Genomic DNA, 56,151 nt, shown 5'->3' on the forward strand with positions numbered 1-56,151 from the left:
CACCCGCCCCCAGTCCGCGCAGCGGGCGCGGTTCGTCGCCTGGGAGGCGATCGAGAGGGTGGACGACCTCACCGTCCGCGTGCGAACCAAAGCGCCCGATCCCCGGTTCTTGATCACGCTGGTCCAGGTTCAGGTCATGCCGCCCGGGGTCCTCCGGACGAATCCGGACAGCCTGGCCGAGCGACCGATCGGCACCGGGCCGTTCAAGCTCGTCGAGTGGGTCAAGGGCGAGCGCATCGTGCTGGAAGCCAACGACGACCACTGGCGGGGCCGCCCGAAGATCGACCGGATCACGTTCCGCGCCGTCCCCGAGGCCTCCGCCCGCGTGGCCACGCTGCAGGCGGGGCAGGCCGACCTGGTGCTCAACGTGCCGCCGGAATCGATCCCGCTCCTCGAGCGAGGGGCCAACACCAAGGTGCTGTCGGTGGCCAGCACGCGCAACGTCACCATCATCTTCGACAACCGCACGTCCCCCTTCAGCGACGTCCGCGTCCGCCAGGCGATGAACTACGCGGTCGACAAGGAGAGCCTCAATCGGAACATCCTGGGGGGACGGGCGCTCATCCAGGCCACCCCGTCCCATCCCTTGACCTTCGGGCACAACGCGGACGTGAAGCCCTACCCGTACGACCCGCAGAAGGCCAGGGACCTGCTGGCCCAGGCCGGCTACCCGAGCGGCTTCACCACCGAGTTCCACCACCCGACCGGTCGCTGGCTGAAGGACGTCGAGGTCGTGCAGGCGGTGGCCGGGATGCTCGAGAAGGTCGGCGTCCGTAGCAAGCTCCTGACCCGCGAGTACAACACGTTCTTCTCCACCTGGGCCAAGGGCGAGCTCAAGGGCATGGCGATGATCGGCACGCTCAGCCAGATCGACGCGGACCGCACGGTCCTCCTGTTCCTCCACGCCCAGGGCAGCTTCCCGCACTACTCCCGGGATCCGAAGGTCGACGCCCTCTACGAGCAGGCGCAGACGCTCGACCTGACGCGGCGGGAGCAGATCCTCCGGGACATGGAGCGATACATCCACGAGCAGGCGCCCTGGCTCTTCCTGTACTTCCAGCCGGATCTCTTCGGGGCGAACAAGAAGCTCCAGTGGGTGCCCCCGAAGAACGAGCGGCTCGTCCTCTGGGACGCTGACCTGGAGTCGTGACCACCCGGCGACCGTGCGGGGGCCTCCGGGAGAGCGCGTCTCCGGGGCCGCCCCCGGCCGCCGCGGACTCCGGCGGCGGGCGCGCCCGTCGCTCGCCCCGCCGCCTCACCCCGGGCTGACGCGCCATGCGGACGTTCCTCCTGCGGCGCCTGGTCATGACGGGGATCATGCTCGTCCTGGTGGCGCTGACCGTGTTTCTCCTCGGACACCTCACCGGCGACCCGGTACGGCTCATGGTTCCCGACGAAGCGACCGAGCCGGAGATGGCGGCCCTCCGCCGGGAGCTCGGCTTCGACCGCCCGCTGTCGGTCCAGTTCGTCGATTTCCTCGCCCATGCGGCCCAGGGGGACCTCGGGCGCTCCCTCCGCTACCGACAGCCCGCCCTGGCCCTCGTGCTCGAGCGCATGCCGGCCACCGTCGAGCTGGGCACGGCGGCCATGATGATCGCGCTGCTGGCGGCGGTGCCGGCGGCGCTCGTCTGTGCCCCGCGCCCGGGCTCCGTCCTCGATGCCCTGGCGTCGACGGCCGCCGCGGTGGGCCAGGCCCTGCCGCCGTTCTGGATCGGGATCATGCTCATCCTCCTGTTCGCCGTCCACCTGCAGTGGCTCCCGGCGGCCGGACGCGGCGACGTCGGGAGTCTGGTCCTTCCGGCGATCACGCTCGGACTCTGGCCGATGGCGCGCATGGCGCGGATGCTGCGCTCGAGCCTGCTCGACGTCCTCCAGCAGGACTTCGTCCGCAGCGCGCGGGCCAAGGGACTGAGCGAGCGGGCGGTGCTCCTCCGGCACGTCCTGCGCAACGCCAGCATCCCAACCGTCACCATGGCCGCCCTCACCTACGGCTCGATCCTCGGGGGGACCGTCATCACCGAGAGCGTCTTCGCCTGGCCCGGGGTGGGCCGCCTGGCCCTGGAGGCGGTCTACAACCGCGACTTTCCCCTGCTCCAGGCCACCGTCCTGGTGGTCGCCTGGATCTTCGTGGTGATCAATCTCGCGCTCGATCTGCTCTACGTCTGGCTGGACCCGCGGATCCGGCTGCAGTAGGGACCCGGAGAGCTGCGCGTGACGGGACACGCGGCGGGCCGGACCGCGGTTCCCGGCCCGCCCCCCCGGTGGGCGCGCCTCGGGCGGCGGCTCCAGCGCCTCCCGGCAATGCTGGCCGTGGTCGTGCTGGTGGCGCTGACCCTCGTCGCCTCGGGCGCGCCGGTCCTGGCGCCCCACGACCCCTTCGCTCAGAACCTGGACGGACGTCTGGCGCCGCCGGCGTGGGCGGGTGGAACCCCGACCCACTGGCTCGGCACCGACCAGCTCGGCCGCGACATCCTGAGCCGCCTGATCTTCGGCGCCCGGGTCTCGCTGATCGTGGCCCTCATGGCGGTCGTGATCGCGGGGGTGACGGGCGTGGTGATGGGGCTCCTGGCCGGCTATTACGGCGGCCTGGTGGACGAGGTGCTCATGCGACTGGCGGACCTGCGCATGGCCCTGCCCTTCATCCTGCTGGTGATCGCCCTGATCGCGGTGTTCGGCCCCAGCCTGGTGCTCGTCATCGCGATCCTCGGCCTGACGGGCTGGGTCGCCTACGCGCGTGTCCTCCGCGCGGAGGTGCTCTCGCTGCGGGAGCGGGAGTTCGTGGTGGCCGCGCGCGCGCTGGGGGCCACCGACCTGCGCCTCGTCTTCCGGCACATTCTCCCCAACGGCATCGCGTCGGCCATCGTCATCGCCTCCCTCGAGCTGGCCCAGATGATCGTCGTGGAATCGTCGCTCAGCTTCCTGGGGCTCGGCGTGCAGCCCCCCACCCCGAGCTGGGGCAACATGCTGGGGGAAGGACGGGACTACGTCCAGTCCAAGTGGTGGCTGGCCACGTTCCCAGGCCTGGCCATCGCGCTGACCACGGTCAGCGTGAACCTGGTCGGCGACTGGCTGCGCGACCGGCTCGACCCCCACCTGCAGGTGTCATCGGGCTAGAGGGAACGCCGGCCCCTTGACACCGTGAGGCCTCTCCGCTAATCGACCCGGTTCTTCGCCGCGCGCCCCGCGCCGGCGCCGGGCCAGGCTCTGCCCCGCCGCGCCGCCAGGGCGGCTTCCCACGTTCAGCCGGCCTGCAGCCACGGCCCGCCGGCCCGCCCGGTTGCGAGCCCCAGGCGGGGCGCGCTACACTCCAGCCACGCCGGAGAAGAGCCGCCGGGGGGACGAGGGCCCCCGCGGGGCCGAACCGAGGGGTGCAGAAATGCGCTTTGTGCTGCCTGCGTTCAGAGCGCAGAGGTCACAGTGCAGGCCACAGCTTGGGATCTTCGGCACATTTGACGTAGAGAATTACGGCGATCTTCTGTTCCCGCTGATCGCCGAGGCGGAGCTGTCGCAGAGACTGGGCCCGGTAACACTGCAGTGCTTCTCCTACGGCCGCAAGACGCCGCCCGACTGGCCATACGACGTAACGTCGTTGACCGAACTGCCGGCGATGGCGAGCAGTCTCCACGGGGCGATTATCGGCGGCGGCCACATAATCAGATTCGATAAATCGATCGCGCCCGGCTACGCCCCGCCTGTACCCACCATCCACCATCCCACCGGCTATTGGCTGACGCCCATCCTGATCGCGCTGCAGCACGGCACACCGGTCGTGTGGAACGCGCCCGGCGTTCACGGCGATATCCCGTCATGGGCTGATCCGCTCATGCGGTTGGCCATTGATGGCAGCCGTTATGTTTCGGTACGTGACGAACCGTCGCGCCAGGCCCTGTTACGCTTCACCGACACGATCGAAATAAACGTCGTGCCCGACACCGCCTTCGGTATTGCCCGGCTGCTGGATGCGCGACGGCCGTCGTCGGAGTTTATCCGCCTGCGCGATGCTAACGGTCTGACTGATCCCTATATCATCATTCAGACGATCGCCGAGCTTCAGCATGTTGCCCGTTTTGTGCGGGCGCAGCAGCAGCCGTTCGAGAATTATCGCGTGTTATTACTGCCGATCGGCCCCGTCCTCGGCGATAGTGATGTAGCCTTCGGCAACGATCTGCCCGGAATCGTTCAACTGTCGAGTTGGCCAGGTCCGCTGTCGATGGCGGAATTGATCGCACAAGCGACGGCAGTTGTCGCCGTCAGTCTGCACCTGTCGATGACGGCGCTCGCCTTTGGCGTGCCGGTATTTCGACCAGCGCATTGCTTCGGCGGCAAGTATGCGACCCTGTCAGGGTTCGACGGGGTTATCCCGTTTAACGTTCAAGAGGGGATCGATCCGCAACGATTCAGCGCCAGGCACAGCCGAGACGAGCCCTCACCGGCGATGTCCGCGGTGCTGCGCCAGCTGGACAGCCATTGGGATAGAATTGCCACAGTGTTTCTTTCGGCGAGCGAGACGCCGTCTACGCTGCCGGCGCTCGGTCGTTTCTGGCAGACGCTGCCGGATTTGCTGGAGGCGCGCGACGAACAAGTCACCGCTCCCGACAATATCGTTCGTGACGATACCGATACCAGGTTATCGAAACCTACCGCGCCGCCCCGGTATTTCGGCTGGCTGCGACGAAGAGCACAAGACGAAACATGATCGACCTGACTCAAATCTGCCGCCAGACACTGTCAACTCAGCCGTATGAGTGGGCCTTCGTCGGCAGCCTGTTTGCGCCGCAGGATGCGGCGTCATTGGTGGCATCTTATCCGCGCGACCATTTCAAAACGGTCAAGGGCTACGACCGTGAAAAGGGCTATGAATATGAGGCGCGTGCGTTGATCAGTATGGGCGGCGATTCGGTGTCGAATGCCGACAGCCTAAGTCCGGCCTGGTGGCAACTGGCAAACGATCTGTTGTCTCCTGCCTATCGAGCGGCCATCACGCGACTGACGGGACGCGACCTTGCTTCCCTGCCGATGGAGGTCAATGTCTTTCACTACGGACCGGGCGCCTGGCTTGGCCCGCATGTCGACCTGAAGGACAAGACGGTCACACATGTGTTCTATTTCAACGAGCGCTGGAATGAGGAAGACGGCGGCTGTCTGACCATTCTGCGATCATCGGACGTGGCTGATGCGTTCACCCGCATCGCGCCCGTCGTCGGCAACTCCGCTGTGCTGGTGCGCTCGGACAAGTCCTGGCACGCGGTATCGCCGGTCGTCAAAAGTTGCCGTCAATCTCGCCTCAGCATGACCGTGACCTTCTACACGCCGGGGTCGATTAGCACCATGTGGCCGCCGGGCGATACGACACCCCTGCACCGCTACGACGGAATCAATAACGAGAAGGCGGCGGGCGGCTCCCTGGGTCTATGGACAAAGCTATACAGAAGAATTCGGGATGAATTATTTAACCCGGAATAAATCGCTTCAAGGAGCAGGTGCACGAGCTGTACAGGAGCGCGAGGATGCCGGGCCTGGCCCACCTCTAGTCGGCGAGGAGGGCGTGGCGTTCGGCGTCTGAGAGGCCCCGCGCCGCGACGACTACCTGGGGCCCGCGCGACCTTCCTCAGGCTCTCCGCCGATCCGCCTGGGTGAGCTGACCGCTGAACTCTTCGACCCGCGTCGGCTTGTTCAAGAGCCGCCAGACCAGATTCCACGAGTACTTCAACAGTTGCTTGTCGATCTTGAGCCGAGCGAACGGGGATCCCTTCGACCAACCGAGGTCGTCCCAGTGCCAGGACGCAGGGAGTTGCCCGTCAGCGAGAGACTCCTCGAAGAGCTGGGTGCCGGGGAACGGCTGCACCATAAAGAACTGGCAGCCGATCAAACCCGCATCCATGACCCGCCGCGCGAGCTCGAAGGTGTTCGTGAGCTCCTCGAGGGTCTCGTCGGGGTAGCCGATCATGAAGTTCCCGTCCGCCACGAGCCCTGCCTTGTTCACCTTCCTCACGAGATCGACGACATCGCAGTGCGTGAGATCCCACTTGGCCGACGAGTACTTGTCGATGAGTCGCTGCGTACCCGACTCGAACGGAAGCGAGAGCTTCCGAAAACCCGCGTGATTCAGCGCTTCCAGCAGCTCCTCGGCGACGACGAGCCTCTCCCCCTGCCGCTTGAACAGGTGGACGATGTTCACGCCATTCACGTCGGCAAGCTTGAAGCCGTACGCCGGCAAGGTTCGGAGGATGGCGAACACGCGCCTTTTTTTGGCGAGGAAGGAGTCGTCGTTGATGAAGAGGTACCGCACCCCCATGCTCTTGAGCGTGTCGAATTCCCGTGCGATACGTTCCAGCGAGTGGAAGCGCAGGGCCGCCACCTCGCCGGCCTCGCCGCCGCGCTCCTTCGAGATGTGGCAATAGGTACAGCGAAAGGGACAGCCCCTGGACGTGAAGACCGCGGCATAGCGGGGCTGCGGATCCCCCTCCATCCACCCCTCTTTGCCGCCCCAGACCCGGCTGATCTCCCAATACCGCTCGTTGGGAAGCTTCTCCCGGGAGGGCATCGGGAATTCGTCGAGATCGAGCGTGAGATTCTGCACCGGGGTGGAGACCGTGCGGCCGTCCTGCCGCCACGCGATGCCGGAGACGTCTACCGGAGCCGCACCTCCCGAGCGCAGGAAGTGCGCGAACTGGACGATCGACTTCTCGCCCTCCGAGAGAAAGACCGCGTCGAACCCGTGATCGAAGAAGTGCTCTTTGAGACTGCGCGCGTTCACGCCGCCGGCCACCAGGATCTTCTCGGGGTAGGCTTCCCTGATCAGCCGGCTGACCTCGAAGCAGCGCGACGTCTGTTGCGTGAAGATGGAGGTCACCGCGATCACGTCGAAGCCGGCCACCTCTTCCAGGATGCGCTCCGGTGACATCCCGATGCGCACCAGGCTCTTGGGGAGCGGGATCTTGCGATAGAACGTATCCTCCAGCCGGTCTTGGCCCGTCCCGATGCTCGAGGATCTGCGATTCGAAACCCGCGGCGGTGAGCGCCGCGTCGAGATACGGCAAGGCCAGCGTGCCGTCCGGTCGGATCATCTCGTCGGCGCTATACTGCAGCGGCGGGAAGGCGAGGAGGAACCGCGGATTCGGGATTCTGCGATTGAGCCGGATCATCGGGTTAACCTGGCGCCGGCGGGATCGGGCCTCGGCTATCCACCGTGGTGTCCCGTCATGAACATCATGCCAACTGATACAGCGCAGACGACAGTGCCGTCAAGCCTGAAATCAGGCGGTCTACAACCGCGACCTTCCCCTGCTCCAGGCCACCGTCCTGGTGGTCGCCTGGATCTTCGTGGTGATCAATCTCGCGCTCGATCTGCTCTACGTCTGGCTCGATCCGCGGATCCGGCTGCAGTAGGGACCCGGAGAGCCCGGCGTGACGGGACGCGCGGCGGGCCGGACCGCGGTTCCCGGCCCGCGCCCCTGGCGGCGCCGCCGGCGAGCGCGCCTCGAGCGGTGGCTCCAGCGCCCCCTAACCGGCCCTGAGCCAGGCGGAGCCTTGGGTTCTGGACGCCCCGGGCGGTGGTCCCCGAGGGCGCCGCCACGGGCTCGGCGACCACCCGCCTGGCACGCCGCATCCGGGTGGGCTATGCTTGGCCAGGCTGGTGACGCCGTGGGGAGGGACGCGGGCTCGCAAGATTGGCGTTTGGTGATGTATTTCTGGTAGGTTCAATCACTCGCGCGCCATCTTCTCGATGTGGCGTGAATTGATCATTCCCGCCTCGACACGAGCCCAAGGAGAATGTCCATGAAAATCCAGCGACTTCTCGTCACCCTCACCATCATCAACTTCATGCTCCTCGTGTTCCTCCTCGCGCAGATGCGCCCGGTCGCGGCGAACACCGAGTCATCGGTGCTGCGGGGCCGCGGTCTCGAGATCGTGGATCAACGGGGAAAGGTTCGCGCCAGCATCGCGGTGCAACCGGCCAATGATACGTACCGGATGCCGGACGGCACCATTGGATATCCCGAGACGGTGATCCTTCGGCTGATCGATCCGAACGGACGGCCCGGCGTGAAGCTCCAAGCGTCCGTGCAAGGCGCGGGAATCGGCCTGGGAGGCGAGTCGGATCCCACCTATGCCCGGCTGGGAGCGAAAGGCGCGGAGAGCTCACTCCATTTGAGGAACAAGGACGGGCGAGAACAGGTGATCAAGCCTTAGGCGGAAGCGCTCTGCGGTTCACAGAAGCGAATCGAGCCGCCAGGTCGACATCACCCGACGCTCGGCGTATCCTCTTCCCCTGGAACACGACTCGCTCGCGCACGCCACCGATGGTGACCGGGCGCGAGAAGGCGGACATACGCCATGCGCGATTCCTCGGAGACAGACGAAGCCAATGCGGCGTTACGCCCGCGGTGCGTGACTCGGCCTGAAGGAGGCCACCCACTCGAGGACTACGCCCGCGCCCTCGAGCGCGCGGGGCTCCTGATCGAGCGGCTGCGCGAGCCGACGGCCGAGGAAGTCTACGTCGCCGCCTACCCGCAGGCGGCGCGCTGGCGGCGGCTCCCGAACTTCCTCCACGTGCGAGCGGTGAAGCCGTGACGTTCAACGAGGACTGGGAGCGCGAGGCGCCCAACTGGGCCGCCTGGGCACGCGCACCCCCTTGACCGGCCCTGAGCCAGCCGGAGCCTTGGGTTCTGGACGCCACGGACGTAGTCCCCGAGGGCGCCGCCACGGGCTCGGCGACCACCCGCCCGGTGCGCCGCGTCCGGGTGAGCTATGCTTCTTGTCTAGGCTGGTGGCCCCGGGGGGAGGGACGCGGGCTCGCAAAAATGGCGTTTGGAGCGCCTGGGTTCATCAGCGCTGTCGGAGTCGCCCCCGCCACATCACGACGTCCTTCTACGGAGGCTTTCATGAGACACGTCCTGGTCGCGGCCTTCTTCACGGTAGTTCTCGTTGCATGGATGACTGGCGCAGCGTCCGCCCAGTCGGGCGTCCCTGACCTTCGGGGCACGTGGAAAGGCGAGAGCGAAACGATCGTCTTGGGTGGTGGGAACCCCCATCATCCCCCGACACGGCCGGCCGAGCCGCGGTTGACCAGCGTTCCCTTCACGCTGACCATCGACAAGCAGGACGGCCGCCGCTTCTCCGGCACGTTCTCGTCGGCCCGGAGCAGCGAGACGGTCATCGGCGTCCTGTCGCGCGCCGGCACGATCCACGTGGTCGACGACGACGGCCATAGCTCTGGAACGCTGCTCGCGCCGAACCGCATGGAGCTCTGCTATCACCACTTGTCGCCGGCCTCGCGGATCGCATCCTGCACAGAGCTGACCAAGCAGCCATAGGGCCAGCACGGCAAACGGCACGTCGTGAAATCTCCGCCTCGAGACTCGCTCGGACCGCAAAATTCCCCCACTCCCCCGAGAACGCGAAGATGATGAATACGAGCGAGTTGATCACGACGAGGGACCAGAGTCCGTAGGCAGGGGCGCCGCCCACCGCTCGTGTCCTCCACGGCCGTGTCCCCGGTGCCGCTTCACTGGGGCGCCTTCATCATGTCGGACATGCGCTTCTGCATCTCCGCCATGCGCTCCATCATCTTCGGCATCTCCCCCATCATCGCCGGCCCCATCTGGCCGCCGGTGGATGCCATGCCGCCCATCATGGCGCCCATCTCCTTCATTAGCTCGCCCATCCGCGCCGTGCGTTCGGGCGGCATCTGGCCGCGGACCATCATCTCGCCCATCTGCTGCAACATTCCGCCCATCTGCTGCAGCATCCCCATCACCTGCTGGTGCATGCCCATCATCATCCCCGGCGGCATCGAGCCGGGCCCCATCGGGCCGGGCGCCTGCTGGGCCGCGGCCACCACGGCCAGCGCAAGCCCTACCGCCGCGAGCAGCGTCACGATCATCTTCATGACCCACCTCCTTCGATTTGCGTCACCTACCGTTGAAATACCTCCGCGCGGTGTCCGTCAGCGCCACTCCCACGCGAACACGCGCTCCGCTACGCCCCCAACCGCCTTCACCAGGATGTAGGCCGGGCCGGGCTGGCTGAAAGGCGGGAAGACGACGACGGCTTCCCGGTGGTGGCCCGATCCCTTCACCTGCTCGACGGCGGTCGGGGCGACCTCGACGCCGTCCGGGCCGCGCAACACGACGGCGCTCTCGAACGCGACGCCGTCCAGACCGACCGAATGCGTATCGAGAACGACCCTGGCCTTGAACGGCACGCCGACGACTGGGGGCGCGGAGAGGGTCACCGCGACCGTGACCGGACCTTGCCGGTTGGTCTTGGTCAGCTCCTGAGCGTCGGAGATCACCGCGCCAAGGCTCACCACCAGGACGAGCATGAGACCCAGGGCTCTGATCAGGCGCATCACAGGATCCTCCTGACGATGACGGGTTCCGACTGGCCCTCACATCGAGGGCAGGGAACGGCGCCGGACAGAAGCCCTCAGGCTCTGGGGGGCGGAGCGGGGAAATCCGGGCGGAAGAGAGGGGAAGCAAGAGCGACCGGCGGCTGGGGCGCGCCCGCCAGCGTCAGAATGAACCCGAGCACAGCGACAGGGGTCACCGCCACGAGGGCGGAGCACAGATCCTCGCCCGGCCGCTCACCGGCATCGAACAGGCACGCGCCCGCGCCGGTGACAAGCACGATGGCGATCAGTGCGACCGCTCGATGCATGATTGTCGCTGACTCCCCTCTCACCGAGTCACGCAGAAGCAACGCGCTTGCCAATTCGGTCCGTTTTCAGCCGGATGGTCATGCTCGCGTCACGGCAGGCGTTTTCTTGGCAACCACCCCCCACCGGGCCGGAGCCGGTCGCCTGAAGTGAGGCAGCGGATCAGCACCTGGGGCACTGCCGCCCCAACGCCGGGAAGCCTAGACATGGGAGAGCACTGGCTGGCGTATCGGTGGCCGACGCGCCGGGGACGCGGTCCATGAGGCTTCCGGCGAGGTGACCTCCGAGGCGCTCAGCGCGGGTCGTGATCGAGCTCGGCGAACACCTCCTGGGCGAGATGAAACGCGGAGTTCGCCGCCGGCACGCCACAGTAGATGGCGGCCTGCAGCAGCACCTCCTTGATCTGGTCACGGGTCACGCCGTTGTTGAACGCCGCCCGCAGGTGGAGCCGTAACTCGTCGCTCCGGTTGAGCGCCACCAGCATCGCGAGGGTGAGGAGGCTGCGGGTCGGCCGTGGCAAGCCGGGCCTGGTCCAGATCTCGCCCCATGCGTAGCGCGTGATCAGATCCTGGAACTCCTCGGTGAGCTCGCTTCGCCGGGCCAGCGCGCGCTCGACGTGCCGGTCGCCGAGCACCGCCCGGCGGACGGTCATGCCCTGCGCATGGCGTTCACGTTCGTCCATCGCTGCCCTCCCTCGGCGCGGTTACCGGCCGGGCCGGCTGGCGGCGATCGTCCGATCGATCAGGGCCGCCACCACGCCGACGTAGTTGACCGGATCGAACAGGCGGTCGAGATCGGCGGGCGCCAGCTGCGCCCGCACTCGCGCATCCTCCGCGAGGACGTCGCGCAGGTGCCGCCCCTCTTCGCTCGCCCGGTGGCAGGCTTCCCCGACCAGTCGGTGCGCCGCCAGCCGCCCCAGGCTGGCGCCGAGCGCCATGGCCACCGCCTCGGCCAGGATCTGACCCCGGGTCGTCTCGAGGTTCTGGCGCATCCGCGCGGCATCGACCTCAAGCCCCGAGACCACGTCCAGCATGTGGCGCAATGCCCCCGCGGTGAGGGTCACCAGCTCCGGCAGGGTCTCCCACTCCGCCTGCCAGCCCCCGGCGCCTCGCTCGTATTCCTGAACCATGCCGGTGAGCATGACCGACACCAGGGCCGGCACCCGGATCGCCGCCGCCAGGCTGGCCACCGAGCCGACGGGATTGCGCTTGTGCGGCATGGTCGACGATCCGCCACGCCCTTCGGCGGCCGGCTCGAAGACCTCGGCGACGTCGGTCTGCATGTGAAGCGACACGTCGCGCGCGATCTTCCCCAGCGTGCCGACGAGCAGCCCCAGCGTGGTCCCCACTTCCGCCACCCGATCACGGTGGGAGTGCCACGGGAGATCGGGCAATGCGAGCCCGAGGTCCTCCGCCAGCGCGGCGGCGACGTCCAGACCCCGAGACCCGAGGGCGGCCAGCGTCCCGACCGCGCCGCCGAACTGGAGCGTCAGCGCGCGAGGACGGATCTCCCGGAGCCGCGCGCGGTGCCGGTTGGTCGCGTCGAGCCAGCCCGCCGTCTCCAGTCCAAAGGTGATCGGGAGCGCGTGCTGCAGCCAGGTGCGGCCGACGACGGGCGTCAGCCGGTGGTCCCTGGTGAGCTGGGCGAGGGCCCTGGCGAGCTGGGCCAGATCGGCCTCGATCAGGTCGAGCGCGTCTCGCAGCTGAAGCACCAGCCCGGTGTCGATGGCGTCCTGGCTGGTCGCGCCCCAGTGGACGAATCGCATGGCGTCCGGCTCGCCCTCGGCCACCAGCGCCGTGAGCTGCTTCACCATCGGAATGGCCGGACTGCCTGCCAGCGCGGTGGCCCGTGCCAGGGCATCCATGTCGAACAGCTCGGCGCGGCACTTGGCCTCGATCGCGGGGGCGGCCGATGGCGGAATCACGCCGACACGCGCTTCCGCCCGGGCCAGCGCGGCTTCGAAGTCGAGCATGCGCTGCAGGCGGACGTGGTCCGAAAAGACGACCCGCATCGCCTCCGGGGCGAACAGCGGGTCCAGCAGGCGGAGGGGCGCCGAGGTCAGGGCCGTCGATCCGCCGGGACCGGCAGACTCACCGTCGCTCGGCCCCTAGCTTCTTCGGGGGGGTCTCGGAACACCCCCCCGATGCCCCCCCTCGGTTGGGGCGGCACAGCCGCCGCTCGGAGCGCTGCTCGACGCATCGCGCGCTCGGGGCGAGCGGCCGGGTTATTCCGTCGAGGCCCCCTCCCATGCACTAGACGTCGAAGAAGACGGTCTCGCCCTCGCCCTGCAGGATGACGTTCCACTCGAGTAGGCCCTCGCTGCCGGCGACCGTCTTCGCGATCAGCGTCGAGCGCCGGGGCGGCTCGACCAGATTCAGAACCGGGTCGTCGGCGTTGCTCGGCTCGTCTGGAAAGTAGATCCGCGTGACGAGATGCTTGAGCAGCCCGCGCATGAACACCGACACCACGACGTGCGGCGCCTGCGGTTGGCCGCCGGGGCCCGGCGCCCGGCCCGGCTTGATGGTCGCCAGGCGGAACACGCCGTTCTCGTCGGTCGCCACCCGTCCGAATCCCTTGAACCCCGGCTCCAGAGGCTTGTCGTGTTCGTCCCCCGGGTGGGCGTATCGGCCATGGGCGTCCGCCTGCCAGATCTCGATCATCGCATCCCCGACCGGCTTGCCGTCTCCGTCGAGGACGCGACCCTCGATCGTGACGCGCTCCCCGCTCATGCCGGGACCGGCCAGCTTGTCGACGTAGAGCCAGCTGAAGCCCAGGTGGAAATAGGGCCCTACCGTTTGAGACCCGGTCGCGCGCAGGCTCATGTCACCTCTCCATCGGCGTGGCGTCCCGACCCCGGAGGACGATGTCGAACCGGTAGCCGAGCGCATGTTCGGGAGTCGTGTTCTCCCAGTCGAACGCCGCGATCAGGCGATCGCGGGCGATCGGGTCGGGGATGGCGTTGAAGATCGGGTCGAACGGGAGCAGAGGATCACCCGGAAAGTACATCTGGGTGACGAGCCGGGTCAGAAAGGACGGGCCGAACAGCGAGAGGTGAATGTGCGCGGGCCGCCAGGCGTTGTGGTGGTTCCGCCAGGGATACGCCCCTGGCTTGATCGTGACGAACCGGTAGCGCCCGTCGGCGTCGGTGAGCGTGCGGCCGCCCCCGGTGAAATTGGGATCCAGCGGCGCCTCGTGCTGGTCGACCTTGTGCCGATACCGGCCGGCGGCGTTCGATTGCCAGAGCTCGATCAGCGTAAAGGGCACCGGCCGGCTGTTCTCGTCGAGCACGCGTCCGGTCAGGATCATGCGCTCGCCGATCGGGTCGCCGGCGTGCTGCCGGGTCAGGTCGTTGTCGTTGGGGCCGACGTCGTCGTGTCCGAACAGCGGCCCGGTCACCTCGGATAGCGTGTGCGGCAGCACGACCAGCGGCTTGGTCGGCGACCGCCGTTGACTGGATCCGTAGGTGGGGTGGAGGTAGCTGGGCTGGGTACCCCAATGAGGCCGTCGGTAGCCCGTGATTTCTGCCATCAGGTCTGCCTCCTAGCGCCACGTCTGGCCGCCGGGTCAGTCCGCGGAACGTCGGTCCCCTGGCTTCGTCGCAGATGCCCTCCAGCGTGCCACGGTTGAAAAGCCGCATCAAGAGCCACCGCGGCCGCCGGCCGGGCAGCGCCGCGCGGACATCAGAAGAAGAGTCCTGGTTCCGCGGACACGCGCCGGTGAGGGGTCAGGCGGCCGAGGAGACAGCTCAGAGCCCCGTTGATCGCGGCGGCGATCAAGAAGATCACGAGGAACAGCGAGTACATCTCGGCGATCCTGAACTGGCCGTAATAGCTGATGGCCAGGAACCCCAGCCCGGCCTGGGCGAGCTTCGTCTCCGCCAGCAGCGCGCCGGTCACCGCGGCCCCCAGACCGATCCGCAGCCCCCCCACGATGTACGCCGTCACCGCCGGCAGATAGACCCGGGTGGTGATCTTCCACCGCGTCGCGCCGACCCCGCGGGCGACCGCGAGGTAGACCGGCTTCACTTCGCGCATGCCGGCCATCGTCAGGAGCGAAATGGGAAAGAAGGCCGCCAGCGCCCCCACCGCGAGCTTCGAGTGGACTCCGATCCCCAGGAAGAGGATGAAGACCGGCAGGACGATGATCTTGGGGATCACCGCCAGGTAGAGGATCAACGGCTCGGCCACGGCGATGAGGGCGGGCCGGCTCCCGACGGCCAGGCCGACGGGTATGCCCAGGACGGCGCCGATGACCACGCCTCCCCCCACTTCGTAGAGGCTGGCGGCCAGGTGGGGAAGGAGGACCGGAGTGCTCACGTGGAGCCAGAAGGCGCGGCCGATCGCCGCCCAGGAGGGGAAGAGGTCCGGCACGAAGAGACCCGTCCGGCCGATCAGCTCCCAGCCGAGGGCCGCCCCCAGGATCAGCAGGCCCGGGATCGCCACCGGGCTTCGCCGTGGTCGCGCGATCCACCGAGCGGCGTCGCGGCTCGCGCCGGCCGCGGCCACCGCTACCTCCGCACCCACCCTTCGGCCCGGTTGATCACGTACAGGAACCCGACCGACAGGACAACGGCTCCCGCCAGTCCCGCGTAGACCTGCCCGATGTCGAACCGGTAGGCGGAATCGGAGATCCACATCCCCAGACCACCCACCTGCACGACGTACTCGAGCCCGATGACCGACTTCAGGATGTAGGTCAGGCCCAGCCGGCATCCGCTGAAGACCGTCGGCGCGGCCGCCGGGATCACGATGTGGCGGAAGGTCTGCCGGGACGAGAGGCTCAGGCTGCGTCCGACCCGGAGCAGGACCGGGCTGATGTGCTCGAACGCGCCCTTGGTATTGATGGCGATCGGGATGAAGCCGAACACGGCCGAGAGCGTGATGATCGCGGCGCTCGTCCGCCCGAAGAGGACGAGAAAGATCGGATAGGTGAGGATCACCGGCGAGGCGAAGAGCGCGCCCAGCAGGAGCTCGGTGCTCCGCCCCAGCGCCTGATGCTTCCACAGGAAAAAGCCGGCCAGGAGACCGGCGACCGTCGCGGCCAGCAGAGCGGCGGCGATCTCGTAGAGGGTGACCAGGATCATCGTCGACACGCGCCCACTCACGACCTCGCGCCAGAGAATCTGAAGCGCCTGGGACGGGGCGGCCAGGAAGAACGGATCGATCCACCGGCTCCGGACGACGCCCTCGACGAGAAGCAGGCCGCCCAGGACGATTGCCAACCGCGCGATCGAGAGCCGGGCGCCTTCGCCACGCAGCCGTCGGATCAACCGCGCGCAGGGCATGACCGAACCGCCGCGCTCGCGCTGGTCCACTCCGAGCGCGGATTTCGCCCGCGGGCCCACCCGCCCAGCCCGAGAGGTGGAGAGGTCACTGGGAGCGGGCCGTCGAGGGCCCCTCCCATGAGCTACGGGACATACCGGAGATCGATCAGCTTGTCCAGCTCGGCCTGGCCGAGGGGCTGGGTGAGGAATTTGAACTTGATGGCGTCCTCCACGGTGGCGGGGATCCCCTTGATGGGCTTCAGCGCAACCGACGCGCGGGGATAGAAGTCGATGGCCTTCACGGCGGTCGCCTCCGAGATGTCGAGCTTGCCGTGCTGGATCCAGATTCTCGCCGTCTCCGCACGGTTCGCGAACATGTAGTCCATGGTCTTGCCGTATGCCCTCAGGAAGGCGCGCACCGTTTCGGGGTTCCGCTCCGCCCAGTCGCGGCGGGCAAAATTGACCCGGACCGTCACCTCCCGGAGCTTCTCGATCTCCTGTCCCTTGAAGACGATCTGGATCTCTCCCTTTTCGAGCCGATCCATGAACAGCGGAACGGCGGCGAATCCCGCTTCGGCCTGGCCGGTCTTGATGGCCGTGAAGATGTCGGGCATCCGGCCGAGCGCCACGGGGTACGGCCCCGGGAGTCCCCTGGCCTTGAGCTGATCGACGACCGCCAGCACGGCCTGGTGGCTCGAGGAGCCCGGGTTACTGAACGCGATGCGCTTACCGGCGATGTCTTCCATCCTTCGATAGGGGGTGGTGGCCATCGAGTACCAGTACAGGTCATCGGCCCCGGTCATCTCGGCGGAGATGATCCGGACCGGCGCGCCTTTCTGGAAGGCGCTCATGACCGCGAGCGTCCCGGTGCCGATCGCGATCTGGACGCTGCCGGAGACGACCGCCTGGACGTTCTCGCCGCCCCCGGCCACGATCACGGTCTCGACGTCGAGCCCGACCTCCTTGAAGAACCCCTTCTCCTTCGCCACCGCGAAGATGAGACCCGTATCGAAGAGCACGGCGTGCGGGGACGCCACCACCAGCTTCGTCTCGGCGGCGGCCAGACGCCACGGGAGGACCGCCAGGAGCGCGACCACCAGCACCTCGGCCGCCCATCCGGATCTCGTCATCGTCGACCCCCCTCCGTGAAGGAGCGCTCCGTCTCGTGGAATCCCTTCAGGGACTCCGTCCTCAGGGTGCCCCAGATGCGCCCGACCAGCTTGCCGAAGCGGTCCGAGGCGATGATCGTCGAATCTCGAGGCCGCGGCAACTCGATGGCGACGGTCTCCTTGATCCGTCCCGGCCGCGCCGTCATCACCACCACGCGGTCCGAGAGCTGGACGGCCTCGTTGATGTTGTGGGTTACGAAGAGCACCGTCTGGCGAAGCCGCTCCTGGAGTCGGAGCAGCTCTTCGCCCAGGATGATGCGCGTCTGCTCGTCGAGCGCACCGAACGGCTCGTCCATCAGCAGGATCTTCGGCTCCATCACCAGCGCGCGGGCGATGGCGACCCGCTGCTTCATCCCGCCCGAGAGCTCGGCGGGGTATCGATCGGCGAAGTCGGACAGCCCGACCAGCCGGATCATGTCGAGGGCCTTCTGCTCCCGCTCGGCTCTCGGCACGCCTCTCATCTCGAGGCCGAACGCCACGTTGCCGAGCGCGGTGCGCCAGGGGAACGTGGATTCCTCCTGGAACACGACGCCGATGGCCGCCTGGGGCCCCCCAACCCGCTGCCCGTCGACGTGCACTTCGCCCGCGTCACTCCGGACCAGCCCTCCCGCGATGCCGAGGAGCGTGGACTTGCCGCAGCCCGAGGGGCCGATGATGGAGACGAACTCTCCCTCCGCGACTTCCAGGGAGATCTCCGAGAGCGCCCGCACCGGACGCGCGTCGTCGTCGGAAGAGCCGAAGGTCTTGCTGACGCCCTCGACGACGAGCATCGCGCGTCCGGGAAGGGCGCCGGCCGGCACGAACGCGCTCAGGCCCGGGCGGCGGCGGCCGGCGCCGTCACCGCGCCGCCACCCTCCGCTTCCAGAGCTCCCACGCACGCTCGAAGGACCCGATCGTCGCCTCGGCCTGCCGCGCCTCCTCCCCGGCCAGGTACGTCACGTCGCCGCCCAACGCGATCGCCTGGGCCTGAAGCCGGGCGTTCAGCTCCATGTAGATGGCGCGGCCCACGGCGTGGGGCAGCGAGGTCCCGGTCACCACCGCGCCGTGGCCCCGCATGAGGGCGGCGCCATGGGTCCCGACGACCCGGGCGAGCGCGCGGGCGAGCTCCGGAGTCCGGACGAGCATGTCCGTCATCCCGCCGGCCTGGCGGATCTCGAAGACCGGCACCCCCTCGCCCAGGAACGCGCTCATGTGATAGAGCGCGCGCAGGGAGATCGTGCTGGCCGCGAACGGGATGACCGACGGCGAGTGGTGGTGGACGACGGCGCCGACGTCCGGCCGGGCCCGGTAGATCTCACCGTGGATGAACCGTTCGAGGTACAGGCGCTGTTCCCGCCCGCCCTCCAGAGGGTTGCTGTCGAGGTCGAACTCGAGCACGTCGTCGGTGGTCACCAGCTCCGGCGCCCGGGAGCGCGCGAGGAGATAGCGCTGGGCGTCCCCGGCCTGCCGAACGCTCACGTGACCGTATCCGTCGAGCACTCCCTGGTCGGCCAGGATCCGGTTCGCGGCCACCAGCTCCTCGATCGACTGCGGGTCGACGGCCATGCCACACCTCCGGGTCGACGGTGCGCGCCTGCTAACCCCAATCGGTAAATTGCCGAAGCGCGTCTGCCCCAATTTCCCTCTCCCCCACCACGTCGCGACATTTGCCGATCAGGGCTAACATACACCAGCGCCGGCGCGGGGAGCCATCGACCGCGCGGGGAGCGGGGTCCTTGACCGTCCCCGGAGGGCGGGCTACTCTGACCGCACGGCTCGCCGGCCGGCTTGCCTACCGCCTCCCAGGGGAGAACGCGATGAAGTTCGGGATCGACTACTTCCCCGACGCCCAGCCCGACCGAGTGTCCGGCCAGCAGTACTTCGCCGACGTCCTCGATCTGGCGGAGTACGCCGACGGGCTCGGGTACGACAGCGTGAAGATCGTCGAGCACTACTTCACCTCCTACGGCGGCTACAGCCCGGACCCGTGCCTGTTCCTGGCCGCCTGCAGCCAGCGGGCGCGGCGCCTGCGGATGGTCACCGGCGCCGTGCTGCCGGTGTTCAATCATCCCCTGAAGCTCGCCGGTCAGCTCACCATGCTGGACGCCATCAGCGGCGGCCGGCTCGACGTCGGCATCGCGCGCGCCTTCCTCCCCTACGAGTTCGACGCCTTCGGGATCTCGATGGAGGAGAGCCGGGCGCGCTTCGAAGAGGGGATCGAGGCGCTCCTCCGCTTGTGGACGGAGGAGAACGTCACCTTCGAGGGAAAGTTCCACCGATTCAGGAACGTCACGTCGCTCCCGCGACCGACCCAGCAGCCTCACCCCCCGATCTGGATCGCCGCCGTGGTCAGCCCCGAGTCGTTCGCGTGGACGGGCCAGCGCGGCTACAACATGATGGTCGTCCCCTACCTCGGCGAGCACCACGAGCTGGCCGAGAAGCTCGACCTCTACCGCCAGAACTACCGCGAGCACGGACACGAGCCACACCGGGGGCCGGGCGAGGTCATGATGGTGCTCCACCTCTACGTGGCGCCGACTCGCCAGGCGGCGCGCGAGGAGTGCCGGCCCTACATGGAGCAGTACCTCCGGAACTTCAAGGCGTCGGCCCGGTCCTGGACGGGGCGGCAGTCGGGGCAGTACAAGCAGTACTCCGCGCTGGAGCAGATGCTGGACGAGATCACCTACGAGCGGGTGCTGGCCGAGACCCGGGCGTTGATCGGCGACCCGGACGACGTGGCGCGACAGCTCACCTACATCCGCGACACCTTCGGCGAGGTCTACCCGAGCTTCCAGATCAACTTCGGGATGATGGAGCAGGCCAAGGCGCGCCGGAGCATCGAGCTGTTCGCCCGGCACGTCATGCCCCACTTCCGCTGACGGGAGAGTCGTCATGGAGAGCCGTCCGACCGCGACCCCCACGCCGACCGCGGAGGCGCAGGCCTTCCACAAGGAGCTGGAGCGGAACCACCTGGTGGCGCTCTGGACCGTGACCCGGAACCTCCTGCCCAAGGAGCCGAAGAGCCGGTGCCTGCCGCATCTGTGGCGCTGGGATACCGTGCTGCCCCTGGTCAAGCAGGGAGCGGAGCTCACCCCCCTGAGCCGGGCGGCCGAGCGGCGGGTCCTGGGCTTCATCAATCCCGGGCTGCCCGACCGGTACGGCGCGACCCACACGCTGTGGGCCGGGTTCCAGTACGTGCTGCCCGGTGAGGTGGCGCCGGCGCACCGGCACTCTCCGGCGGCGATCCGGTTCGTCATCGAGGGTGAGGGCGCCTTCACGACCGTGGAGGGCGACAAGTGCGTGATGGCGCGGGGGGACCTCGTCCTGACGCCGCCCTGGACGTGGCACGACCACGGCAACGAGTCCGCCGACCCCATGCTCTGGCTCGACGGCCTCGACCTGCCCATGGTCGGGGAGCTCGAGGGGCAGTTCTACGAGCCGTTCGTCGCCGACGTCCAGCCGGTCGGGAAGCCGGTCGGGGACTCCGAGCGCCGGTACGGCGTCGGCCAGCTCCGCCCGACCTGGGAGCGATGGACCGGTCCCCACTCGCCGCTCCTCAACTACAAGTGGGCCCGGACCGAGGAAGCCCTCCGCCGCCTGGCGACCGTCGACGCGAGCGCCTTCGACGACGTGGCGATGGAGTACATCAACCCGCACACCGGCGGCCCCCTCATGCCGACCCTCGCGTGCTGGATCCAGCTCATCCGTCCCGGCGCCCGGACCCGTGCCCACCGGCACACCGGCAGCGCCGTCTACCTGGTCTTCGAGGGCCGCGGCGAAAGCGTGATCGACGGCCAGCGCTTCGACTGGCGGAAGGGCGACCTCTTCGTGGTGCCGACCTGGGCCTGGCACGAGCACGCCAGCGCCGGCGGCGAGGCGATTCTCTTCTCGGTCCAGGACACGCCGATCATGCAGGCCCTCGGGCTCTATCGGGAGCAGGCCTACCCGGAGCACGACGGGCACCAGCCGGTCACGCGCGTGTTCGAAGGCTGAGGCGGCTCCGACCGGGACACGCGATGCGACTCGTCGTCTACGACGACAGCCGGCTCGGGCTCCTCCGCGACGAGACCGTCGTGGACGTGAGCGATCTGGTCGGCGCCGGTGGAGCCGGGTGGCCGCCGGTGTTCCTCCTGCACGCCATCGCCGGATTCGACCGGCTCCGGCCCCGGCTCGAGGAGGCGCTCGAGCGCCGCCGCGGCGTGCCGCTCGAGCGGGTGCGGCTCGGCGCCCCGGTCGTCTGCCCGAGCAAGGTGATCGCGGCGCCGGTGAACTACCGGCTCCACATCGAGGAGATGCGACCGCTGGTCAAGGGCGACCTGCACGCCATCGAACGCTACGGCGTCTTCCTGAAGGCGCCCTCGTCGGTGGTCGGTCCCGGCGCCACCATCGAGCTGCCGTTCCCCGACCGCCGAACGGATCACGAGGTGGAGCTGGGCGTCGTGATCGGGCGAACGGCCCGCGACGTGCCGGCGGCGGCCGCCATGGACTACGTCTTCGGGTACACGGGCGTGATGGACATCACCGTGCGCGGCGACGAGGACCGCTCGACTCGCAAGTCCTTCGACACCTTCACGCCGGTGGGACCCGCGCTGGTGACGGTCGACGAGATCCCCGATCCCCACGCCCTCCGGCTCCAGCTCTGGGTCAACGGCGAGCGGCGCCAGAACGGCCACACGGGGGACATGATCTGGAAGATCCCGAAGCTCATCGAGTACGCCTCGCACGTGATGACGCTGTACCCCGGCGACCTCTTCTCCACCGGCACCCCCGACGGCGTGGGCCCCCTCAGGCCGGGCGACGAGGTCACCATCGACATCGAGCGCATCGGCAGGATGTCGGTGAGGGTCGAGCTGCGAAAACGCTGACCAGGGAGGGCGCATGCTGTACCGGCTCGCGGGCGCGGAGCGGTGGGCGGTGGTCATCCTGCAACTCTTCCTCGGCTTCATCTTCGTGATGCACGGGGCTCAGAAGCTCTTCGGGCCCGCCTTCTACGGGTTCCCCTGGGAGGGCTACGTCGGCTACTTCAACAAGCTCGGCATCACGCCGGCGCCCTTCTGGGTGTGGGTCGTGACGATCACGGAGTTCTTCGGCGGCATCTGCCTGTTCTTCGGGTTCCTGACGCGCGTCTGGGCCGCCGGGCTGGTGATCGACATGACCGTGGCCATCCTCAAGAATCACATCAAGATCGGGTTCTTCTGGCTGACCCCGGGGGGCGGCCTGGAGTTCCCCCTGACGCTCGGCGTGCTGGCGCTGGCCGTGTTTCTCCTGGGTCCCAGCTTCCTCTCGGTGGACCGGGCCATCGGCCTGGAACGGCGCAATGCGTAGGAGGACAGGGATGATCCAGTCGAGACGGATGCCCGCGATTCTGCTCGCGTTCGCCATCGGGCTCTGGCTCTCCGGATCGGTCGAGGCCCAGCGCCCCGACCGCATCAAGGTCGGCGGCACCGTGGCCGTCACCGGCCGATTCTCGAGCGACTGGGGCCCGGGCATCATCGAGTTCATGAAGGGCTGGGAGAAGCTCGTCAATGCCGAGGGCGGCGTGTTCGTCAAGGAATACAACGCGAAGCTCCCCATCGAGCTCACGCTCTACGACGACGAGTCGAGCCCCGAGAAATCCGTCGAGCTGTACGAGAAGCTGGCGGCCGTCGACCGTGTGCACCTCTTCCTCGGTCCCGGCTCGAGCCCCATCACCCTCCGGGCGTCCACCGTGGCCGAGCGGCTCAAGATCCCGATGATCCTGGTGGAGGCCAACAGCCCGGTCATCTATGCCCGGGGGTTCCAGTGGATCGCCGGGGTGGACCGGCCGGCCCAGTACTGGTCGATCCCCTACTTCGACCTGATGCGGGAGCTGCGGGACAAAGGTGTCGTCAACTACCGGACCATCGCCTTCCTGATCGAGGACAATCCGCACACCAAGGACGTCGCCGAGGGCGCGCTCGAGCTGGCCAAGAAGGCCGGGCTGGAGGTCGTGGCCGTCGAGTCGGTGCCGTTCCAGACCAGCGACTTCTCGGCGGTGATCGCGAAGTTCAAGCAGCTCAACCCGGACATCGTCTACTCGTCGGGCTGGACGGTGACCAGCGTCCCGTTCGTGAAGCAGATGAACGAGCTGGGACTCAAGCCCAGGGAGCTCCACGTCATCCACCTGGTGCCGGAGTTCGCCCAGCAGGTAGGGGCGCGGCTGTCGGAGGGCGTGACCGGCGAGACCCACATCGCGCGGAAGCACCTGGACCAGCGCTACCTGACGATCCTCAAGCAGCTCAACGTGGACGATCCGTATCCGTTCAAGTCGCTCGTGCTGCCCATCCGCTACCTCGCGCTGGAGACGGTGCGGCGCGGGATCGAGGCGGCGGGGACCCTCGACCGCGAGAAGTTCATGGCCGCGCTCCGGACCCTCCAGTTCGACACCCCGCATGGCCCCCACCGGTTCAATTACAACGTGAAGCTTGGCAACCGGGTCCTCAACGGGATGGGGGAGAAGTACCTGTACGCGGCCCAGTTCCAGAACGGGAAGGTCGTCATCATCGCGCCGGCCGCGGCGGCGGACGGCCCGTACCGGCCCGCCCCGCGCCAGTAGCGGCGGGGCGCGGGCCTGGTGGCCCTGCTCGAGGTCCAGCACCTTGCCAAGCGGTTCGGCGGCGTCCGGGCCCTCGACGACGTCAGCCTGGAGGTCCAGGCGGGGCAGATCGTCGGCCTGATCGGCCCCAACGGCGCGGGAAAGACCACCGTCTTCAACGTCGTCTCCGGGGTCCTTCGCCCCGACAGCGGGCGGGTCCTCTTCCGCGAGCAGGACATCACGGGCCGCCCTCCCCACGCCGTCTGTCGCGCGGGGATCGCCCGGACCTTCCAGGTCGTCCAGCCCTTCGCGCGCCTCACCGTGGCGGAAAACGTTGCCGCCGGCTGGCTCTTCGGGCGCCGGGGCGCCGACGCGCGGATCAGCCGGGCCGCCGCCGAGGCCCGGGCGCGCGAGCTCCTGGACTACGGCAAGCTCGGCGGCAAGGCCGGCCATCCGGCCGGCACCCTGACGCTGTCGGAGCGCAAGCGCCTGGAGATGGTACGCGCCCTGGCCACGGGCCCCGACCTCCTGCTCCTGGACGAGGTCCTCGCCGGCCTCAATCCCCAGGAGACCGAGGAGATGAGCGCGATCGTCCGGCGGCTCGTCCGCGATCTGGGGCTGGCCATCCTCCTCATCGAGCACAACGTGCGGGCCGTGCTGGCGCTCTCCGAGCGCGTCGTCGTCCTCAGCTACGGCACCGTGATCGCGCGCGGCGAGCCGGCCGTGGTGGCCCGGGACCCCGGGGTGATCACCGCGTATCTGGGCGAGCGCCGCGCGCCGGGCTGAGGCGTGGTCCTTGTCTGAGCCCGGCCCAGTCCTGCTCGAGGTGCAAGACCTCCGCGTCTCCTACGGGGACCTCCGCGTCCTCTGGAGCGTCAGCTTCACGGTCGCGGCCGGCGAGGTCGTCGCGCTGATCGGGCCGAACGGGGCCGGCAAGAGCACCACCCTCAAGGCCATCGCCGGCCTGATCCCGGTCGAGGCCGGCCGCGTCACCTTCGACGGCGCGTCCCTGCTCGCCGAGCCGCCCTATACGCGGATCCGGCGGGGACTTTCCCTCGTCCCGGAGGGACGCGGCCTCTTCCCGGCCATGACGGTCCAGGAGAATCTCGAGCTGGGCGGCTTCGCGGCGCCGCCCCCCGAGGGGCTCCGGGCGGCCCTCGACCGGATGTGCGGGCTCTTCCCCGTCCTGGCCGCCCGTCGCGGTCAGCTGGCCGGCACCCTGTCGGGGGGCGAGCAGCAGATGCTGGCCATCGCGATGGCGCTCTTGTCGCGGCCCCGGCTCCTGGTGCTGGACGAGCCGTCCCTCGGCCTGGCCCCGCTCGTCGTGGACCACCTCTACCAGACCGTCGCCCGCCTCAAGCGGGATGGGCTCACGATCCTCCTCGTGGAGCAGCAGGTCTACCTCGCGCTCGAGCTGGCGGACCGCGCCTACGTGCTGGAGACCGGACGGATTCGGCAGGAGGGAACGGGACGGGCGCTGCTCCGGGACGCCCACGTCCAGGAAGCCTACCTCGGGATGGCCGCCGCCGGATGACGCCGCAGACGGCGCTGGACCTGCTGCTCGGCGGCATCTCGCTCGGCGGAGCGCCGTGCCGATAACCTTCGCATCCCGTCGTCCTCGGTCGTCGGCGCGCCTCAACGTATGCGGCATACGCCTCGGCGCGCCTCCTCCCTGCGTCCTAGGGCTGCTCGGTTCTCGGCCCGGCGCACGTTGCCGCGATAGCGCCACAGGTAAGGAATGCAAATAGCGCTGGACCTGCTGCTCGGCGGCATCTCGCTCGGCGGCATCTACGCGCTCGTCGCCTTCGCCCTCTCCCTGTCGCTGGCCACCACCCACGTGCTGAACGTCGCCCATGGGACCTTCATGGTCCTGGGGGCCGCGCTGGCCACCCTCCTCTTCCGCGTGTCGCCGGTGGCGTGGCCCCTCGGCGTCCTGGCCCTGCTGCTGGCGTTCGCCCTCCTCGGTCTCGGCTTCGAGGCGGCCTTCGTGCGGCCGTTCGCGGCGAAGTCCCCGGATCAGATCCTGGTCGGGTCCATCCTGGTGACGTTCGGCTTCGCGCTCGCCGTGGAGGCCCTCCTCGGCTACTACTGGGCGCGGTGGGTGGACCCTCAGCCGGCCTTCTCCCTGGCCTTTCCCCTCGCGCGCATCACCGTGCTCGGCGTCGCGGTCTCCGGCACCCGGCTGACGATCCTGCTGGCCGCCGCCGGCGCCATCGCCGGCTTCCACCTCTTCCTCCGCAAGAGCGCGCTCGGCCGGGCGATCCGGGCGGTGGCCCAGAACTACGCCGGCGCCGTGATCCTGGGCGTGAACCCCCGGCGGGTGTCGCGGGTGATCTACCTGGCCGGGATCGTCGCGACCGCCGGCGCCGGCGTCCTGCTGGCGCTGGCCATTCCGCTCGAGCCATATTCGGGCTTGCGGCTGACGCTGGTGGCCATGACGATCGTCGTGATCGGCGGCGTCGGCAGCCTGCCCGGCGCCCTCCTGGGTGGAGGTCTCCTGGGAATGGCCGAGGTCCTCACCGCCTACGCGCTCGGCTCCGTCTGGTCGCCCGTGGTCTCGTTGCTCGTCTTCTTCTCGGTGCTGGTGGTGCGCCCGGAGGGGCTGTGGGGCCGCCGCCCCGGGTAGCGTGGGCCGCGGCCGCGCTCGGCCTGGTGGCGGCGCTCGCGATCCCGCTGGTCGGGACGCGGGACCTCGTGACGGCGGCGTTCTTCACGTTCCTCTACGTGGTCCTCGCGCTCAACTACGACATCCTCGGCGGCTTCCTGGGGTACATGAACCTCGGACAGGGGGCCTTCTTCGGTCTGGCCGCCTACGTGACCGTGCTCCTGCTCAACAGCGCCTGGCTCGACCGCCTCGGTCCCGCCGACATGCCGGTGGCCATCCTGATCGCCGCCGCCGTCACCGCCGCCGTGGCCCTCGCCTTCGCCTATCCCCTCTTCCGGCTGAGCGGCGCCTACTTCGCCATGGCCACCTTCGCCATGGTCCTCCTGATTCGCCACCTCATCCTCAACCTCCCGGACCTCACCGGCGGCTCCTACGGCGTCTACGTCAGCCCCCGCCACTACCTGAGCCTGCCGGTGGCGTACGCGCTCGCCCTCGGGCTCCTGCTGGCCTCGATCGCGCTGAACCGCGCCATCGCCCGGAGCCGGCTCGGCCTGGCCGTCACCGCCATCCGGGAGAGCGAGCTGGCCGCCTCCACCATCGGCCTCGACCTCTTCCGGGTGAAGCGCCGGGTGCTGGTCCTCAGCGCGGTCCCCTCGGCCCTGGCCGGCGGCGTCTTCGGCCTGCAGGCGGGCTACATCGACGTCGACGCGGCCCTCGGCGTGGACAAGACGCTCCTCCCGGTGATCATGGCGCTGATGGGCGGGAGCGGGCGAGTGGCGGGGCCGGTGGTGGGAGGGCTCCTGGTGCGCGGGGTCGACGTGGTCCTGAAGAACTACCTCCACCTGACCGTGCCGGCCCTGGCGATCTACGGGCTGATCCTCCTCGGCATCGGCCTCCTGCTCCCGGAGGGGCTCCTGAACTACGCGGGGCGGCGCCGGCGGTGGGCCGGGCGTCCGGCCTGACCCCACACCTTTCGACCCTGGGCGTGGACGGCGCGGGCCTGCCGGAGCTCGGGCGGGCGCAGCAGGCTCCCGACGTGATCGGCGCGATACCGGGCAGCCACGGCGCTACCGTAGCGACGCGGCGGGAAGAGCGTCAAGGGCGTCGAGAGGAACCACCTCGGTTGACAGGAGGGGATTCTCCCGCTAGTTCTTCGGAGGAGAGCGGGCGCTCCCTCCGACTCCAACCCTGGAGGCGCTGATGATGGTGAAACGGCTTCTGTGGTAGGGAACGGAGGCGGCCGATGCGCAAGGTCCCCCTGACCCTCGCCATCAGCGACTACGACCACGTCCGCGAGCTCACCTCGGGCGCGATCGCGCCTGAGGGGATCGAGCTGACGTGTCTGAACCTGACGGTGGAGGAGATCTTCTACCGCTTCGTGAGCTTTCGCGAGTGGGACGTGTCGGAGCTGTCGATGGCGAAGTACGTCGCGCTCGTCTCCCAGGGCGACGCCTCGCTGGCCGCCATTCCCGTCTTTCCGTCACGCATCTTCCGGCACTCGGCGATCTACGTCCGCCGTGACGGCGGCCTCCGCCAGCCGACCGATCTCGCCGGCCGCCGGGTCGGCGTGCCCGAGTGGGCGCAGACCGCCGGCATCTACACCCGCGGGGCGCTGATGCACCAGTACGGCCTCCGCCTGGAGGACGTCGACTGGTACCAGGCCGGCGTCAACCAGCCGGGGCGCCAGGAAAAGGTCGACCTCAGGCTGCCGCCGGGCGTGCGGCTCACCCCGGTGCGCGATCGGACCCTCGACCAGATGCTCCTGGCCGGTGAGCTGGCCGCGGTCATCACCGCCCACCCGCCGACGAGCTTCAAAGCGCAGCATCCGGACGTCGCGCGGCTCTTCCCGGACGTCGTGTCGGTGGAGGAGGCGTACTGGCGCGCCACCGGCATCTTCCCGATCATGCACGTGGTGGCCATCCGGCGAGACGTGCTGGCCGCGCATCCCTGGGTCGCGATGAACCTCTACCGCGCCTTCGAGGAAGCCAAGCGCCGGAGCATGGCGCGGACCCTCGACTGGAGCGCGCCACGCTTCCCCGTTCCCTGGGTCACCGAGCACGCGGCCCGGAGCCGCGCGCTGTTCGGCGAGGACTTCTGGCCGTACGGCGTCGACGCGAACCGCCCGACGCTCGAGGCCTTCCTCCGCTTCGCCTGCGAGCAGGGCGTGGCGCACCGGCCGGTCGGCGTGGACGAGCTGTTCCCGCCCGAGGTGCGCAGCACGTTCCGGGTATGAGGTTCCCATTCCCGGGCCGCCTCCCGGGCGTGGCGCGGATCGTGGGTGAGGCCTGCCCTCGGGGAGACACATGAGCAAGCTCCTCTTCGTCGGCGCCGGAGCCATCGGCAGCTACCTCGGCGCGTTCCTGTCCCGCGCCGGTCACGACGTGACGCTGATCGATCCGTGGGCCAATCAGGTCGAGACCGTCCGCCAGCGCGGCATCCGGGTGGCGGGACCGCACGAGCCCTTCGAAGCGCGACCGGCGGCGGTGCATCTCCACGAAGCGGCGCGCCTGGCGCGTGATTACGACATCGCGTTCGTCGCCGTGAAGGCCTATGACACGGCGTGGGCGACTCAGCTGGCGCTCCGGCATCTGGCGCCCGACGGCTATGCCGTGGCCGCCCAGAACTGCTGGCCGGACCCGGTGGTGGCAGCCATCGTCGGGGCTTCGCGGGCGGTGGGGCTGGTCATGTCCAAGATCGGCGTGGCCCTGTGGAAGCCCGGCCACGTGGAGCGCGGGGTGGAGACGGGGCAGAGCCAGGGGCACGACGTCTTCCGGGTCGGGGAGCACGATGGGCGCATCACCCCGCGCGTCGAGGAGCTCGCCCGCATGCTCTCGGTGGTCGACGGCGCCCGCGTCACCGACAACCTGTGGGGCGAGCGCTGGGCCAAGCTCTGCCAGAACGCCATGAGCAACCCGCTCCAGGCCCTGTCCGGGCTGGGCACGCTCGAGATCGTCTCGAGCGAGGTCGGACGGATCCTCACGATCCACCTGGGGGCAGAGTCGGCGCGGGTGGGGCTCGCCCTCGGCCACCGCGTGCCTCCGTTCACCGGCGCCAGGGCCGAGCAGTGGGCCGAGGCCGACCGGCCCGAGGCCTACCAGACCCTGGACCGGATGCTGACGCCTACCTCGGCGAGTCGCCGCACCTGGCGAGCCTCGATGGCCCAGGACGTGGCCAAGGGCCGTCTCACCGAGATCGACTACATGAACGGCTATGTGGTCGCGCAGGGTCGCCAGCGTGGCGTCCCCACGCCCGTCTCGGGCGCCGTGGTCGAGACGGTCCACGAGGTGGAGGGCGGGATCCGCGAACCGGCGCCGCGGAATCTCGAGCTCGCGCTGCGCCGCGCGGGTCTTTGATGGGAGGGGGCCTCGACGGCCCCCTCCCACACCCACCCCCGGGACGAGGTTGCCCGGGCGAAACCCGCGCTTGGAGTGGAACGAACCGGCGGTGGCTCGCCGCGGCGCGTGGTTACTCCGACGGGCTTCTCACAGCTCATCCGGCGTCGGTCTCCTGGGGCCGCTTGAGCTTGCCGCCCGGCCGGAGGTTCACGATCGCTTCGGGGAAGAGCTCGGCGAGCCACTGGACGATGTCGTTCACGGTCATGACCCCGATCGGGCGCCGCTCCGCGTCCACCAGCGGGAGGGTCCGGTAGCCCGCGTTGTGGAGGCGGTTGATGGCGTAGCAGATGAGATCGCCGGCAACCAGGGCTTCGGGATCGCGCGTCATCACCTCGCTGAGCCGCGTCTGGCGGGGGTCCCGGCCCGGCACCGCGACCCGGCGGAGCAGGTCACGCTCCGTGAAGATCCCGCTCAAGCGGCCGTCGGCGTCGACGACCACCACGGCCGCCCGGCGCTTCTCCGCCATCTGGGCGATCGCCTCGTGGACGGTGGCGTGCTCGGGCAGCTTGATCGGCTCGCTGGGGGCGAGCAGCTTGACGGTGTCGCTGACGAAGGCCCCCTCCAGCTTCCGAAAGTCGGTCTCGAGGGACTCGGAATACTCGTCGTGGAACTCGCTGAGGCTCATGACTCAGCCCTCCGAGGGACGGATCGCCTGAGGAGACTCTAAGCCGGCCGGGGGCGCGGGTCAACGCGGTCCGCGGGGGCACCTTTTTCGTGGGGCCGGAGTCGGGCCTCCTCCTACAATGCACTGGCGTGAGATCTCCCCACAGGCGGGCGGCGGCGGCCGAGCACCCGTGATGACCGAGCCCGACGTCACGCTGACCGACTACGGCCTGGCCGCGGAGTGCGCGCTGCTCGCGTACCTCGTCGGCCGTCTGGATCGCCCGCGGGCGGCCCTCCGGCAGCGGTTCGTCCTCTTCTTCGGCTCGGCCGGCCTGGCGGCGCTCCTCGGCGGGACGGTCCACGGCTTCTTCCTCGACCCGACGACGGCCAGCGCCCGCCTCCTGTGGCCGGCCACCCTGCTCGCGGTCGGCCTCAGCGCGCTGGCGGCCTGGGCGATCGGCGCCCGAATGCAGTTCACCGGCGCCGTCGCCCGGCGCCTCGAGGCGGTCGCCGCCGTGGAGTGGCTCGCCTACGCCCTGGCCGTCGTGCTGGGGGGCGCCCAGGCGTTCGCCTTCGTGATCCTCAACTACCTGCCGGCCGCCGTCTTCCTCTTCGTCGCGTTCGTGCTCGCCTACCGGCGGACGGGAGCGCAGCCGCTCCTCGTCGGCACGCTCGGGCTCGTCGGGACGTTCGTCGCCGCCGCGGTCCAGTATGGCCGGCTCGCGCTCCACCCGGTCTACATGAACCACAACGCCCTCTACCACGTGATCCAGGCCGGGGCCCTGCTCCTCCTCTACCAGGGGGCCCGGGCAGCGCGCGAGCGATGCTGACCCGGCGGCAGTTCCTGATCGGCGGCGCGGCACTCTACTACCTCTCCACGTCGGGCCAGCTCTACTGGTCGGACACCCACCCGCTGAGCGTGTACATCGGCGATTACCATCGGGCACTCGACCGGATGCTCGGCGCCACCGGGCGCGCCACCGAGATGATCTCCGAGATCTACGTGCCGCGGGGGGCGCTGGTCCGGTTCCTGGCCGACGCTCGCGCCGACTTCCGGGCTCATGAGGTCGACGTGATCTACGGGACCATCCGGCTGATCGAGCGGGACGACGAGAGCTTGCTGGCCTGGGCTCGGGACCGGTGGGCCTGCGTGATCTTCAACCTGCACGTCGTCCACAGCCCGGAGGGGCTCGCGCGGGCCGCCGCCGCCTTCCGCCGCCTCATCGACCTCGCGGTCCGCTTTGGCGGCAGCTACTACCTCACCTACCACCGGTGGGCCACCCGGCGGCAGGTCGAGGCCTGCTACCCGCAGTTCGCGGAATTCCTGCGCCTGAAGCGGCGATACGACCCCGAGGAGCGCTTCCAGTCCGAGTGGTACCGCCACTACCGGGCGATGTTCGCCGACGCCCTCTGACGTACACGACGAGGGGCCGGCCCGCGCGTCGGGACACCGCCGGAGCCCGGTCACCACGTCCACCAGACACCGGCGTGACTCCGACACGCCCCATGGCGCGCCAAGCCGGGGTTGGCTATGCTTGGCGATGCAGGTGGCGGGCCAGTCCGCCGCCAAGATAGCATTTGGACTGCCTACGTGCTCGCTACTGCCAGGCGCAGGCGATCCAGTTCACGCCCGGCCGGGCCTAGGGCCATCGTGGGCGCCAGCCGTCCCGAGCGGCTCCCCGCCACGCTGGCCGGCCCGCAGATGTCGCTCGATGCCGAGGAGCGCGCGGAGCTCGACGAGGTCTGGTACCGGCTGCCACGGGTCAGGCCCGGCTCGGGCCTCGTGCGCTAGGGGATCTCGCCCGCGCCGTGGTCGCTACTCTCGCCGTCCTCCTGACCGTCGGGGAGGTACTGGCGATCACAGCCTACGGTGTCGTGCTCCTGCAGAGCGCCGGGTACGGGCCGCGCCAGGCCCTGCCCGTCGCGCTGACGGCCACCCTGGGACTGCTCTCCTTCGTCGCGCAGTCGGTCTTCCTCCTCGGCGTCCCGTCGCTGCTGCCCGTGATCGAGGTGTCGATGCTCGTGGCGGGCGCCGTCCTCGCCAGGCCACACTGGCGTGGCGGGCGGCGGTTCCTCGAGTCGTGCCGCGCGCACCTCCGGGAAGAGTGGAGGACCTGGGTGTGGGTCGCGCCGGCGTGGGCCTACCTCGGCGCCGCGTCGATCCTCATCCCGGAGGGGAACTTCGACTCGATGCGCTACAACCTGGCGCGGGTCCTGCTTTTCGAGCAGGAGGGCACCCTCCTTCCCACGCACTTCTCCGAGTTCAACCAGGTGGTGTTCCCCGTCGGGGGAGACATCTTGCGGCACTTCGTGCTCCGCTACGGCACCGACTTCGGCATCGCGTTTTTCAGCCTGCTGGCCCTCCTCAACATCGCCGCGAGCAACTACGCGCTCGCCCGGGCCGTCGCCTCGCGCGCTTCCGCCCTCACCGCGACCTTGATCGTGTCCTCGGCGCCGCTGCTGGTCTACCAGGCCACCGGAACGAAGCCCGACATCCTGGCGGCGGCCGTGGCGTCGACCAGTTTGCTGCTGGCCTTCCGCATCCACCAAGGCCCGCGCGCTCTCGACCTCCTCCTGTTCGTGCTCGCGCTCTCGTTCGGCCTGTCCGTCAAGACCACCTATCTCGCTTTCGGACTGCCGCTGGCCTTGGCCGTGGTGGCGCACCTGGTGCGCCATCCGCCTGCTCCGGGATCCCTGCGCATCGGCTGGCAACGGGCCGGAATCGCGATCGTCATGGTGGCGGTCCTCTCGCAATCGTGGCTGTTCGTCCACAACTGGCGCCGGTGGGGGAACTGGGCCGGCCCGAAGGAATTCGCCGCCACCTACACCCACACGGACGGGGCCGTCGGCGCCGGCGCCAATCTCGTCCGGTATGCGGTGCAGTCCATTCAGGTGCTGTCGTCCACGGACGAGGTCGCCCGCGTGATGACCGGCCACACGCCGAGCGCCGCCGTCGAGGGCGTGTATCGGAAGACCCTCGAGCCCCTTCTCGGCCTCAAGGGAATGAGCTCGAGCCGCGGGATCTCCCGGCTGGAGATCACCCCTCGCCGATGGGGCGACGGCGAGAACGGCGCCTGGTTCGGTCCCCTGGGCTTCCTGATCGTGTTTCCTTCCCTGGCGTTGGCGATCGCCCGCGGCCGTTCGCTCGCGCGGCTGGCCGGCCTGGTGGTGGCCGCCTCGGTCCTGCTGATCGCCCGCTTCGTGGCCTGGATGCCCTGGAACGGCCGTTTCTTCGCCATGTCCTTCGCGGGCTGTGGACCTTGCGTGGCGTTCGCCATCGAGCGATACGCGCCGGGCAGGCGCACGCAGACCGCGTTGCGGGTCCTCGCGTGCGGCGTGCTCTATTACGGGTGTTGCTTCAACACGGCGAAGGACCTCCTCAGCCCTCGCGACGTGCTCGAGAGCATCCAGGCCGCTCGGCCGCTGCCCGGCCTCCTCCGCGACAGCATCTGGTACCGGACCCGCGGCGGCCAGGACCGGGACTTCTACAGCCGACGCCACTTCAGAGACGACCGGGTCGCGATCGTGAGCCGTGAGCTCCAGGCGGGCTCACGCGTGGCGGTGGTGGTGGGAGCGAACGCCTGGGTCTATCCCTTCATGCAGAAACGCCCTGACGTGCGCTTCCTGCTGGTAGGCCACGGGCAGGAGCCGCCGGCGTCCGTCGATTACGTGCTCTGTGTGAACGTGGCCTGCACCAGGGACCGGTTGCCGCCCGACGCGGAGATCCTGTGGTCGGCCAGCGGATCGCCCGCGGGGCGGGTAGGCGCCCTGGCCGCCCTGGGCTGCCCGCGCGGCAAAGGCTGCCCTGGCAGTTGACGCGCGCCGCTCAGTGGATCTCGGGCTCGGGGATCGGGGCCGTACCCTCCAGGAAGTCGAAGTCGCACCCCTTGTCGGCCTGGGTGACGTGACGGGTGAAGAGGGCCCCGTACCCGCGCGGGTACCGGGGCGCGGGCGCGATCCAGGCGGCCCGCCGGCGGTCCAGCTCGGCCTCGTCGACCTTCAGCGTGAGACGCCGGGCGGGGACGTCGAGTTCGATGAGGTCGCCGTCCCGCACGAGGGCGAGCGGGCCGCCCACGAACGATTCGGGAGCGACGTGCAGCACGCAGGTGCCGTAGCTGGTGCCGCTCATGCGAGCGTCGGAGATCCGCACCATGTCCCGCCCGCCTTGCCGGAGCAGCTTGGCCGGAATCGGCAGCATGCCCCACTCCGGGAAGCCCGCCGAGGGGGCCCGCGTTGCGGAGGACCAGCACGGAATCGGCGTCGACCGGTAGCCGCTCGTCGTCGACCCGGTGCTCCATGTCGTTGTAATCCTCGAACACGACGGCCGGCCCGGTGTGGGTGAGGAACCGGGGGTCGCAGGCGCTGGTCTTGATGACCGCGCCATCGGGGGCGAGGTTGCCGCGCAGCACGGCCAGCCCGCCGTCCGGCTTCAGCGCGCTCTTCGGTGAGCGGATCACGTCGGGGTCGACGACTTCTGCCCCCGCGATGCTCTCGCCGAGCGTCTGGCCGGTGACCGTCCGCTCCTCGAGATGAAGGTAGGGCGCCAGCTCGCCCAGCATCGCCCGGAGTCCGCCCGCGTAGTAGAAGTCCTCCATCAAGTAGGTGCCCGAGGGCCGCAGATTGCAGAGCAGCGGCGTCCGCCGCGAGATCTCGTCGAAGTCGTCCAGGGTGAGCGCCACCCCCGCCCGCCCGGCCATCGCGAGCAAGTGCACCACCGCGTTGGTGGAGCCCCCGAGCGCGATCAGAAGCGTGATGGCGTTCTCGAAGGCCCGCCGGGTGAGGAGCTCGCGCGGCCGGAGATCCTCCCACACCATCTCCACGATGCGGCGCCCGCAGGCGGCGGCCATCCGGCTGTGGGCGGCGTCGACGGCGGGGATGGACGACGACCCCGGCAACGCCAGGCCGAGGACCTCGACCAGGCTCATCATGGTGGCCGCCGTGCCCATGACCATGCAGGTTCCGGCCGACCGGGCGATGGCGCCCTCGATCTCCCGCCATTCACAGTCGGTGATGCGGCCGGCGCGGAGCTCGGCCCAGTACTTCCAGACGTCGCTGCCGCTGCCGAGGACCTGGTCGCGCCAATGGGCCTTCAGCATGGCCCCGGCCGGGAAGTAGATGGTCGGGAGATTCGCGCTGGTAGCCCCCATGATGACGCCCGGGGTGGTCTTGTCGCAGCCCCCCATCACCACGCAGCCGTCGACCGGATGGGAGCGCAAGATCTCCTCCGTCTCGAGCGCCAGGAGATTCCGGTACAGCATCGTTGTCGGCTTCTGGAAGATCTCCGACAGCGAGATTGCGGGCAGCTCGAGCGGGAAGCCTCCGGCCTGCCACACCCCCCGCTTGATCTCTTCGGACCGCTGGCGGAAGTGGCTGTGGCAGGGGTTGATGTCACTCCAGGTATTGATGACGGCGATCACCGGCTTATCGGCGTATTCCTCCCGCTCGTAGCCCATCTGCGCGTTCCGGGAGCGATGGCCGAAAGCCCGCAGCGACTGGGCCCCGTACCACCGGTGGCTGCGCAGCTCGGCCGGCGTCTTGCGATTCGCGCGCTCCGGCATGGCCGACTCAGGCCACGGCGGCCGCGCCGAGCGCCCGATCGGCCTCGAGCAGCGCGACGGCTGCCTGGCGGACGCGCTCGTGATGCTCGGCCTCGAGGTTCGACAGGAGCGGGAGAATCGGCCCCATGTCGGCGATGCCGGCGAGGGAGACCGCCTCGTGCAGGACGCGGATCGGGGAGTAGGCATCGCGGCAGTCCTCGAGCGGCAGGTACCGCGCCCGGATACGCGCGGCCGTCTCCCAGTCCTTGCGCTGGCAGGCTTCGAGCAGCCGCGTCGATCCTCGGGGCGCCACGCAGACGGAGCCGGAGGTGAATCCGTTCAGCCCGAAATCGCGCAGGTGCGCGACCGCGGGCCGCTCGCCGATGCCGCTGACGATGGAGCGGGGATCCATGAGGTCCGTGAGCCGTGTGAGGAACGCGTCCTGGGCGGGATCCGACCGGACGATCGCATACTTGATCCCGGCCACCAGCCCGTCGTCGACGAGCATCTTCACCGCCTCGGGGGTCAGGTAGGCCTCGGCTTTGACGTAGACGATGATGGGCCGGGCGAGCGCCTCGGCCAGGCGCCGGAGACCCGTCGCCACGCCCGCCACCGTCGCCGGGAAGGTCAGGGGCAGGGCCATGGCGGTCGGGAAGCGCGACCCTCGCAGCAGCCGGGCCTGGTCGAGCATCTTGCCGAAGTCGGGCCCGACGGAGGGGATGATCCACGTGTCGGGCGCCGCCAGGCCGGTCAGCGCCTCCAGGATCTCGGCGTACTCGTAGAGCCCGATGTTGTAGAAGTTCGCGTTGCCTCCGTAGAGCAGGGTCGTCACCCCGCCGGCCTCGAGATGCCGGATGAGGGCGGCGTTGGCGGCGGGGTTGAACGACAGGTCGGCGTGACGGGCGAGCGGTGGCACCGCCATCACCGAGGCGGCCAGGTCATCACACGTGATCGATCGCGTCCTCACGAATCCCTCCTTGGTTGGCCGGGAGTTTCACCCGGTCCGCCCGGGCCCCGCGCCGTGTCAGCACCGCGCTCGCGGCCTCGCGACCTAACGTACGGGCGGCCTCTCGACCGTGTCAATCCCGTCCTGGCGGCGCGTGGCCGCCGATGTGCTCGCGATCACCGCATGACGGTGTGGGGGTCGTCGCGCCCTGGGCGCACGGCGCCGGGCTTGCCGACCGCGTCCCGGCTCGCTTACCCTGGTTCCGGCTTTGCACATGATCACCACTCACGTCCTGGACACGTCGCGCGGACGCCCGGCGGACGGCGTGCCGGTGCGGCTCGACGCCCGAGACACGGCCGGCGTGTGGCGCGAGGTGGCGCGCGGTGTCACCGATGATGACGGCCGCTGCCGGGGGCTCGTGCCGGATGCATCGAAGCTGCTGCGCGGCGTCTATCGCCTCACGTTCGACGCCGGGCAGTATTTCGACCGCGCGCGTGTCCCGGCGTTCTATCCCGAAGTCACGGTCGTGTTCGAGATCCGGGATCCGGCCGAGCACCATCACGTGCCGCTGCTGCTCAGCCCGTACGGCTACTCGACGTATCGCGGAAGCTGAGGTGATGCTCACTTGGCGGTCGATCTCACGCCGTTCGGTGACGCGTGCATCCGATGTGCCACCTTGACCGCTTCCGGGCGGGGTTCCTATACTCGGAGCACCATCCCCGCCGAGACTCAGGGGCTCGACCCCCAGGAGGTTCGCCGATGACCAGCCGCTGGCTCCAGTCCGTCCTGACGACGACCGCCGTGGCCACCCTCGCCCTCGGCGCCAGCCTCACCGCACGAGCTCAGGGCGACGCGCTACGCGCGCCGCTCCCGGCGCCGGTCAAGGTGAAGCAGGGCATGCTGAACGTCCCGGCCCTCTCGCCCCTCTATCTCTTGCCCGACGAGGCGAAGAAATACAACATCCAGATCGAGACGATCATGTTCCAGCGCTTCGCCGATGAGCGGACGGCGCTCGCCTCGGGCGACCTCGACATCGCCGCGTTCGGGCCACAGGACATCTCGCTGGCCGCGAGCCAGGGGGTCAAGAGCCTGGTGGGGGTCGCGGGCGTCGGCTCGGGGAACGACTGCCTGATGATCCGCAAGGGCGAGGACATCAAGGCCTGGCCCGAGCTGTTGGGCAAAGGGATCGGCGTCGGCGCGGGCTCGATCTCATGGCTCAAGTTCACGGCCTCCGTGACCGAGAACGGCGTGGACTACCGGAAGCTCAAGATCGTCAACATCATGGGCGGCGGCGCGAGCTACCTCAAGGCGCTCCAGGCGAAGGAGATCGACATCGCCGTCGTCTGGCAGCCGTTCTGCGCCCAGGCGATCACCGAGGGCTGGGGGGCCTACCCGACCATCAACCACAACAACTCCAAGACCGTCGGCGGCCAGCTCGGCGTCTTCGCCGTCAACCGGGCGTTCCTGGACAAGCACCCCGACGCCGTCCAGCGGATCGTGATCGCGTACGTCGACACCCTCAAGCTCGCCCAGGGGAACATGGGCAAGTGGGCCGAGATCTACGCGCAGAAAGCGGGGCTTCCCCTGCCGGTGGCCCAGGAGTCGATCCGGATCACCAAGCTCGACTCGACGCTTCCGCTCGAGACCATCAAGCGGATGACCCGGTTCCTCGCCGAGACCGGGATCGTCCAGAAGGACATCTCGGGCGAGATCGCCCAGTTCTACACGTACGACTTCCTGGCGAAGGCCACGGGGAAGAGCCCGACCGAACTGGGGCTCAACCAGTAGGCCCGAGGCGAGCCCGGGCGGACATCGTTGGACGCGGCCACCCGAGCCGTTCCACGCCCCGACGTCGCCCCGCCCGCGCGCCCGGCGCCCGCGCCGGAGGGCCGCCGGCTGGGGCGGGTCGTCCTGGCCGGGCTCCTCCCGGCCGCGTTCATCGCGCTGTGGGCCGCGTCGGTCCGGTACCACTGGGTTCCGGAGGGGATCGTGCCGTCCCCATACCAGGTCGTCCGGTCGTGGCACGTCTGGATCGTCGGCGCCAGTGGCTTCACGCTCTCGCCCTACTCCGGGACCTGGCTCGACACCGTGCTCTTCTCGGGGCGCCGCGTCATCCAGGGCTTCGGCCTCGCCGCGGCCGTCGGGATCCCCCTCGGCATCCTCATCGGGTGGAACCGGCTCGTGCGGAACGTCGTGGACCCGTCGATCCAGATGCTGCGCCCGATCCCGATCACCGCGTGGCTCCCCTTCTCCATCGCGGTCTTCGGCATCTACGACGCCTCGGCGCTCTTCCTGATCGGGCTCGGCGCGTTCTACCCGATCGTGGTGAACACGACCCACGGCGTCCGGGACACGAGCCGCCTCCTGATCCGCGCGGCCCAGATGCTCGGCGCCGGCGAGGCGACGATCCTCTTCAAGGTCGTGTTCCCCTCGGCCTTGCCCGCGATCTTCACCGGGCTCCGGCTCGGCGTCGGGATCGCGTGGACCGCGGTGATCGTGGCCGAGATCGTGGCGGTCAAGTCCGGGCTGGGGTACGTCCTGTGGGACGCCTACTACGTGAGCCGCATGGACATCTGCGTGGCGGCGATGATCAGCGTCGGGATCCTCGGGTTCCTGTCGGACCGGATCATCTCCGCCGTCGCCCGCCGCCTCCTGCGGTGGCGGGCCCTCGAAGCGCACACCTGACCCCGTGGCTCAACAGGCGAAGGTCGTCCTCGAAGACGTCGCGAAGGAGTTCGCCACCGGCCGCCAGCCGGTCGTCGCGGTCGACGGGATCACCCTGACGATCCACGACCAGGAGTTCGCCTGCCTCCTCGGGCCCTCCGGCTGCGGCAAGTCCACCGTCCTCAACCTGGTCGCTGGCTTCGAGCGCCCGACGCGTGGGCGGGTCGCGGTCGGCGGCGTGTCGGTCACGCGGCCGGGGCCCGACCGCGCCGTGGTCTTCCAGGAGCCCGCGCTGTTCCCGTGGCTGTCGGTGCTCGACAACATCACCTTCGGGCCCAAGACCCAGGGGCAAGCCGCGGAGCTCTACCAGCCGCTCGCCCGCCAGTACGTCGACCTCGTCGGTCTCACCGGCTTCGAGGGTCGTTACCCGGCCGAGCTGTCCGGCGGCATGAAGCAACGGGTCGGGATCGCCCGGGTGCTCGTGCTCCGTCCGGCGGTGCTCTTGATGGACGAGCCCTTCGGCGCGCTCGACGCCCAGACGCGGAGCCTCATGCAGGAGCTGCTCCTCCGGGTCTGGGAGCAGGCGCACCAGACCGTGCTCTTCATCACCCACGACGTGGAGGAGGCGCTCCTCCTCGCCGACACGGTCTACGTCATGACGGCCCGCCCGGGGCGGGTCAAGCGACGGCTCCGGGTGGACCTGCCGCGCCCGCGGACCCTCGAGGAGACGACGTCGGCGACGTTCAACGCGCTGAAGCGCGAGGTCCTGGCCTTGATCCGCGAGGAAAGTCTCAAGGCCGCCCGCGCCTGACGCGGGCCACCCGCACCCGCTCACGTCACCAGAGGGTTGCGCACGGTCAGGTCCGGGAAGCGCCCGAAATCTCGGTCTGCGGTCCACAGCTCGCGCACCCCGTGGAGACGGCAGAGCGCGGCGACGCGGGCGTCGTGTACCTGGGCGCCGACCACGCGGCCGGTCTCGACCGCTACTCGGAGGGCAGGCCAGTACCGTTCGGCTTCGGCCAGCAGGACCAGGCTCGGGGCCTCGAGCCAGGCCTCGACTTGATCAAGCGCCGCGGCCAGAGGGCTCGGCGGGGCGAAGATCCTCGGGTGCGTCACGATGGCCAGGAACTCGTGCAGGCACGGCCACGGGATCGCCCAGGGGGCGCGTCCCTCGGCCAGCTCTGCCAGGCGGGTGTAGGCGGGCTCGTGCCAAGGCGAGTCCTCGCGGTGGGCGTAGACGAGAAGGTTCGTGTCGACGGCGATCACGCCCCTCGGCCTTCGTAGGCCGTGTCACGCATGCGGCCCCAGGGCGCACCGACGAAGTCTGGCTGGAGCCCCTGACCCTTGAAGGTGGCCCTCCGCAGCCGGAAGTCGGCGGCCCCCTTACGCTCGGCAAGCAGCCGGCGCAGGCCTTCCTCCACCAGCGCCCTGACGGTCGTGCCCTCCCGGGCGGCCAACCGCCGTGCCTCCTCGAGGAGCGAGTCGGGAATCTCCACGGTTGTCTTCATATGGGTAGATGTATCATGAGAGACGGCTAGATGTCAACCCCGTGAGACAGCCGTCTGACGCGCCGAGGGTCGACCCAGGGCGTCTCAGCCCCGCTCGCGGGTCCAGAACCCGTCCGGGTCGAAGCGGCGGATAACCGCCAGCTCCTCGGCCGTCGGGGCCGGCGTCTCGGTCACCGGGGGCGCGCAGGCCAGCGACCAGCCGGTCTGGGCCCGGACCTGGGCCACGGTCACGCCCGGATGGGTGCTGGCCAGGGCCATCTCCCGCGTCGCCGGATCGAACCGGAAGACGCCGAGCGTCGTGATCACGGCCGCCGGCCCTCCGCCGGGCAGCCCGACCCGCCCCCGCCAGTCGCCGCCCTCGCCGAACCCGGGCGAGGTGACATAATCCACGCGCTCGACGAAGCGCCGCCGCTGGTGGGTCATGATGATGACGTGGCGCCGCGCGAGGCACGCGATGTCCCCGCCCCCGCCCGACCCCGGCAGGCGCGTCAGGCGATCCGGTGGCCCCACGTAGCCGGTGTTCAGGTTGCCGAAGCGATCGATCTGGGCGCCGCCGATGAAGCCGAGATCGACGCGCCCGGCCTGGAGGAGCCCCATGATGTCCCGCATCTCGGTGCACCAGAGGGCGCCGGCGACGTTGGGGCCGTCCGAGATCGTCACCACGAAGTCGCGGGCCGGGCTGTCGCGGACGACGCCGTTCTCGAAGAGGCCGATCGCGGAGGGCGCGTGGGTCGAGCGCGCCAGGCAGAAGGCGAGGATCGGCAGCCGCATCCCGACGAAGACCACCTCGCCGTCGTGGATCTCCCGGGCGGCGACGGCGACCATCAGCTCGCCGGGCGTGTAGTGGAGCGCCTCAGAACCCATAGTCCACGGGAGCCGCGAGCTGAGAGGTCTTCGGGCGCAGGGCCCCGAGCCGCGCCGGCCCGAGCTTCGCCAGGTAGCCCGCGTGATCGCCGACATCCACCACCCACTCGTGGAGCCAGGCCCGCGTGCCGTCGAGAGTCGCCGAGCGCCCGTGGTAGTCGGTATAGACGGCGTGGTCGCGGTTGTAGTGGCCCTGGACCGGCGAGGGGTGCGCGCCCCAGGGCAGATGTACCACCGCGCTCACCAGGAACCCCGGCACCAGCGTGCGGTTGGGATCGCTGCGGATCACCTCGGGCGGAACCAGCTCCTCGCAGATCACGACGACGGCCCGGCTCGCCTTGGCCGCCGCCGCCGTGACGCCGGAAGCGCCCCAGGCGTGGCAGCTCCCGTCGGCGTCGGCGCGCTGGACGTGGAGGATCGCCACGTCCGGCACCAGCGCCGGCACCAGGACGAGGGGCTGGCCGGTGAACGGGCAGGGCAGCTGGCGGAGGCGCGCGTTCCTGGCGAGGATGTCCGTGCCGAGCAGGGTGCGGGTCGGCACGTACGGCACCCCCAGGGCGGCGGCCTCGAGCGAGAGCGCCAGGGTGAAGTTCGAGTGGTCTTCGACGTCGATCGGGTGCGGGATGCCCTGTTCAACCGCCCGCCGGAAGCCGTAACCCGACCCGTGCTGGACGTTGCCGACCCACGAGGCCACCACGCGGCGAGCGCAGCCGGCGGCGATGAGCTGATCGAAGCAGACGTCCGAGATGGGGCCGATCAGCGTGAGATCCCGCCGGCGCTGGCGGATCAGCTCGTGCGCCGCCGCGAACGGGATGAGCGCTTCGAGGGCGGTTCCGAGCACGATGGCGGCGCCGTCCGGCACGTGGCGCGCCATCGCATCACGGAGGGGGACGACCTTGCTCACGTCAGGATTCTACCGCGGCTCGCCGAGTCGCCGGCGGCGGCCGCGCCCGGGGCTTGACCGGGCGGCCGTTCTCGCGCTAGAAGGAACCTACCGAACGTTTGGTAGAGAGAGCCCGTGGCCCGTCACGAGGACATCCTGGAGCGGGCGGCCGAGGTCTTCAACGAGCTCGGCTACCGGGGCGCCTCCGTCGAGGAGGTGGCCCGCCGCGTCGGGCTGCGCAAGGGCAGCCTCTACCACCACGTCAAGAGCAAGGAGCAGCTCCTCGCCGAGGTCCTGCTGCGCGGCATGGAGCTCCTCCGGAGGGGCCTCCCCGGCGCCGACGACGCGCGCCTCTCTCCGGGCGAGAAGATCCGGGCGGCCATCGCCTTCCACCTCGACTGGATGGCGACCGAGCCCCACGTCACCGGCGTGTTCCTCCGCGAGCTGCCCAGCCTTCCGCCGCGCCTCCGCCGGCGTCTGATGGGGGAGATCGAGGAGTTCGAAGCCCGGTGGCGCGCCCTGGTGCGGGAAGGGGTGGCGGCCGGCGCCCTCCGGGCGGACCTGGATCCGGACGTCACCGTCTACGCGATCCTGGGGCTCGTGAACTCGGTCCACCGGTGGTACCGACCGGACGGCCGCCTCTCCATGAAGCGGATCGCCGAGCAGTGCGCCGACCTCGTGCTCGACGGCCTGCGGCCCCGCGCGGACGGCATTCCGCCACGGGCCCGACACCGGTGACCGACGGCCCGGGCCCCCGGCGGAACGGACGCTGAGCGGCCCTCGATGCTGCTGCAGCAGCTCGTCAACGGCCTGATGCTGGGATCGAGCTACGCGCTCATCGGGGTGGCGTTCACCCTCCTCCTCGGCATCTTCGACATGCTGAACATCGCCATCGGCGAGGTCTTCATGCTGGGCGCCTTCTTCGGCCTGACCCTCGTCGCCGCCGGGGTGCCCTTCCTGCCGGCCCTCCTCGTCGCCATGGTCCTCGCGGGACTCGTGAACCTCGTCGTCGAGCGCTTTGCCTTCCGGCCCCTCCGCGGGACGCCCCCCGTGATCCCGCTGCTGAGCAGCATCGGCTTCTCGATGCTGCTCCAGGACACCGCCGTCAACATCTGGGGGTCGGAGCGGACCCAGTTTCCCCCCTCGATGCGCGTCGTCACCTTCGAGCTCGGCCCCGTCCTGGTCTCGTCCGTCCAGCTCGCCATCCTGGGCACGGCCGTCGTCCTGATGGTCACTCTCCACCTGCTGGTGCAACACACCAAGATCGGGCGCGGGATGCGCGCGGTGGCCGAGAGTCCCGACACGGCGAGCCTCCTCGGCGTCGACGCCGGTCGCGTCATCGTCGCGACGTTCTTCGTCTCCGGAGCCCTGGCCGGGGCGGCCGGGATCCTGGTCGGGCTCACGTTCTCGGTCGTCTCACCGTTCATCGGGATCGAGATCGGCCTCAAGGGCGTGGCCGCCATGGTGGTCGGCGGGGCCGGCAACCTCCAGGGCGCGATGCTGGCCGGGCCCCTCCTGGGGATCGCCGAGGTGCTGAGCGTGGCCTACCTGGGGGCGGCGTACCGGGACGTCGTCGTCTACGGGCTCCTCATCCTGACCCTGGTCGCACGGCCCCAGGGGCTCCTCGGCGCAGTCGAGCGCGCCCGCGTCTGAGCGCCCGGCGACCATGCTGAGCGATTATCAGCAGACCCTGCTCCTCCTGACCGGCATCAACGTCCTGCTCGGGTGGAGCGCCTACCTCCCCCTGGCCACCGGACAGCTGTCGCTCGGCAACGCGGGCTTCATGGCGGTCGGCGCCTACGCCGCCTCGCTCCTCACCGTCCAGCCCCGATGGCCGCTCCTCCCCGCCCTGGTGGCCGGGGCCCTCCTGGCCGGGGCCCTCGGCCTCCTGGTCGGCTTCCCGGCCCTCCGGCTCCGCGGCATCTATCTGGCGATCGCCACCCTCGGCTTCGGCGAGATCGTGCGCACGTTCTTCCTCAACTTCGAGCCGACGGGCGGGCCCATGGGGATGCGCGGCATGAGCGGGACCACCCCGGGGCTCGTGTGGGCCTGGGTGGGCCTCTGCGGGCTCGGCCTCTTCGCCCTCGCCCACTCACGCCTCGGCCTGGCCCTCGACGCCGTCCACGACGACGAGGTGGCGGCCGAGCTCAGCGGCCTCGACATCACCGCGCTCAAGGTAGGCGCCTTCGGCGCCGGCGCCGCGCTGGCCGGACTGGGTGGCGGCCTCTACGCGCACTACATCCTGTTCATCGAGCCGGGGACGTTCAACTTCCTCGAGTCGATCACGATGATCCTCTTCGTCCTGCTCGGCGGGATGCGCACCTTCTGGGGCACGCTGATCGGCGCCGCCGTGTTCACCATCCTGCCCGATCTGCTGCGAGGGCTCCAGGACTGGCGCGGCGCCTTCTTCGGCGCCCTGCTGGTGGCCATCCTCATCGTCCGCCCGTGGGGACTCCTGCCGCGGGAGACCCTGCGGATCCCCCTTCGCCGCCTGGCCGGCGCCGGTGAGAGGCCCTGACGGAATTGATGCGTGACGTGGCCGTGCCGGCACGACGAGAAGCAGCAGCCTGCTGCTCATAACGATGCTGGAAGTCCGCGGGGTCTCGAAGCAGTTCGGCGGCCTCCAGGCGGTCTCCACTCTCACGCTCACGGTGCCGGCCGACGAGATCACGGGTCTGATCGGCCCCAACGGCGCGGGGAAGACCACGGTCTTCAACCTCATCACCGGCCTCTACCGGCCCTCGGAGGGCTCCATCCGGTTCGAGGGCACCGAGCTCCGCGGGCGGCGCCCCCATGCCATCGCGCGCCTGGGGATCGCGCGGACCTTCCAGACCGCCCGGCTCTTCCGGACGATGAGCGTGTGGGAGCACGTGCTGGTGGGGCAGCATCACCGGGCCGGGCGCGGCCCGGGGCTCTGGTGGGGCGGCCCGCGGACCCGCGCGCTCTTCGCCGAGGCGCGCGAGCCCCTCGAGCTGATGGGGCTCTGGGCCCAGCGCGAGCTGCCGGCGCTGGCCCTCTCCTACGGGGACCAGCGGCGGCTCGAGATCGCGCGGGCGCTCGCGGCCCGGCCGCGGCTCCTGCTCCTGGACGAGCCATCGGCGGGGATGAACCCGGCCGAGTCCGAGGCCCTCGTCCGGACCCTCGAGAAGGTCCGGGCGTCCGGGGTGACGCTCCTGCTGATCGAGCACGACATGTCGGTGATCATGACCCTGTGCGACCGCGTGGCCGTGCTGAACTTCGGCCGGAAGATCGCCGAGGGGAGTCCGGCCGAGGTGCAGGCGGATCCCGGAGTCCTCGAGGCCTATCTCGGGCGGGACTGACGCCGTGCTCCAGGTGAGCGCTCTCCGATCCGGATACGGGCAGGCCGAGGTGCTGAAGGGCGTGTCGATCGAGGTGCGGCAAGGGGAAATCGTGACCCTCATTGGCGCCAACGGGGCCGGTAAGACGACCCTCCTCAAGACGCTGGCGGGTCTGCTTCCGACCCGCGGCGGCCGCGTCACGTACGACGGCGAGCCGATCGAGCGCCTCCCGCCCCCCGTCCGGGTCCGCCGGGGCCTGATCCTCGTCCCCGAGGGCCGCGGCATCCTCCAGCGGATGACGGTGCGGGAGAATCTCCAGATGGGCGCCTACGCCCGTCCCGCGAGGGCCGACGTCGAGGCCGACCTCGCGGCAGTGGTCCGGCGGTTCCCCGTCCTGGCCGAGCGCGCGACCCAGCCGGCCGGCACCCTCTCGGGCGGGGAGCAGCAAATGCTGGCCATCGGCCGGGCGCTCATGGCCCGCCCTCGGCTCCTGATGGTCGACGAGCCGTCGCTCGGGCTCGCGCCGCTGCTCGTCCGGGAAATCATGCGGATCCTCGCCGAGCTGCGCGCCCGGGGGATCACGATCCTGCTGGTGGAGCAGAACGCGCGCCAGGCCCTCCAGCTCGCCGACCGCTGCTACATCCTGGCCTCCGGCCAGATCGTCGCCGGCGGGGAGGCGCGGGCGATGCTGGCGAGCCCCGAGGTGCAGGCCGCCTACCTCCGGGGCGCCGTCGCCGAGGGTTCGAGGACGCGCCCGTGAACCTGGCGAGCCTCCTCGTCGATACCCACGTCGCGGAGGGCCGCGGCGCGCGGCCCGCCGTCGTCTGCGACGGACGGTGCCTCAGCTATGGCGAGCTGCTCGTGCTGGTGAATCAGACGGGCGGGGTCCTGCGCGCGCTCGGTGTCGAGCCAGAGCAGCGCGTGGCGCTCCTGCTGCCCGACGGGCCGGAGTTCATCGCGGCCTTCCTCGCGACCGCGAAGATCGGGGCGGTCGCCGTACCGTGCAACACGCTCCTCAAGGCGGACGAGCTGGCCTTCATCCTGAATCACAGCCGCGCCCGCGTCGTGGTGGCGCATGAGGCGACCGCGGGGGAGCTGCGCCGGGCCCGCCCGACGCTCCGGGCGCTGCGCCACGTGGTCGTGGTCGGCGCCCCCGGCCCGGGCGAGCGCGCGTACGCGGAGGCCGTCGCCGCGGCGCCGTCGACGCTCGATCCCGAGCCGGTGGATCCGGACGACGCCGTCCTGTGGGCGTACAGCTCCGGCAGCACCGGCGTCCCGAAGGCCGCGGTCCACTCCCACGAGACCCTCGCGGTGGCGAGCCGCCTCTTCCCGGACGACGTCCTCCAGATCGGGCCGGCGGACCGGTCCCTGGCCGTGCCGAAGCTGTTCTTCACCTTCGGGCTGGGGGCGAGCCTCTACATCCCGCTGCGGGCGGGCTCCACGGTCATCCTCAATCCGCGCCCGCCGGCGGCGGAAGGCATCCTCGAACTCATCGACCGCGAGCGCCCCACGCTCTTCTACGCGGTCCCCACCCATTACGTTCGCATGCTGGCGGCGCCTGATGCGGGGCGGCGCTTCGACCTCTCCTCGCTCCGGCTCTGCTTCGCCGGGGGCGAGCCGCTGGCTCCCGACGTCTACCGGCGCTGGCGGGAGACCTTCGGGCTGGAGATTCTGGAGGTGCTCGGCTCGAGCGAGGCGCTGTTTCTCTACCTCTGCAACCGCCCGCGGCGGGCCCGGCCGGGCAGCGTCGGCCGGCCCATGCCCGGCTATTCGCTTCGGCTGGTCGACGGCGACGACCACGACGTCCCGGTCGGCGAGCCGGGGACCCTCGCCATCCAGGGCCCCACCCTCTTCCACCACTATGCCCGGCGGCCCGACCTGACCCGGCGGGCCTTCCGGGGCCCGTGGTTCCTCACCGGAGACCAGTTCCGCCAGGACGAGGACGGCTACTACTGGTTCCTCGGGCGCACCGACGACATGCTGCGGGTGGCGGGAACGTGGGTCTCGCCGGCCGAGGTCGAAGCCGTGCTGATGGCCCACCCCGCCGTGTTCGAGTGCGCGGTCGTCGGCGCCCCCGACGGTCAGGGCACCACGCGCCCCAAGGCCTACGTCGTGCCGCAGCCGGGGAACGCCTCGGCCGACGACGCCCTCCGCGCCGAGCTCGTGGCCTTCGCCCGGGAGCGGCTCGCCGCCTACAAGGTGCCCCGGTGGGTGGAGTTCGTGACCGACCTCCCCAAGACCGCGACCGGCAAGACACAACGCTTCAAGCTCCGCGCGAGCTCTCCGCCATGATGTCCCGGGCGCTCCCGCTCGCCCTGGCGGTCGGTCTCGGCGTGTGAGCGGAGAGGATCGCATGGAAACTGTGAGGATCAGTCCGGCCGAGGAATTCCCTCCGGACATGCAGCGCATGTTCGAGGGGGTGAAACGCTGGTTCGGCATGCCGTTCGTGCCGAAGATGAACCGCGTCACGGCCTGGGATCCCCACTTCTGGGCCGGCTTCGGCCGATGCGGCAAGCGGGCCATGGCCGACGGCGCGCTCCCCCGCGACTTGAAGGAGATGATCGCCGTGGCGATCAGCGCCGTGAACGCGTGCGACTACTGAGTCGTCGGCCACACGGCAGCCGGGAAGCTGCTGGGACGGACCGAGGACGCCGTCTGGTACGAGGTGGCCTATCTGGTGGGGGCCGTGCACGGGATGAACGGGGTGGCGGACGGCCTGCGCATCCCGCTGGACTTCACGCCGGACCCGACCCGGGTCCCGCTGATGCCGCTGGTCGATCCGGCCGCGGCCGAGGGGCCGGTCAAGACGCTCTTCGACGAGATCGCCGTGTTCTTCGCGATGCCCACCCCCCCGAACCTCTACCGGGTGCTGGCCTGGGACCCCGGGTACGCGGGGGACCAGTGGCGCTATGTCCGCTATCTGTTCTCCGATGGCCAGCTCGACCGTCTGTCGAAGCACGTCGTCGCGCTGGCCGCGTCGATGGCGGCGCGGTCGGCCTACGGCATCGACTTCCACCATCGCGAGACCCGGCGCCTCGGGCTATCCGACGAGGCGATGCGAGAGGTGGTCTTCGTCACCGAGCAGTTCAACGCGGTGAACAAGATCGGCGCCTGCCTCCAGCTCGAGCCCGACATGCAGGCGGGGCTCAGCCGGCCCGGGCGAGCCGCGGGCGGCGGCGCGGCGCCCGAGTCGCCCTGAGCAGGAAGGAGCGCGATGGCCAGGCGAGTGTCCGAGCCGACGACCCGGGTGGTGGGGCCGCTGCGGCGCATCGACCAGCGGCAAGAGCTCCATACGCAGGCGGCCATCGGGGGCCTGGGCCCGCGCGTTCAGGAGCGGTGGACGTCCGAGTCGGTCGACCCTTTCCGCCGCATCTTCTACCCTGAGACACGCCCGCAGAACGTCCCCATGCGGTCCTGGCGCGACATCGCCGACGGGCCGGTGAACCCGAAGCGGGTCGAGGTCAAAAACCCCGCGCGGATGGCCGAGATCATCAAGGGAGTGGCGCGCTTCCTGGGCGCCGACCTCGCCGGCATCTGCCGGCTCAACCCGGCCTGGGTCTTCACCCACCACGGCCTCCGGATCGACTTCCACAAGGGCAAGGCCGGCCAGCCGGTCGAGCTCCGGCACGCGTATGCCATCGCGCTCGGTCTCGAGATGGACCATGCCAACTTCGCCAACTCCCCCGACTTCATCGACAACGCCGCCGTGGGCAAGGGGTACCTCGAGGCCGCCAAGGTGGCGGTGTCCCTGGCCGCCTGGATCCGGGAGATCGGCTGGCCGGCCAAGGCCCACTTCTTCATCAGTGAGGAGGTCATCCACATCCCCATCGCCGTGGAGGCCGGCCTCGGGGAGCTGGCGCGGAACGGGTCCGTCATCACCCGGGAATTCGGGCCCCGGGTGCGCTTCGCCACGGTGACGACCGATCTGCCGCTGGCCGTGGACGCCCCGATCGACATCGGCGTCCAGGCGATGTGCACGGACTGCAACAAGTGCGCGGTGAACTGCCCGGCCCAGTGCATTCCGTACGGACCCAAGGTGATCGAGCACAACGTCGAGAAGTGGGCCCTCGACAACAAAGCGTGCATGACCTTCTGGGTCGCCAATCGCGAGCGCTTCAACGACTGCGCGCGCTGCATCACCACCTGCCCCTGGAACCTGCCGAATACCTGGTGGGCTCGCGTCGTGACCTGGGGCATTCCCCGGTGGCGCTGGTGGCGGAAGGGGCTGGTCTTCATCGACGACCTGATCCGGGGGAAGAAGCCGAACCCGACGCGCCGCTGGCTCTACTACAAGGCGCCGGGCCCCAAAGAGGGGTGGACGATCCCCCCGGTGATCGAGTAGAGGCGTGGAGAAGCGGAATCGCGCTTCTTCCCGTGAGCGGGCCTCCGTTCGGGCCGAACTGGAGGTGCGACCTACGTCGACAGGATCCTGAAGGGCGCCAAACCCGCCGACCTGCCTGTGGAGCAGCCCAGGGAGTTCGAGCTGGTCGTCAACCTCAAGACTGCGAAGGCTCTCGGTCTCACGATTCCGCAGTCGGTCCTCCTCCGGGCGGACGGGGTGCTCCAGTAGGGCCGGCGAACCTTGACCGTCTGAGGAGTATCTGTAAGAGTGTGTGCGACGTCGGGGCTCTCGAGGAGAGAATATGCTGCTGATGAGTCTTTCCATCGACGACAAATTGCTCCAGCAAGCCATCCGGCTCGGAGGACATCGAACCAAGCGGGCGACGATCAAAGAGGCGCTGCAAGAATACATTCAGCGTCGCAAGCGTCTCCGGGCTCACGCGGCCTTCGGGACGATCGACTTCGATCCGAAATACGACTACAAACGGGCCCGTAGGAAGCGGTGATCTTTCTCGCAAGGTCGGCGAGCATGGTAGCGCACAACCGTTGGGTCGCGTCTCGGGTCGGCTGACCGGGTCCAACGCTGCCCGATGCCGCTCATCGTCCCGAGGCCGATCCCGCCCGAGGTGGCCCGCGTGTACCGGGCCCAGGGGTGGTGGCTCGACCTGACGCTCACGGACGTGCTCCGCCGGCACGCGGCGGCCCGGCCGGGGGCGCCGGCCGTCATCGCGGCCGATCGCACGCTCACCTTCGCCGACCTGGAGCGCGAGAGCGCGCGGGTGGCCGCCGGCCTGGCCGCCCTCGGCGTCGGACGCGGAGACGTGGTGTCGTGCCAGCTCGCCAACGTGCCGGAGTTCCTGATCCTCCACCACGCGGCCGCCCGGCGCCGGGCCATCTTCAATCCGATTCACCTCGCCTATCGGACCGCCGAGGTGGAGTCGATCCTGCGCTTCGCCGAGAGCCGGGTGCTGGTCGTGGGTCCGCCGCACCGCGGATGGAGCTTCGCGGAGATGGCACGCGGGCTCCGGGCGCGGCTGCCCGCGCTCCGGCACGTCGTGATGGTGGGCGAGGCCGACCGGCCCGACGTGCTCCCCTTCGAGACGCTCCGGGCGGGTGACGCGCACGCCGCCGAAGGTTCGGCCCACCCGGACGACGCCTTCCTGCTCCTCTTCACCTCCGGCACCACGGCGAGTCCCAAGGCCACGCTGCACACCCACCGCCTGCGGATGGGAGCGGCCCGGGCGAGCGGCGAGGCCATCGGGTTCCGCCCGACGGATCGAGTGGTGTCCATCGCCCGCTTCAGCCACATGTGGGGAATCTTCGCCTACTGGATGGCGCTCGGGGCCGGCGCGGCCCAGGTGCTCCTGGAGCACTTCTCCCCGGACGGGTTCCGGGACGTGGCCGGCCGGTGCCACGCCACCGTCGCCATCGGCGCGCCTCCCCACGCGGCCGACCTGCTCGCCTCGATCCCGGCGGGTGGACGGGCGCTCCCGGGCCTCCGCCTCTTCGCCCTCTCCGGGAGCGTCTGTGCCCCCGCGCTCGTCCGCGCGCTCCGCGACACCCTGAGATGCGCGCCCCTGATGCTCTGGGGCATGACGGAGACCGCCGCGGGCCTCTTCACCCGGCCGGACGATCCGCCCGACGTGATCGAGCAGACGGTGGGCCGCCCGGCGCCGGGGTGCACGGTGGGCGTCCTCGACGACGCGGGCCGAGCCCTGCCTGCGGCCACGGAGGGCGAGCTCGTGATCCGGAGCCCCTTCGTGTTCGAGGGCTACGTGAACAACCCCGAGGCGACGGCCGCGAGCTTCACGGCGGAGGGCTGGTTCCGCACGGGAGACCTGGCGAGCCTCGACCAGACGGGCCGCGTCCGCATCCTCGGGCGGCGCACCGAACAGATCAACCGGGGCGGCGTGAAGTTCCACCCCGGCGACGTGGAGGATGTCCTCCTCCGCCATCCCGCGGTTCAGATGGCGGCCCTGGTCGGGATGCCCGATGCCCGCCTCGGCGAGCGCAATTGCTGCTTCGTGGTGCCCCGGCCCGGCGCGCCTGCCCTCACCCTGACGGACCTCACGGCCGCGCTGGCCGAAGCCGGGATCGCCAAGTTCAAGTGGCCCGAGCGCCTGGAGGTGGCTGACGCGCTTCCTCTCACGCCGACCGGTAAAGTCCAGCGTGCCCTGTTGCGGGAGCGCCTTCGTCAACAGCTCGATGTCCAATGGAGGGTCGACCCATGATGAGCCGTCGCGACCACCCCGCCGCCCTCTGGACGCGCCGCCAGGCACTGGCCGGCCTCGGGAGCGGAGTCGCCCTCGCCTCCCTGCCCCGCGTGCTCTCGGCTCAGGCTCGGCTGGCCGGCGCGGAGGTGAAGCTGGGCGCCGCCTTCCCTCTCACCGGCATCTGGTCCGAGTGGGGCAAGAAGGACAAGGTCGCCCTCGACATGGCCGTCGAGGAGATCAACGCCGCTGGCGGCGTGGGGGGGGTCCCCGTGCGCTACGCCATCTACGACACGGCGAGCAAGCCGCCCGACGCGGCCGCCCTGGTGCGACGCCTGGCCAGCGACGACAAGGTCCTCGCCATCCTCGGGCCGTTCTCGAGCTCGGAGTGTGAGGTCGCCTTCCCCGTCGGCGTCCAGCTCAAGATCCCCATGATCGCCCAGGCCTCCTCCAAGCCCGGCATCGGCGCCGCGAACCGCCCCTGGGCGTTTCGGATGAACGTCGACGAGGGGCGCATGGCCCAGCCGGCCGTGAAGTTCTGGGTCAAGCACTACTCCGTGAAGACCGCCGCCGTCGTCCACGACGTCAAGGACGCTGTCGGGCAGATCCTGGGCTCGCGCGTGCTCCCGGCGGTGGCCAAGCAGAACGGCGTCGCCCTGGTCAACGAGGGCGATTTCGTCACCTTCCAGACCAAGGACATCGACTTCAGCCCCCAGGTCACGAAGCTCCGGGGCCTCCGGTTCGACGGGCTGATCTTCGGTGGGGCGTTCCCGGACGCCATCAACTTCGTGAAGGAGGCGCGGCGGCAGGGCTTGCGCCAGCCCATCGTGGGCGGCAACCCCCTGATGCACGAGAACTTCGCCCGCAACACCGGCGAGGCGGGCGAGGGCGTGGTGGCCCCCACCCCGTGGAACCCGTCGCTCCCCGACGAGCGCGTCCAGGCCTTCGTCCGGAAGTTCGCCGAGCGGGCGCAGGCGGCGGGACTCCCGCCGACGCCCGAGATGGTGAACGTGAACGTCTACGAGACCGTGTCTCTCCTCAAGGACATCGTCGAGCGGAAGGGGGCGACGAACCGGCCGGAGGACCTCGCCCGGGATCGCGAGCGGATCATGCAGGGCCTCACGGAGACCGCGTCGTTCCCGGGGCTCGCCGGCAAGTTCGGGTTCAACCAGGAGGGCGACGGCGTCAAGGACGTGTATGTCATGATGGTCAAGAACGGCCGGTGGGCCCAGGTCGACTTCGCGCCCGCCCAGGCCCGATGAGGAGGCCCCGATGGAGATCGTACGCATCCCCGAAGTCCACGAGCTCGAGCCGGAGGACCAGCGGTTCATGGAGGCCACCAAGGCCTGGTTCAAGATCGACTTCGTCCCGAAGATGAGCCGCGTGCTCCGGACCATCCCCGAGTTCGGGCGCCCCTACAACCGGGCCGGACGGCGCGCCATGCAGGACGGGGCGCTCACCCGGGGCCAGAAGGAGCTGATCGCGGCGACGGTGAGCGCCATCAACGTGTGCGAATACTGAACGGTCGCCCACAGCGCAGCCGGGAAGCTGCAAGGCTTCGGTGACGACCTGATCTGGTACGAGCTCGCGTACGTGGCCGGGGTGACCCACGGGCTCAACTCGGTCGCCGACGGCCTCCGCCTCCCGCTCGACTTCTCGCCATCCTCCCGCGTCCCGCTCGGGCCGCTGGCCGACCCGGACAGCGCCTCGCCCGAGGTCGAGGCGACCTTCCACGACATCAAGACCTTCTACGCAATGGACCGGCCGCCGGCCGTGTTTCGGTGGCTGGCCCGGGATCCCGGCTTCCTCAAGGACTACTGGGGGGCCACGCGGGAGGCCTTCGTGGACCGGAAGCTCGATCGGCTGACCAAGGAGATCCTGGCGCTGGCCGCCTCGCTCACCGCCAAGTCGGACTACGGCGTCGATCTCCACCTCCGCGAGGTCCGGCGGCTGGGACTCTCGGAGCAGGGCCTCACCGAGGCGGTCGAGACCGTCCAGCTGTTCAACACGGTGACCAAGATCGCCGACGCCCTCCAGCTCCAGCCCGACTTCGACCCGCAGCCGTCTCCGGCGGCCGGGCCCGGCGGCGCGTGACGACGACCGGGCGCGCGGTCGGGCAGCCCCTGAAGCGCGTGGAGGACGCGCGCCTCCTGGCGGGCAAGGGCACCTTCATCGATGACCTTCCGTTCCACAACCTCCACCACGCCGCGATCCTGCGCTCGCCCCACGCCCACGCCCGCATCGGCGCCATCGACGGTTCGGCGGCGCTGAAGGCGCCGGGCGTGGTCGGGATCGTGACCGGCGAGGATGCCGAGCGCCTGACCCGCCCGTTCTCGGTCGGAGTGACGACGCCGGCCCGCTACTACTGCCTGGCCGTCGGCAAGGCGCGCTTCGTCGGCGAGCCGGTGGCGGTCGTCGTGGCCCGGAGTCGCTACCTCGCCGAGGATGCCCTCGACCTGATCCGGGTGGAGTACGAGCCGCTCCCCGCCGTGGTCGACCCCGAGCAGGCCCTCGCGCCCGAAGCGCCCGTCCTCCACGACGCCGTCGGCACGAATCTCGCGTGCCACCGCCACCTGGTCTACGGCGACCCGGAGCGCGCCTTCCGGGAGGCGGACGTGGTGATCAGCGAGCGCTTCCGCTTCCCCAAGTTCTCCTCGACGCCGATCGAGACCTACGGGATCGTGGCGAGCTTCGACCCGGGGAGCGGCGTCCTGACCGTCTGGTCGAACTTCATGGGCCCGTTCATCATGCATCCCCTGGTGGCGCGAGCCCTCGGCGTCCCCGAGAACCGGCTCCGGTTCATCGTCCCGCCCGACATCGGGGGGAGCTTCGGCATCAAGACCAGCATGTATCCCTACCTCGCCCTCCTGGGCCTCACGGCCATGCGGACGGGGGTGGCCGTCAAGTGGATCGAGGACCGGCGTGAGCACCTCCTCGCGGCCTCCAGCGGCACCGACCGCGTCGCCTATCGCGACCTGGCGGCGAAGAAGGACGGCACCGTGCTGGCCATGCGGAACCGCTGGTTCGACAACGTCGGGGGGTACATCCGGAGCCCCGAGCCCGGCTGCAGCTTCCGGCCCATCGGGAACTGGGTCGGGCCCTACCGGTTCCAGCACCTCGAGGTCGACGCCTCGGTGGTGATGACCAACAAGTGCCCGACCGGCCCGAACCGCGGCTACGCCTGCGGCCACCTCTACTTCGAGACCGAGCGCATGATGGATCTCCTGGCCGAGCGCCTCGGCCTCGACCCGGCGGAGGTGCGCCGCCGGAACTTCATCCAGCCCGGGGAGTTCCCGTACCGCACGCCCACCGGCGGCCTCTACGACTCCGGCGACTATCCGGCCGCCTTCGCGAAGGCGCTCGAGCTCGCGCGCTACACCGAGCTGCGGCGCGAGCAGGCCCGGGCCCGCGCGGAGGGGCGCCTGTTCGGCATCGGCCTGGCGGTGTGCGTGGACCCCTCGGTCTCGAACATGGGCTACGTGACGATCGCCCTCGACCCGCAGTTCCGGGCCAAGCCCGAGTACCTCCCGAAGTCCGGCGCCATCGAATCGGCCACCTGCAAGATCGACCCGCTGGGGAAGGTCCTCGTGATCATGAACAGCACGCCCCAGGGCCAGGGCCACCAGACGATCGTCGGCCAGATCGTCGCCGACGAGCTGGGGATCGCACCCG

At 69.9% G+C, this 56,151-nt stretch carries 60 protein-coding genes and 4 pseudogenes (1 of these 64 only partly in view); 44 read left to right on the forward strand and 20 right to left on the reverse strand.

Translation table 11 applies throughout. The features are described from left to right. From VGW35_03190 to VGW35_03210, 5 genes are all read left to right on the forward strand, one after another. Positions 1-1,150, forward strand: a 1,150-nt coding sequence (locus tag VGW35_03190) for an ABC transporter substrate-binding protein (GenBank protein HEV8306649.1), incomplete at its 5' end; no start/stop codon positions are given. A gap of 125 nt (positions 1,151-1,275) precedes the next feature. Next, a complete protein-coding gene (locus VGW35_03195; protein ID HEV8306650.1) occupies positions 1,276-2,193 on the forward strand; it encodes an ABC transporter permease in 918 nt (305 codons plus the stop codon). Between the two features lie 18 nt (positions 2,194-2,211). Further along, positions 2,212-3,114, forward strand: coding sequence for an ABC transporter permease (locus VGW35_03200; GenBank protein ID HEV8306651.1), 903 nt, complete (start codon positions 2,212-2,214; stop codon positions 3,112-3,114). A gap of 262 nt (positions 3,115-3,376) precedes the next feature. After that, positions 3,377-4,696 carry a polysaccharide pyruvyl transferase family protein gene (locus VGW35_03205; GenBank protein HEV8306652.1) on the forward strand — a complete coding sequence of 440 codons (1,320 nt, stop codon included), beginning with the start codon at positions 3,377-3,379 and terminating at the stop codon, positions 4,694-4,696. Further along, a complete protein-coding gene (locus VGW35_03210) occupies positions 4,693-5,463 on the forward strand; it encodes a 2OG-Fe(II) oxygenase (protein HEV8306653.1) in 771 nt (256 codons plus the stop codon). The genes VGW35_03205 and VGW35_03210 overlap by 4 nt, the downstream gene beginning before the upstream one ends. A gap of 145 nt (positions 5,464-5,608) precedes the next feature. Here VGW35_03210 and VGW35_03215 read toward each other — a convergent pair whose 3' ends face one another. Continuing rightward, positions 5,609-6,916: a radical SAM protein gene (locus tag VGW35_03215; protein HEV8306654.1), complete on the reverse strand. Its 1,308-nt coding sequence runs from the start codon at positions 6,914-6,916 to the stop codon at positions 5,609-5,611. Positions 6,917-7,269: 353 nt separating this feature from the next. Here VGW35_03215 and VGW35_03220 point away from each other — a divergent pair. From VGW35_03220 to VGW35_03235, 4 genes and pseudogenes are all read left to right on the forward strand, one after another. After that, a pseudogene (locus tag VGW35_03220) lies at positions 7,270-7,389 on the forward strand (nickel ABC transporter permease subunit NikB). A 390-nt stretch (positions 7,390-7,779) separates the two neighbouring features. Then, positions 7,780-8,193, forward strand: a complete 414-nt coding sequence (locus tag VGW35_03225) for a hypothetical protein (GenBank protein ID HEV8306655.1) — start codon at positions 7,780-7,782, stop codon at positions 8,191-8,193. A 198-nt stretch (positions 8,194-8,391) separates the two neighbouring features. Continuing rightward, a complete protein-coding gene (locus VGW35_03230; GenBank protein ID HEV8306656.1) occupies positions 8,392-8,574 on the forward strand; it encodes a hypothetical protein in 183 nt (60 codons plus the stop codon). 311 nt (positions 8,575-8,885) lie between these two features. Continuing rightward, the gene (locus VGW35_03235) at positions 8,886-9,317 is read left to right on the forward strand and encodes a hypothetical protein (protein ID HEV8306657.1); all 432 of its coding nucleotides are present in this window, start codon (positions 8,886-8,888) and stop codon (positions 9,315-9,317) included. Between the two features lie 76 nt (positions 9,318-9,393). Here the strand turns inward: VGW35_03235 and VGW35_03240 are convergent. The 12 genes and pseudogenes from VGW35_03240 to VGW35_03295 form a co-directional block, all read right to left on the reverse strand. Continuing rightward, positions 9,394-9,471, reverse strand: a pseudogene (locus VGW35_03240) (isoprenylcysteine carboxylmethyltransferase family protein). Positions 9,472-9,508: 37 nt separating this feature from the next. Further along, positions 9,509-9,892 carry a hypothetical protein gene (locus tag VGW35_03245; protein ID HEV8306658.1) on the reverse strand — a complete coding sequence of 128 codons (384 nt, stop codon included), beginning with the start codon at positions 9,890-9,892 and terminating at the stop codon, positions 9,509-9,511. Between the two features lie 57 nt (positions 9,893-9,949). Continuing rightward, positions 9,950-10,354 carry a hypothetical protein gene (locus VGW35_03250; GenBank protein HEV8306659.1) on the reverse strand — a complete coding sequence of 135 codons (405 nt, stop codon included), beginning with the start codon at positions 10,352-10,354 and terminating at the stop codon, positions 9,950-9,952. Positions 10,355-10,952: 598 nt separating this feature from the next. Further along, a complete protein-coding gene (pcaC, locus tag VGW35_03255; protein HEV8306660.1) occupies positions 10,953-11,342 on the reverse strand; it encodes a 4-carboxymuconolactone decarboxylase in 390 nt (129 codons plus the stop codon). A gap of 21 nt (positions 11,343-11,363) precedes the next feature. Then, positions 11,364-12,722, reverse strand: coding sequence for a 3-carboxy-cis,cis-muconate cycloisomerase (locus VGW35_03260; GenBank protein HEV8306661.1), 1,359 nt, complete (start codon positions 12,720-12,722; stop codon positions 11,364-11,366). Positions 12,723-12,912: 190 nt separating this feature from the next. Then, positions 12,913-13,482, reverse strand: coding sequence for a protocatechuate 3,4-dioxygenase subunit alpha (gene pcaG, locus VGW35_03265; protein HEV8306662.1), 570 nt, complete (start codon positions 13,480-13,482; stop codon positions 12,913-12,915). Between the two features lies 1 nt (position 13,483). Beyond that, the gene (gene pcaH, locus VGW35_03270; GenBank protein ID HEV8306663.1) at positions 13,484-14,188 is read right to left on the reverse strand and encodes a protocatechuate 3,4-dioxygenase subunit beta; all 705 of its coding nucleotides are present in this window, start codon (positions 14,186-14,188) and stop codon (positions 13,484-13,486) included. A 152-nt stretch (positions 14,189-14,340) separates the two neighbouring features. After that, entirely contained in the window at positions 14,341-15,165 is an 825-nt protein-coding gene (locus VGW35_03275; GenBank protein HEV8306664.1) for an ABC transporter permease subunit, read from the reverse strand. A 2-nt stretch (positions 15,166-15,167) separates the two neighbouring features. Further along, positions 15,168-15,944 (reverse strand): ABC transporter permease subunit, encoded by a 777-nt coding sequence (locus tag VGW35_03280; GenBank protein ID HEV8306665.1) that lies wholly within the window; start codon positions 15,942-15,944, stop codon positions 15,168-15,170. A 122-nt stretch (positions 15,945-16,066) separates the two neighbouring features. Next, a complete protein-coding gene (locus tag VGW35_03285) occupies positions 16,067-17,053 on the reverse strand; it encodes an ABC transporter substrate-binding protein (GenBank protein ID HEV8306666.1) in 987 nt (328 codons plus the stop codon). Next, positions 17,050-17,862 (reverse strand): ABC transporter ATP-binding protein, encoded by an 813-nt coding sequence (locus tag VGW35_03290; protein HEV8306667.1) that lies wholly within the window; start codon positions 17,860-17,862, stop codon positions 17,050-17,052. Before VGW35_03290 ends, VGW35_03285 begins: the two co-directional genes overlap by 4 nt. A gap of 67 nt (positions 17,863-17,929) precedes the next feature. After that, positions 17,930-18,637: a class II aldolase/adducin family protein gene (locus tag VGW35_03295; GenBank protein ID HEV8306668.1), complete on the reverse strand. Its 708-nt coding sequence runs from the start codon at positions 18,635-18,637 to the stop codon at positions 17,930-17,932. A gap of 251 nt (positions 18,638-18,888) precedes the next feature. Between VGW35_03295 and VGW35_03300 the strand changes: the two genes are divergently transcribed. The 11 genes from VGW35_03300 (at position 18,889) to VGW35_03350 (ending at position 29,582) form a co-directional block, all read left to right on the forward strand. Continuing rightward, positions 18,889-19,950, forward strand: a complete 1,062-nt coding sequence (locus VGW35_03300) for an LLM class flavin-dependent oxidoreductase (GenBank protein ID HEV8306669.1) — start codon at positions 18,889-18,891, stop codon at positions 19,948-19,950. A 13-nt stretch (positions 19,951-19,963) separates the two neighbouring features. Continuing rightward, positions 19,964-21,064, forward strand: coding sequence for a cupin domain-containing protein (locus VGW35_03305; protein HEV8306670.1), 1,101 nt, complete (start codon positions 19,964-19,966; stop codon positions 21,062-21,064). Between the two features lie 23 nt (positions 21,065-21,087). After that, entirely contained in the window at positions 21,088-21,936 is an 849-nt protein-coding gene (locus VGW35_03310) for a fumarylacetoacetate hydrolase family protein (protein HEV8306671.1), read from the forward strand. 13 nt (positions 21,937-21,949) lie between these two features. Beyond that, positions 21,950-22,396 carry a DoxX family protein gene (locus VGW35_03315; protein HEV8306672.1) on the forward strand — a complete coding sequence of 149 codons (447 nt, stop codon included), beginning with the start codon at positions 21,950-21,952 and terminating at the stop codon, positions 22,394-22,396. 10 nt (positions 22,397-22,406) lie between these two features. Then, positions 22,407-23,645 (forward strand): amino acid ABC transporter substrate-binding protein, encoded by a 1,239-nt coding sequence (locus VGW35_03320; protein HEV8306673.1) that lies wholly within the window; start codon positions 22,407-22,409, stop codon positions 23,643-23,645. An 18-nt stretch (positions 23,646-23,663) separates the two neighbouring features. Next, complete coding sequence (locus VGW35_03325; protein HEV8306674.1) at positions 23,664-24,410, forward strand: ABC transporter ATP-binding protein; 747 nt, start codon at positions 23,664-23,666, stop codon at positions 24,408-24,410. A gap of 10 nt (positions 24,411-24,420) precedes the next feature. Next, positions 24,421-25,158: an ABC transporter ATP-binding protein gene (locus tag VGW35_03330; protein HEV8306675.1), complete on the forward strand. Its 738-nt coding sequence runs from the start codon at positions 24,421-24,423 to the stop codon at positions 25,156-25,158. 204 nt (positions 25,159-25,362) lie between these two features. Further along, positions 25,363-26,250: a branched-chain amino acid ABC transporter permease gene (locus tag VGW35_03335; protein ID HEV8306676.1), complete on the forward strand. Its 888-nt coding sequence runs from the start codon at positions 25,363-25,365 to the stop codon at positions 26,248-26,250. Next, positions 26,229-27,191: a branched-chain amino acid ABC transporter permease gene (locus tag VGW35_03340; protein ID HEV8306677.1), complete on the forward strand. Its 963-nt coding sequence runs from the start codon at positions 26,229-26,231 to the stop codon at positions 27,189-27,191. The genes VGW35_03335 and VGW35_03340 overlap by 22 nt, the downstream gene beginning before the upstream one ends. Before the next feature lie 281 nt (positions 27,192-27,472). Next, a complete protein-coding gene (locus VGW35_03345) occupies positions 27,473-28,462 on the forward strand; it encodes a 4,5-dihydroxyphthalate decarboxylase (protein ID HEV8306678.1) in 990 nt (329 codons plus the stop codon). Between the two features lie 70 nt (positions 28,463-28,532). Continuing rightward, positions 28,533-29,582 (forward strand): 2-dehydropantoate 2-reductase, encoded by a 1,050-nt coding sequence (locus VGW35_03350; protein ID HEV8306679.1) that lies wholly within the window; start codon positions 28,533-28,535, stop codon positions 29,580-29,582. A 136-nt stretch (positions 29,583-29,718) separates the two neighbouring features. Here the strand turns inward: VGW35_03350 and VGW35_03355 are convergent, their stop codons facing one another. After that, positions 29,719-30,249, reverse strand: coding sequence for a CBS domain-containing protein (locus VGW35_03355; protein HEV8306680.1), 531 nt, complete (start codon positions 30,247-30,249; stop codon positions 29,719-29,721). Positions 30,250-30,421: 172 nt separating this feature from the next. Between VGW35_03355 and VGW35_03360 the strand changes: the two genes are divergently transcribed. The 4 genes from VGW35_03360 (at position 30,422) to VGW35_03375 (ending at position 34,043) form a co-directional block, all read left to right on the forward strand. Next, positions 30,422-31,057, forward strand: coding sequence for a hypothetical protein (locus tag VGW35_03360; GenBank protein ID HEV8306681.1), 636 nt, complete (start codon positions 30,422-30,424; stop codon positions 31,055-31,057). Continuing rightward, positions 31,051-31,641: a D-arabinono-1,4-lactone oxidase gene (locus VGW35_03365; GenBank protein ID HEV8306682.1), complete on the forward strand. Its 591-nt coding sequence runs from the start codon at positions 31,051-31,053 to the stop codon at positions 31,639-31,641. The genes VGW35_03360 and VGW35_03365 overlap by 7 nt, the downstream gene beginning before the upstream one ends. A gap of 237 nt (positions 31,642-31,878) precedes the next feature. Further along, positions 31,879-32,019: a hypothetical protein gene (locus VGW35_03370; protein ID HEV8306683.1), complete on the forward strand. Its 141-nt coding sequence runs from the start codon at positions 31,879-31,881 to the stop codon at positions 32,017-32,019. Positions 32,020-32,036: 17 nt separating this feature from the next. Next, a complete protein-coding gene (locus VGW35_03375; protein ID HEV8306684.1) occupies positions 32,037-34,043 on the forward strand; it encodes a glycosyltransferase family 39 protein in 2,007 nt (668 codons plus the stop codon). A gap of 10 nt (positions 34,044-34,053) precedes the next feature. On the opposite strand, the pseudogene araD reads toward VGW35_03375, so the two are convergent. Together araD and VGW35_03385 are read right to left on the reverse strand one after the other, a co-directional pair. Next, a pseudogene (gene araD, locus VGW35_03380) lies at positions 34,054-35,785 on the reverse strand (L-arabinonate dehydratase). A gap of 7 nt (positions 35,786-35,792) precedes the next feature. Next, positions 35,793-36,731 (reverse strand): dihydrodipicolinate synthase family protein, encoded by a 939-nt coding sequence (locus VGW35_03385; GenBank protein HEV8306685.1) that lies wholly within the window; start codon positions 36,729-36,731, stop codon positions 35,793-35,795. 247 nt (positions 36,732-36,978) lie between these two features. On the opposite strand from VGW35_03385, the gene uraH reads away from it, so the two are divergent. The 4 genes from uraH (at position 36,979) to VGW35_03405 (ending at position 40,185) form a co-directional block, all read left to right on the forward strand. Continuing rightward, positions 36,979-37,323, forward strand: a complete 345-nt coding sequence (gene uraH / locus VGW35_03390) for a hydroxyisourate hydrolase (protein HEV8306686.1) — start codon at positions 36,979-36,981, stop codon at positions 37,321-37,323. A 146-nt stretch (positions 37,324-37,469) separates the two neighbouring features. Next, positions 37,470-38,498 carry an ABC transporter substrate-binding protein gene (locus VGW35_03395; GenBank protein HEV8306687.1) on the forward strand — a complete coding sequence of 343 codons (1,029 nt, stop codon included), beginning with the start codon at positions 37,470-37,472 and terminating at the stop codon, positions 38,496-38,498. A 27-nt stretch (positions 38,499-38,525) separates the two neighbouring features. Next, a complete protein-coding gene (locus VGW35_03400) occupies positions 38,526-39,395 on the forward strand; it encodes an ABC transporter permease (GenBank protein HEV8306688.1) in 870 nt (289 codons plus the stop codon). A gap of 4 nt (positions 39,396-39,399) precedes the next feature. Then, positions 39,400-40,185, forward strand: coding sequence for an ABC transporter ATP-binding protein (locus VGW35_03405; protein ID HEV8306689.1), 786 nt, complete (start codon positions 39,400-39,402; stop codon positions 40,183-40,185). A 20-nt stretch (positions 40,186-40,205) separates the two neighbouring features. Here VGW35_03405 and VGW35_03410 read toward each other — a convergent pair whose 3' ends face one another. From VGW35_03410 to VGW35_03425, 4 genes are all read right to left on the reverse strand, one after another. Beyond that, a complete protein-coding gene (locus VGW35_03410; GenBank protein HEV8306690.1) occupies positions 40,206-40,640 on the reverse strand; it encodes a TA system VapC family ribonuclease toxin in 435 nt (144 codons plus the stop codon). After that, positions 40,637-40,882: a type II toxin-antitoxin system VapB family antitoxin gene (locus VGW35_03415; protein ID HEV8306691.1), complete on the reverse strand. Its 246-nt coding sequence runs from the start codon at positions 40,880-40,882 to the stop codon at positions 40,637-40,639. Before VGW35_03415 ends, VGW35_03410 begins: the two co-directional genes overlap by 4 nt. Positions 40,883-40,966: 84 nt before the next feature. Next, positions 40,967-41,746, reverse strand: coding sequence for a CoA-transferase (locus VGW35_03420; protein HEV8306692.1), 780 nt, complete (start codon positions 41,744-41,746; stop codon positions 40,967-40,969). Beyond that, entirely contained in the window at positions 41,736-42,650 is a 915-nt protein-coding gene (locus tag VGW35_03425; protein ID HEV8306693.1) for a CoA-transferase, read from the reverse strand. The genes VGW35_03420 and VGW35_03425 overlap by 11 nt, the downstream gene beginning before the upstream one ends. A gap of 114 nt (positions 42,651-42,764) precedes the next feature. On the opposite strand from VGW35_03425, the gene VGW35_03430 reads away from it, so the two are divergent. The 16 genes and pseudogenes from VGW35_03430 to VGW35_03505 all read left to right on the forward strand — a co-directional run. Next, a complete protein-coding gene (locus VGW35_03430; protein ID HEV8306694.1) occupies positions 42,765-43,367 on the forward strand; it encodes a TetR/AcrR family transcriptional regulator in 603 nt (200 codons plus the stop codon). Positions 43,368-43,412: 45 nt separating this feature from the next. Further along, on the forward strand, positions 43,413-44,282 hold the full coding sequence (locus VGW35_03435; protein ID HEV8306695.1) for a branched-chain amino acid ABC transporter permease: 870 nt from the start codon (positions 43,413-43,415) through the stop codon (positions 44,280-44,282). 13 nt (positions 44,283-44,295) lie between these two features. Further along, positions 44,296-45,147 carry a branched-chain amino acid ABC transporter permease gene (locus tag VGW35_03440; GenBank protein HEV8306696.1) on the forward strand — a complete coding sequence of 284 codons (852 nt, stop codon included), beginning with the start codon at positions 44,296-44,298 and terminating at the stop codon, positions 45,145-45,147. 64 nt (positions 45,148-45,211) lie between these two features. Then, a complete protein-coding gene (locus VGW35_03445) occupies positions 45,212-45,949 on the forward strand; it encodes an ABC transporter ATP-binding protein (protein ID HEV8306697.1) in 738 nt (245 codons plus the stop codon). Positions 45,950-45,953: 4 nt separating this feature from the next. Next, positions 45,954-46,688, forward strand: a complete 735-nt coding sequence (locus tag VGW35_03450) for an ABC transporter ATP-binding protein (GenBank protein HEV8306698.1) — start codon at positions 45,954-45,956, stop codon at positions 46,686-46,688. Beyond that, a complete protein-coding gene (locus VGW35_03455) occupies positions 46,685-48,220 on the forward strand; it encodes a benzoate-CoA ligase family protein (GenBank protein ID HEV8306699.1) in 1,536 nt (511 codons plus the stop codon). The genes VGW35_03450 and VGW35_03455 overlap by 4 nt, the downstream gene beginning before the upstream one ends. Positions 48,221-48,281: 61 nt before the next feature. Further along, on the forward strand, positions 48,282-48,530 hold the full coding sequence (locus VGW35_03460) for a carboxymuconolactone decarboxylase family protein (protein HEV8306700.1): 249 nt from the start codon (positions 48,282-48,284) through the stop codon (positions 48,528-48,530). A 63-nt stretch (positions 48,531-48,593) separates the two neighbouring features. Further along, the gene (locus VGW35_03465; protein HEV8306701.1) at positions 48,594-49,127 is read left to right on the forward strand and encodes a carboxymuconolactone decarboxylase family protein; all 534 of its coding nucleotides are present in this window, start codon (positions 48,594-48,596) and stop codon (positions 49,125-49,127) included. Positions 49,128-49,142: 15 nt separating this feature from the next. Continuing rightward, positions 49,143-50,270: a reductive dehalogenase domain-containing protein gene (locus VGW35_03470; protein HEV8306702.1), complete on the forward strand. Its 1,128-nt coding sequence runs from the start codon at positions 49,143-49,145 to the stop codon at positions 50,268-50,270. 66 nt (positions 50,271-50,336) lie between these two features. Next, positions 50,337-50,498, forward strand: a pseudogene (locus VGW35_03475) (ABC transporter substrate binding protein). Between the two features lie 82 nt (positions 50,499-50,580). After that, the gene (locus VGW35_03480) at positions 50,581-50,775 is read left to right on the forward strand and encodes a type II toxin-antitoxin system VapB family antitoxin (GenBank protein HEV8306703.1); all 195 of its coding nucleotides are present in this window, start codon (positions 50,581-50,583) and stop codon (positions 50,773-50,775) included. A gap of 84 nt (positions 50,776-50,859) precedes the next feature. Beyond that, positions 50,860-52,500: an AMP-binding protein gene (locus VGW35_03485; protein ID HEV8306704.1), complete on the forward strand. Its 1,641-nt coding sequence runs from the start codon at positions 50,860-50,862 to the stop codon at positions 52,498-52,500. Next, positions 52,497-53,741 carry an ABC transporter substrate-binding protein gene (locus VGW35_03490; GenBank protein HEV8306705.1) on the forward strand — a complete coding sequence of 415 codons (1,245 nt, stop codon included), beginning with the start codon at positions 52,497-52,499 and terminating at the stop codon, positions 53,739-53,741. Before VGW35_03485 ends, VGW35_03490 begins: the two co-directional genes overlap by 4 nt. Before the next feature lie 10 nt (positions 53,742-53,751). Further along, positions 53,752-54,000: a carboxymuconolactone decarboxylase family protein gene (locus VGW35_03495; protein ID HEV8306706.1), complete on the forward strand. Its 249-nt coding sequence runs from the start codon at positions 53,752-53,754 to the stop codon at positions 53,998-54,000. A 72-nt stretch (positions 54,001-54,072) separates the two neighbouring features. Further along, positions 54,073-54,573, forward strand: a complete 501-nt coding sequence (locus VGW35_03500) for a carboxymuconolactone decarboxylase family protein (protein HEV8306707.1) — start codon at positions 54,073-54,075, stop codon at positions 54,571-54,573. Then, positions 54,570-56,151 carry the 5' portion of a xanthine dehydrogenase family protein molybdopterin-binding subunit gene (locus tag VGW35_03505; GenBank protein ID HEV8306708.1) on the forward strand. 866 nt of this gene lie beyond the right edge of the window, so only the first 1,582 of its 2,448 coding nucleotides appear in the window; its start codon is at positions 54,570-54,572; its stop codon lies off the right edge, out of view. The genes VGW35_03500 and VGW35_03505 overlap by 4 nt, the downstream gene beginning before the upstream one ends.

The sequence above is a fragment of the Candidatus Methylomirabilota bacterium genome (assembly GCA_036005065.1).
Lineage (GTDB): Bacteria > Methylomirabilota > Methylomirabilia > Rokubacteriales > DASRDR01 > DASYQW01.

Coding starts and splice junctions, on each gene's coding strand:
- VGW35_03195 (HEV8306650.1), top strand. CDS start 1,276: ATGCGGACGTTCCTCCTGCGGCGCCTGGTCATGACGGGGATCATGCTC.
- VGW35_03205 (HEV8306652.1), top strand. CDS start 3,377: ATGCGCTTTGTGCTGCCTGCGTTCAGAGCGCAGAGGTCACAGTGCAGG.
- VGW35_03210 (HEV8306653.1), top strand. CDS start 4,693: ATGATCGACCTGACTCAAATCTGCCGCCAGACACTGTCAACTCAGCCG.
- VGW35_03225 (HEV8306655.1), top strand. CDS start 7,780: ATGAAAATCCAGCGACTTCTCGTCACCCTCACCATCATCAACTTCATG.
- VGW35_03235 (HEV8306657.1), top strand. CDS start 8,886: ATGAGACACGTCCTGGTCGCGGCCTTCTTCACGGTAGTTCTCGTTGCA.
- VGW35_03245 (HEV8306658.1), bottom strand. CDS start 9,892: ATGAAGATGATCGTGACGCTGCTCGCGGCGGTAGGGCTTGCGCTGGCC.
- VGW35_03250 (HEV8306659.1), bottom strand. CDS start 10,354: ATGCGCCTGATCAGAGCCCTGGGTCTCATGCTCGTCCTGGTGGTGAGC.
- pcaC (HEV8306660.1), bottom strand. CDS start 11,342: ATGGACGAACGTGAACGCCATGCGCAGGGCATGACCGTCCGCCGGGCG.
- pcaG (HEV8306662.1), bottom strand. CDS start 13,482: ATGAGCCTGCGCGCGACCGGGTCTCAAACGGTAGGGCCCTATTTCCAC.
- pcaH (HEV8306663.1), bottom strand. CDS start 14,188: ATGGCAGAAATCACGGGCTACCGACGGCCTCATTGGGGTACCCAGCCC.
- VGW35_03280 (HEV8306665.1), bottom strand. CDS start 15,944: ATGCCCTGCGCGCGGTTGATCCGACGGCTGCGTGGCGAAGGCGCCCGG.
- VGW35_03285 (HEV8306666.1), bottom strand. CDS start 17,053: ATGACGAGATCCGGATGGGCGGCCGAGGTGCTGGTGGTCGCGCTCCTG.
- VGW35_03290 (HEV8306667.1), bottom strand. CDS start 17,862: ATGCTCGTCGTCGAGGGCGTCAGCAAGACCTTCGGCTCTTCCGACGAC.
- VGW35_03295 (HEV8306668.1), bottom strand. CDS start 18,637: ATGGCCGTCGACCCGCAGTCGATCGAGGAGCTGGTGGCCGCGAACCGG.
- VGW35_03300 (HEV8306669.1), top strand. CDS start 18,889: ATGAAGTTCGGGATCGACTACTTCCCCGACGCCCAGCCCGACCGAGTG.
- VGW35_03305 (HEV8306670.1), top strand. CDS start 19,964: ATGGAGAGCCGTCCGACCGCGACCCCCACGCCGACCGCGGAGGCGCAG.
- VGW35_03310 (HEV8306671.1), top strand. CDS start 21,088: ATGCGACTCGTCGTCTACGACGACAGCCGGCTCGGGCTCCTCCGCGAC.
- VGW35_03315 (HEV8306672.1), top strand. CDS start 21,950: ATGCTGTACCGGCTCGCGGGCGCGGAGCGGTGGGCGGTGGTCATCCTG.
- VGW35_03320 (HEV8306673.1), top strand. CDS start 22,407: ATGATCCAGTCGAGACGGATGCCCGCGATTCTGCTCGCGTTCGCCATC.
- VGW35_03335 (HEV8306676.1), top strand. CDS start 25,363: ATGCAAATAGCGCTGGACCTGCTGCTCGGCGGCATCTCGCTCGGCGGC.
- VGW35_03345 (HEV8306678.1), top strand. CDS start 27,473: ATGCGCAAGGTCCCCCTGACCCTCGCCATCAGCGACTACGACCACGTC.
- VGW35_03350 (HEV8306679.1), top strand. CDS start 28,533: ATGAGCAAGCTCCTCTTCGTCGGCGCCGGAGCCATCGGCAGCTACCTC.
- VGW35_03355 (HEV8306680.1), bottom strand. CDS start 30,249: ATGAGCCTCAGCGAGTTCCACGACGAGTATTCCGAGTCCCTCGAGACC.
- VGW35_03360 (HEV8306681.1), top strand. CDS start 30,422: ATGACCGAGCCCGACGTCACGCTGACCGACTACGGCCTGGCCGCGGAG.
- VGW35_03365 (HEV8306682.1), top strand. CDS start 31,051: ATGCTGACCCGGCGGCAGTTCCTGATCGGCGGCGCGGCACTCTACTAC.
- VGW35_03395 (HEV8306687.1), top strand. CDS start 37,470: ATGACCAGCCGCTGGCTCCAGTCCGTCCTGACGACGACCGCCGTGGCC.
- VGW35_03415 (HEV8306691.1), bottom strand. CDS start 40,882: ATGAAGACAACCGTGGAGATTCCCGACTCGCTCCTCGAGGAGGCACGG.
- VGW35_03420 (HEV8306692.1), bottom strand. CDS start 41,746: ATGGGTTCTGAGGCGCTCCACTACACGCCCGGCGAGCTGATGGTCGCC.
- VGW35_03435 (HEV8306695.1), top strand. CDS start 43,413: ATGCTGCTGCAGCAGCTCGTCAACGGCCTGATGCTGGGATCGAGCTAC.
- VGW35_03440 (HEV8306696.1), top strand. CDS start 44,296: ATGCTGAGCGATTATCAGCAGACCCTGCTCCTCCTGACCGGCATCAAC.
- VGW35_03445 (HEV8306697.1), top strand. CDS start 45,212: ATGCTGGAAGTCCGCGGGGTCTCGAAGCAGTTCGGCGGCCTCCAGGCG.
- VGW35_03460 (HEV8306700.1), top strand. CDS start 48,282: ATGGAAACTGTGAGGATCAGTCCGGCCGAGGAATTCCCTCCGGACATG.
- VGW35_03470 (HEV8306702.1), top strand. CDS start 49,143: ATGGCCAGGCGAGTGTCCGAGCCGACGACCCGGGTGGTGGGGCCGCTG.
- VGW35_03480 (HEV8306703.1), top strand. CDS start 50,581: ATGAGTCTTTCCATCGACGACAAATTGCTCCAGCAAGCCATCCGGCTC.
- VGW35_03485 (HEV8306704.1), top strand. CDS start 50,860: ATGCCGCTCATCGTCCCGAGGCCGATCCCGCCCGAGGTGGCCCGCGTG.
- VGW35_03490 (HEV8306705.1), top strand. CDS start 52,497: ATGATGAGCCGTCGCGACCACCCCGCCGCCCTCTGGACGCGCCGCCAG.
- VGW35_03495 (HEV8306706.1), top strand. CDS start 53,752: ATGGAGATCGTACGCATCCCCGAAGTCCACGAGCTCGAGCCGGAGGAC.